This window comes from Mameliella sp. CS4 (assembly GCF_019392335.1).
GTDB lineage: Bacteria > Pseudomonadota > Alphaproteobacteria > Rhodobacterales > Rhodobacteraceae > Antarctobacter.
In genome coordinates this window covers 1-54,696 of record NZ_JAHXRQ010000009.1, presented here as the reverse complement: position 1 = coordinate 54,696, position 54,696 = coordinate 1, and the positions used below count along the sequence as shown (strand labels likewise).

Here is a 54,696-nt window from a genome sequence, read left to right as displayed (position 1 = left end):
GCCACATGAGGCGCGACGGCCTCGCGCGCGGGCGCGGCAAGGGGGTTTCCGTCCATCGCCTCGGCAAAGATCTCGGTCAGGATTTTCGCGTTGATGGCATCGGCCCGGGCCCAGCCTGAATCGTCAAGCACCTCTTCGATCTCTCGGGCCGTCTTTTTTGCCCAGTCCTCGAGCGCATCGCGCGACAGGCTGTCCAGATCGACGACTTCCTCTGCCGGAGAATCCGGCGCAGGCGCGTCCGGTTCAGCAGGCGGGGCATCGTCGCGCGCGGCCTCTTCGGCTGGCGGTTTGGCCGGCGCGGGCGCGTCGGGCGTCTTTTCTTCCGGCACAGCGGCAAGCCGGCGCGCGTCCTCTGCCGCCTCCAGCTCGCAGACCCGCTCCGCATGGCGCGACACCATCGCCGCCAGCGGATGTGCCTCGCAGGTCTCAAGGAACGTCTCATAGCCCGCGCAGCCAAAATCCGGCGCGGCCTCCAGCATCGCTTCGCAACGGGCATCAACTTGCGGCCCCTTCGGCACGGGCGCCGCCGCCTTCAGCACCACGCTTTCGGCGAGGATACGCGCCATCGGGATGGCAAAATTATAGCCCGTCCGATTGTCGCCCGCGTGGTGCAGCGCCACGACCTTGCGGTCGGTGATGCGAAAGACCGGCGAGCCGGAGTTGCCGCCCAGCGTGTCACAGCTGTGAACCAGCTTGCCCTGGGGCGAGACGGCCGGATCGTCGGCGGCACAGCCTTCGCGGCTGATGTGCTGGGCCTGGCCCTGCGGATGACCAATGATCCAGAGCAGCTCCGCATCCTCGGGCGCCTCTGCCGCAAGCTCGACCTTGCCAAACCGCGCCGAGGGATCGCCAAAGACCCGCAGCACCGAATAGTCCAGTGTCACACTGGTCTCGACCGGCGCGGTCGAGACCTGGAATTTCTCCGCCCCGCGCGCCTGTGCCCCGTCCACAAAACCGGCGACGAACTGCGCGGCCACGACCCCAAGGCCCCCGACCCCGGGGATGCAGTGGTTGTTGGTCAGGATATATTGCGCATCTACGATGAAGGCGGTGCAGACCCCGGTCTTACCATTGTCATAGAGCACGTCCAGACGCCCCACGGGCCGGCCAAGACGGCGCGGCAGGCTGTTTTCGCCGTAGGTCAGGATCGGCTCGTTCTGGTAATCGCCAAAAGCCTGTTCAAAGGTCAGGCCACCGCCACCGGCGGATTGTTTCGGCGCCAGGATCACCTTGCCGAAATCGGCGGGATCGAATTCGACCGGCTGGGCCGAAACCGGCGCGGCGCAGAGCAGGGAAAACACAAGGGCAAAGGATCGGATCATGGAGACCTCGCATCGGATGAGGTTTTCCATAGGCTAGAACGACACCGACCAAAGACCAAGGGCCGGTTTCCCGACGCTCGGTCACTGGCCTAGGGTCGGCAACCGCCGCCCGGCCCCGGCTGACAGGTCTTGAGCTGTTCCCGCGCGATCCGGGCGATCCGCGGGCTGGCCTCGATGATCCGCGAGAGGGGCACCGCCACGGCGTCGCCCTCGGGACCGTTGCCCGACCGATGCAGCGCGGCCATCGTGAGGGGCCGCGAGATATCGAAAAGCGGCGCGCCAGAGGTCCCCGGCAGGCTGTCGCAGCCGTGGCCCAGAAAGCCGTCTTCGGTCATGGCGGGGTCTGTCGCGGCGCAGTCACGGCGGGCAATCCGCATCGGTCCCGCCACCGGATGGGCGATCATCCACAATGGCTGCGCGGCAAGCACCGAGCGGCGTGCGAACCGGACGGTGCCATACCGCAGTGACGGGGCGCCAAAGACCTGCAACAGCGCATAGCCCGTCTCGCTGTCGACCTCGACCGGCGTGTGATCGACGGTGTAGGCCTGCGCAGACGACGGCATGTCACCATCGTCATAGCCCATCACCAGCGTCATCGACACGATAATTCCCCCGGCAGGCAGGCAGAGATCGGAGGTCAGGATCAGATCCTCGCCCACGATGACGGCGGTACAGTGGCGCACCTTGTTGCCATTGCTGGAATAAAGCACATCCAGCCGTCCGACGGGCGAGGCGGCGATGCGCATCGGACTGTTCCGGGAAAAGACCGACAGCGGCTCGTTCATGTTCCGGGTGCCGGCCGCGCCGACCCTGACCGACCTCACCGGAACCGGCTGGACCACGCGGCCAAAGGCCATGGGGTCGCCTTCGAACGGTTCCGCCTGGGTCATGGAGGTCAGAAACGCAAGGCCCAGGGAAGCCGCGATGGCAGTGAAAGAATAACTTTTGAACATCCAGACCTTAGAAAACAATTTGGAGGGGGCTTTGGCAAGCGTCCGGCAGAGCTCACGCCTTCGGACAGCTCCAGCCCTCGTATCGCCAACGCCACCCGGCCAGGGCCTTTTCCAACTCATCGGTATGAGAGTCGAAATCCGTGCCCGCGACCGCGCGCTCCTCGGCAAAGGAAAACCCGCCATCATCGATTTCGCTGAGATCGAACCCCTTGATGGCCAGGAAATCCTGTACCACCGTGGCGTTGATGTCGCCCGCCGGGCTGGGCGTGGCGCGATGCACCACGCGCCGCGCCCCGCTGCCGTCGTCGCCCCGCGCCGCAAGCTCTGCCCTCTGCGCGTCGTTGCGCGCCTGATTGGGGGCCTTACGCTTGCGGAACAGGCCGAACATCAGTTGATGAGCTTGGGCTTTGCCATATGGGTCGCGGATTTCGGCATCACGCCCAGCCGGCGCGCCACCTCGGTATAGGCATCGGCCAGGTTGCCCAGGTCGTGACGGAACACGTCCTTGTCCAGCTTCTGACCGGATTCGATGTCCCAGAGGCGGCAGCTGTCGGGCGAGATTTCATCGGCCACGATCAGGCGCTGGTAATCGCCGTCGTAGACCCGGCCGACCTCGATCTTGAAATCCACCAGGCGGATGCCGACACCGTACATCAGGCCCGACAGGTAATCGTTGACCCGCAGCGCAAGCGCCACGATATCGTCCATGTCCTGTTGGCTGGCCCAACCGAAGGCGGCGATATGCTCCTCGGTTACCAGCGGATCGCCCAGCTTGTCGTCCTTGTAGCAGTATTCGACGATGGGGCGCGGCAGGGCCGTTCCCTCTTCGATGCCAAGACGCTTGGACATCGACCCGGCGGCATAGTTGCGCACGATGATTTCCAGCGGCACGATCTCGCAGGCGCGGACCAGTTGTTCGCGCATGTTCAGCCGCTTGATGAAGTGGGTCGGGACCCCGATACCGTTCAGCCCGACCATAAAGAACTCGGACAGGCGGTTGTTCAGCACCCCCTTGCCTTCGATCACGTCCTTCTTCTCGGCGTTGAAAGCGGTGGCGTCGTCCTTGAAGTATTGCACGATGGTGCCCGGCTCGGGGCCTTCATACAGGATCTTCGCCTTGCCTTCGTAGATTTTCTTGCGCCGTGCCATCGGGGCCCTTTCCAAACGGATAGACCGCGCATGGAGAATCCCGGCGCGGTGGCGTTTTCCATAGTACAGAGCCCGTGATGCTGCAAGCCGGGCGCGGGCTGCGGCGCTACTGCCCCTTGCACCGGACGCCCCGGAGCGGCATATCCCAAGGGAAAGTTACGTTGCCGAGGGAGCCGCGCTCATGACCACCTTCAACGATCGCGAAAACGCGTTCGAGAACAAGTACGCCCACGACGAGGAAATGAAGTTCAAGGCCGAGGCCCGCGCCAACAAGCTTCTGGGTCTCTGGGCGGCGGAACTGCTGGGCAAGACCGGCTCTGACGCCGACGCCTATGCCGTCGAGGTCATCAAGGCCGATTTCGAAGAAGCCGGTCACGAGGACGTGGTGCGCAAGGTCGCGGGCGACCTGGGCGACAAGGCCACCGCGGATGAGATCCGCTCCAAGCGCGCGGCGCTGCTGGTCATGGCCAAGGACCAGATCATGAAAGAGGCCTGAGGCCGTCTTTCACTGGACAAGAAAAAGGCCAGCCGCTCTGCGGCTGGCCTTTTTCTTGCGGAATCCCGTTTCTTGCAGCGATCAAAGGGCCGTCAACGCTGTTACGCCGCAGCTTGACCATCGAGCCGCGCCTTTAGTGCGGGCGGCAACAAACGTCTGGTGATGATGCGTGGGAAAGGCAACTCCGCGATAGCGCGTTCCTCACCATAAAGTTCAATGTATTCGGCGAAATTGTCAAAGGACCGCCGACCGATGTAGTCGATATATGTTTCGGCCTGTGCGCCATTGGCTGGATGACGTCGTGGTTCTCGGTCTCGATATGGTAGTAGGTCGCACGCTCAGGCGCCGGATCGAATGTGATTCTCGCCCCGTTCACCAAGACGCCAGCGTTGACCGCCAGCCCGTCGATAATGAGCGCGTATTCGGGTGTCAGAACCAGATCGGTATGCGGCTGGCCATCGCCGAGCGCACCCGCCGCGACACGGACGGGGCGCGCACCTTCACCTCGAAACAGGTTGAGCCGTGTTTGCCGCCCCACCCATTTGACAGGGATGTCGCGGCCGTCAGTCGCCGTGATCAGATCTCCGACCCGAAGCTCCTGTATGGCCACCTCACCTGACGGCGTATCGATCAGGGTTCCTTCAAGAAAACAGTTGGCAACCGATCCATCAAGAGCGACCGGCAAGGGCACCGGTACCGGGTCACTGAGAGCGTATTGAAGGGTGAAAAGCAGTTCGAGGTTCGGATCATTGTTCGGAATGTAGTATTTGTATTGATAATCGTTAACCTTCTCAGCAAATATTGCGTATAATTCACCGCCAATATCAAATGCATATCCAGTATAGGGTGCAATACTACAAGTTAAAGTCGAATCCAGATCTATTGGATCACCCTCTTCGAGAAAATCCAATGTCTCCTCATCAAACAACTCTCTTTCCAGCCCGCTCCAGTTGGTCGTGCCTACAGGCTGTGTGTTTGCCCAAAAACCAGGCAGCGCCAGATCCGACGGAACGGGACCTCAAAAATACAGAGCGTAGGAAAATGTAAGTGTCATCGCCGGATAACCTATATTTCTAAAGGGCCAAATTCTGCTTTGGCAGCACTCCCTTCAAGGACGTGAAAAGATTACCTTTGAAATCGAAAAACAACCGGCAACATCGCCCGGCCGCCACACACATGATTTCCAACGATTGCCTCCATGAGATCGACTTTTGCCCGTATCCGATCTGGACAATTCTGACGCACTCTTGCACAGATGCGCGGCAGATACGGAACGGGACTCCCTTGAATGCACGATACGCTGCGCGGCTGCCTTTGGATGACAGGGGCCATCGCCTCTTTCACCGTCATGGCCATCGCCGGGCGCGCGGTCAGCCTCGATCTCGATACCTTCGAGATCATGATGTACCGGTCGCTCATCGGCATCGTGATCGTGTTGGCGGTGGCCGGAATGGCGGGCACCCTGTCGCACATCACGACCCGCAACATGCGCACCCATCTGGTCCGCAACGTGTTCCATTTTTCCGGCCAGAACCTCTGGTTCTTCTCGATCACCGCGATCCCCTTGGCGCAGGTCTTCGCGCTTGAATTCACCTCGCCCTTCTGGGTCATGCTCCTGAGCGCGCTGATCCTTGGCGAAAGGCTGACACCCAACCGGGTGGGCGCGGCGATCCTGGGCTTTGTCGGCATCCTCATCGTCACCCGCCCCTCGCCCGAAACCGCCCATATCGGACAGCTGACCGCAGCCCTGGCGGCCATCGGCTTTGCCGGGTCGGCGGTCTTTACCCGGCTGCTGACCCGGACGGAACGGATCACCTGCATCCTTTTCTGGCTGACCGTCATGCAGGCGGCTTTTGGCGTGATCTGCGCCGGGATCGACGGCGACATCGCCCTGCCCGCCGCCAGCAGCCTGCCCTGGGTGGTGCTGATCGCCTTTGCCGGGCTGATGGCCCATTTCTGCCTGACAACGGCGCTCTCGCTGGCCCCTGCAACCGTTGTCATGCCCATCGACTTTGCCCGGCTGCCGGTGATCGCGCTGGTCGGCATTCTGGTCTACGCCGAGGCGCTGGACCCGCTGGTCCTGCTGGGCGCGCTGGTCATTTTCGGCGCGAACTACGGGAACATCTGGTTCGAAACGCGCAAAACCCGGTAATCAAACCGTTTTCCACGGCCACCGACCCCGCATGCCAGGTGTTACAATTTCGTAACGTTGCGTTGCGGACACGGTTGCTGACGTTTCGTCACGAATTGACCGTTCAGTTAACCCCTCAATAGCTTATCCACAGGAGACTTCCCACACTCAGGGATAGAGGGACAAAATGAAAAAACGACTTATAGGGGTGGGCGCGCTGGCGCTGGCACCGCTGGCAGCGCAAGCTGGCGGCATAGACCGTTCGGGCCAGTCGATCGGCGTGATCTTCGAACAGGGCACCTATGCCGAGCTCAGTTTCGGCTCGGTCTCGACCGATGTGTCCGGTGTGCAGGTCGTCACCTTTCCCCCGGCGCTGGGCGGATCGACGGCGGGCAGCAAGTCCGGCAACATGACGAACGACTACCTGCAGTTCGGCGCCGCCTTGAAACACGATTACAACGACAAGTTCTCGGTCGCCCTGATCTTTGAGCAGCCGTTCGGCGCCGACGTGGAATATGACACCGGCACCGGCTATTTCGCATCCAGCGCCACCGCCAAACTGCAGTCCGAAGGGCTGACAGCCGTCGCCCGCTACAAGTTCAACGAGAACTTCAGCGTGCATGGCGGCGTCCGCTACCAGCGCCTCACCGCCGAGGCCTTCATTCCCTATATCACGCTGCCCGCCGGGCCGCTGGCCGGCACGCCCTATAGCGCGGATACCGAGCGTGACGCTGGTTGGGGCTACCTCCTGGGGGCGGCCTATGAACGGCCGGACATCGCCCTGCGCGTCGCGCTGACCTACAACTCGGGGATCCAGCACGATCTTCCGACCGTCGAAAACTCGGCCATCGGCCTTGCCAACAGCTCGACCACTGGGATCAAGACACCGCAATCGGTGAACCTGGAATTCCAGACCGGCATCGCCCCGGACACGCTGCTTTTCGGGTCCGTGCGCTGGGTCGACTGGAGCGAGTTCGAAATCCGGCCCACCGATTACGACACGCTGACCGGCACGCTGGCCGGCGGCCCGGGCGTTGCGCTTGTCTCTTACAAGGACGACACGATTACCTACAACCTCGGCGTCGGCCGCCGCTTTACAGAGAACTGGGCCGGCTCCGTCTCGGTCGGCTATGAGCCGGCAAACAGCAACTTCGCCTCCAACCTCGGGCCGACCAACGGCAACTGGAGCGTCGGCCTCGGCGCCGCCTACACCAAGGGCATGTACGAGATCTCGGGCGGCGTGCGCTATGTCCAGATCGGCAAGGCAGAGACCGAGGTCGGCCCCTTCTCGCCCGCGACCTCCTTTGACGACAACCACGCAATTGGCGTCGGCATGAAATTCGCGGTCAACTTCTGACCGCGACACGCGCGACCACAGCTTGACCCGGGGCCGTCCAACGCCCCGGGTTTTTCCGTCCCGCAGTCCGCGCCTTTGCGCAGGTTTCGGATCGCGCCACCTGTCGCCCGGGACTAATCCGGTGCCATGACACAGACCTCCCTCTCCCCCCGCGCCTGGGCCGAGCTGATCTTGCTGGGCCTGATCTGGGGCGGCTCCTTTCTTGCCATCCGCACAGCGCTGGACGAGATCGGGCCGCTCACCTCTGTCCTCTTTCGCACCGGTATCGCGGCGCTTGTGCTCTGGCCGGTGATCCTCTGGCGCGGGATCGCCCTGCCCAGCGGATGGCGCACCTGGCGCGCGCTCTTGGTGATGGGCGTGCTCAACAACGTGATCCCCTTTACCCTGATGGCCTGGGGGCAACTGCACATCCCGTCGGGCCTGACCTCGATCCTCAATGCCACCACGGCAATCTTCGGCGTGCTGGTGGCCGCTGCGGTCTTTGCCGACGAACGCCTGACCACGCGCAAGGCGCTGGGGGTCACGCTGGGCTTTGCGGGGGTTGTGACGGCGATCGGACCGGCGGCGCTGCTGAACCTCGACCTGACCTCGACCGCGCAGCTTGCGGTGATCGCGGGCACGCTGTCCTATGCCTGCGCCGGGGCCTGGGCGCGCGTGCACCTGCGCGGGCTGGCGCCCCTTGCCGCCGCCGCCGGGATGCTGACCTCTTCGACGCTGGTGATGGCGCCGCTGACCCTGATGACCGAAGGCCTGCCCAGCCTCGCGCTCTCCTCTGCAACCTGGATCGGCATCCTCTATTACGCGCTGATCGCCACCGCGCTGGCCTATCTGCTGTATTACCGGGTTCTGGCGATGGCGGGCGCGGGCAACCTGATGCTTGTCACCCTCCTGATTCCGCCCGTGGCCATTGCTCTCGGCGCATTGGTGCGCAAAGAGGACCTGCACCCCGGGGCCTACGCCGGTCTTGCCTTGCTTGCCCTCGGTCTCACCATTCTGGACGGACGGCTCTACCGCAGGGCGGTCAAGGGTTTGACCTGACGGCGCGTGCCGCGTAATCCGGTTCAAACCGCAAATACGGGATGCGAACCGCGATGCTCTACCCCACTGCCCAGGCCTGGCGCGATGCGCCCAGCAAACGCGTTGTGCTTTATGCCATGTCGGGCCTCGGCAAGACACATGTGTCGAACCTTCTGCGCGAGGAAGGCGGCTGGTTCCACTATTCCATCGATTACCGCATCGGCACCCGGTACATGGACGAATACATCGCCGACAATGCCAAGCGGCACGCGATGCAGGTCCCCTTCCTGCGCAAGCTGCTGCTGACGGATTCCATCTACATCGGCTCCAATATCTCGTTCAACAACCTGACCCCGGTCTCGACCTACCTCGGCAAGCCCGGCAACCCCGAGCTTGGCGGGTTGACGATGGACACCTACCGCCTGCGCCAGTCGCAATTCGAACGCGCCGAACGCCAGGCCCTGCTGGACACCGAGTATTTCATCTGGCGGGCCGAGGATCTCTATGGCTATCCGCACTTCATCTGCGACACGGGCGGCAGCATCTGCGAATGGGTCGATCCCGCCGACCCCGAGGACGAGATCCTGACCGCGCTCAGCCAGCAGGCGCTGATGGTCTGGATCAGGGGCAGCGAGGCCCATACCGAGGAACTGGTCCGTCGGTTCGACCGCGCGCCAAAGCCGATGGCCTACCAGCCCGCCTTCCTCGAAGACGCCTGGGCACGCTACCTTGAGGAATTCGACCTGACCGAACAACAGGTCGACCCCGATACCTTCATCCGCTGGACCTATGCCCAGGCCCTGGCCCACCGCCAGCCGCTTTACGAGGCGATGGCCGGCAAATGGGGCGTGACCGTCGAGGCCACGGATATGGCCCAGGTCCGCGACCAGTCCGATTTCATCGAGCTGATCGCCGCCGCCCTGCCGCAGGGCTGATCCGCGCCACCGGCACGGGGCCCCTGCACAAGAAATGGACGCCCACGGCAATATCTTTGCCCGATCCGCCGCAGGCTGTTGCTAGGGACGGCCCCGACACATAGTGTCGGTCGCATATGCGAACATTCTGGTTCACATTCGGAAAGACCGGCGGACAAGGCGGGCCCCACCCCCATCGTCGCGCCGGCGCCCGTGAGGGCGGACCGGCGATCCGGGCCGGCACATATGTGGCTGGCACAAGGCCGCCCTGACGGCCCCAGTCGCCCCCGCCTCATCCCCGGTTTTAACCGCTTCCCCGTCGCCGCCCCGGCCAATTGATCCGGATCGGCGCGGGTGGCCCGTTTCTCCTGCTTGCCCCATGACAGCCGATCCCCTATCTAGGCCTCCGCGCCGTGAAAGGACCCGACCGATGCCCATCAAGCTGCCCTCCGACCTGCCCGCCTTCGACGTGCTCACACGTGAAGGTGTCATGGTCATGACCGAGGAACAGGCAGCCCGGCAGGACATCCGCCCGCTGCGCATCGGCTTGCTCAACCTGATGCCCAAGAAGATCCAGACGGAAAACCAGTTCGCCCGCCTGATCGGGGCCACGCCGCTGCAGATCGAGTTCAGCCTGATCCGCATGTCCGAGCACCAGACCAAGAACACCGCCGCCGAGCACATGGAGACCTTCTATAGGCCCTTCACCGAGGTGGCCGCCTCCGGCGAAAAATTCGACGGGCTGATCATCACCGGCGCCCCGATCGAACATCTGCGCTTTGACGAGGTGACCTATTGGGACGAGCTGCGCCAGGTCTTTGACTGGACCCAAACGCATGTGCATTCGACCTTCGGCGTCTGCTGGGGCGGAATGGCGATGATCAACCATTTCCACGGCGTGAAGAAACACATGCTGGATGCCAAGGCCTTTGGCGCCGTGCGGCACCGCAACCTGGAACCGGCCTCTCCCTACCTGCGCGGCTTCTCCGACGACATGGTGATCCCCGTGTCGCGCTGGACAGAGATCCACCGCGAAGAGGTCATCGCCGCGGGCCTGCCGCTCCTGATCGATTCCGAGGAAACCGGCCCCTGCCTCGTCGAAGATCCCTGTCACCGGGCGCTCTATATCTTCAACCACCTGGAATATGACAGCGGCACGCTGAAGGAAGAATATGACCGCGATATCGCGGCGGGGAATCCGATCAACGTGCCGGCCAACTACTATCCGGACGACGACCCGTCGAAACCGCCGCAGAACCGCTGGCGCAGCCACGCGCATCTTCTTTACGGAAACTGGATCAACCAGATCTACCAGTCGACGCCTTTCGACCTATCCTTGATCGGAAAGGCCCCCGTCGAAGCCTGACCGGGGGCCCGATCCGAAACCGGAGTAAAAGGTGTTGCGTATCCTGGGTGCCGTTCTTCTTTTGTCGTTGCTGGGCGGCTGCGCCGTCACGCAGATCCGGGCCGACCGCATGGAGCGTGACGCCGAGACACGCTGGCCCCCCGTGGGCCAGTTCGTCGAGGTCGACGGCCTGCGGGTCCACTACGTCCAGAAAGGCAGCGGCCCGGACGTTGTCCTGTTGCACGGGGCCAGCGGCAACCTGCGCGATTTCACCTTTCAACTGGTCGACCGGCTGGCGCGCGACTATCGCGTGACCGCCTTTGACCGTCCGGGGCTGGGCTATACCACGCAGCAGGCGCGCTTTCAGGGCGCTTTCAACGCCCGCGCGGAAACCCCGCAGGACCAGGCCGCCGCGCTGGCGGCAGCGGCGGCGAAACTCGGCGTCAGACGGCCCGTGGTGGTCGGCCACTCCTTTGGCGGTGCGGTGGCGATGGCCTGGGGGCTGGACCAGGACGCCGCCGCCGTCGTCAGCCTGGGCGGCGCGATCATGCCCTGGCCCGGCGCGCTCGACAGCCAATATCAGGTGCTGGGCAACCCGCTGGGCGGCGCCGTCGTGCCGCAATTCGTCACCGCCTATTACGGCCGCGACCGGGCCCGCAACGCCGTGGCGGGCATCTTTGCGCCGCAGGACGTGCCCCCCGGCTATCTCGATCACATCGGCCCCGGGCTCAGCCTGCGGCGCGAGACGATCCGCGCCAATGGCCGCCAGGTCGCCGCCCTGCGCCCCGCGCTGGTGAAGATGTCGAAACGCTATCCGCAGATGACGATCCCGGTCGAGCTGGTGCATGGCACCGCCGACACCACGGTCGGTTACGAAATCCACAGCGTCGCCGCCGACAAGCTGCTGCCCGACGCCCGCGTCACTCCTCTGGAGGGTGTCGGCCACATGCCCCAGCACGCCCGCCCCGGCGCCGTGATCGAGGCCGTCCGCCGCGCCGCCGAACGGGCGGGCCTGCGCTGAGACGAGGTACGCAACCAGGCGGACAATGGTTTGCGTTAATCCTCTTAACATCCCATAGTGTCGGTCACTTAGACGCATGAGGCCCTCCATGACGCTCCCCTTCGACGGCGCCATTTCCAGCTACTTCGAGCATGACGCCCCCAAGCCCGTGCGCGAGGCGATCAGTCGCGCCGACAAGGACGACATCCTCGACACCAGCTATCCCTATTCCGAGGAGATGAAGCGCAAGGCCTATGAAAAGGAGATGGAGCGCCTGCAGATCGAACTGGTCAAGATGCAGGCCTGGGCCAAGGAAACCGGCGCCCGTCTCGCGCTGGTCTTCGAGGGGCGCGACGCCGCCGGCAAGGGTGGCACGATCAAACGCTTCCGGATGAACCTCAACCCGCGCGGCGCCCGTGTTGTAGCGCTCGGGAAACCCTCGGATACCGAGGCCACGCAATGGTATTTCCAACGCTACATCGACCACCTGCCCGCCGCGGGCGAGATCGTTTTCTTTGACCGGTCCTGGTACAATCGCGGCGTGGTGGAACATGTCTTCGGCTTTTGCGACAACGCGCATCGCGAGCATTTCTTCAGCCAGGTTCCCGCCTTCGAAAAGATGCTGGTGGACGAGGGAATCCATGTCTTCAAATTCTGGCTGAACGTGGGCCGCGCCGAACAACTCCGCCGCTTCATGAAACGCGAGAAGGACCCGCTGAAACAGTGGAAGCTCAGCCGCATCGACGTCGAGGGGCTGGCCCGCTGGGACGCCTATTCAAGCGCCATCCAGGAAACGCTGACCCGCAGCCACACTGCCCCCGCGCCCTGGACAGTCATCCGGTCGGATGACAAGAAACGCGCCCGCCTTGCCGCGATCCGCCACGTGCTGACCCATCTGGATTATGCCCGCAAGGACAACAAGGCCGTGGGCACGGCCGATTCCAAGGTCCTGGGCGGGCCGGAGATCTGGGAGGCCTGACGGGCCGGACATGGTCAAGAAACGCGGATACCATCACGGCAACCTGCGCCAGGCGCTGGTCGAGGCCGCGCTGAAGCTGATCGAGGAGAAAGGACCTTCGGGCTTCACGCTGTCGGAGGCGGCCAAGCAGGCCGGTGTGACCCCGGCGGCGGTCTACCGGCATTTTTCCGGACGCGAAGACCTGATCGCCGAGGCCGCGCGCCAAGGCTATGAGATCTTCGCCGACGTGATGCAATACGCCTATGACAAGGGCCAGCCCTCGGCACTGGCCGCCTTCGAGGCGACGGGCCGCGCCTATCTTGCCTTTGCGCGACGCTATCCGGGCCATTACATCGCGATGTTCGAATCCGGCATCTCGGTGAACCATTCACCGGAACTGGCGATGGCCTCGGCCCGGGCCCGCGCGGTGCTGGAAACTGCGGCGGAGAAACTGTCGCAGCACATCCCACCGGAGAAACGCCCGCCGCCAGCCATGTTCTCGGCCCATATCTGGGCGCTCAGCCACGGTGTGGTCGAGCTTTTCGCCCGCAACTCACCCGGCAGCCAGGCGCCTTTCCCGCCCGAGGACCTGCTGGAATCGGGCATCGGCATCTATCTGCGCGGGCTGGGATTGTTGGCGCCGGATCAGTAGGACGGGCCGGGAGGGGGCGCTGCCCCCGCTTGCCAGCGGCAAGCCCCCCGGAGTATTTCCGGCCCAAAGAAACACCGGGGCAAGCGCCCCCACCCGCGCAGGAGAGCCAGGATGACCAGGACCTTCTTTCTAGGCCTCGGTGGCCAGAAATGCGGATCCTCCTGGATCCAGGCCTACCTGGCGCGGCAGCCGGGATCGGATTTCGGCCGCATGGGCGAATACCAGACATGGGAGCACCAACTGGGCGGCGTCTTTGCCCGCTACCGTGCCCCCGAACCCTCGATGCTGGGCAAGCTGCGCGCCCGCGCCAAGGTGGCCCTGGGGGCGCCGGAACCCGCCGCGCACCTGCGCTGGCGCCTGCAACAGGATGAAAACGCCTATTTCGACTATTTCGCCGGGCTGCTGGCGCAGGACGGGATCATCCGGACCGGCGACATCACCCCCTCTTACGCGGCGCTTCCCGCCAAGACGCTGGCCCGCATCCGCGATGGCTTTGCCAGCCGGGACATCGCCGTCAAACTGCTGTTTTCCATGCGCGACCCGGTCGACCGCCTGCGGTCTCACATGCGGATGGAGATGGAAAAAGGCCGCCTGCCCGAGGCCGCCGAGAACGAAGCCCCCCTGCGTGCCTTCTATGCCTCGCATGAGGCCGAGGCCCGCAGTCGATACGACCAGACCCTGTCGGCGATCGAGGCGGTCTTTGACCCGGGCGACATCTTCCTGACCCCGTTCGAGACGCTCTTTACCGCCAATGGCATCGCCAACCTGTCGCGCTTTGCCGATGTGCCGGTGGATGCCCAGGCCGGGATGCGCGCGGTCAACAGCCGCGCCAAGGGGTCGGGGCTCTCCGAGGACCTGGAGGGTGAGATCGCCCACCACTATGCCCCGGTCTACGAGGCCGCGGCCCGCCGCCTGCCCCAGGTCGCCGAGGCCTGGCCCTCGGCCCGTTTCGTTCTGCGGCCTACCAGCGCATGAGCCCGCAGCGCACCAGCTGTTCCGGCCCCTCGTAGGCCACCGAGTTCTCGTCGAGGAAACCATCCTCGACGCCCCGCATCCGCTCCAGCAACTGGGCGTAATAGCGATACTTGGCGGCGGCATTGGCATGGGCGCCCCAGGCGGTCGCCCGGTCGATCTTTTCGGCGAATTGCGCGGTAAAGACAAAATGCGCAACCGTCAGCAACACCTCGGAGGACGGCGGCAGGTTGCCATAATGCGACCCGGTCAACCGGCTTTGCGCGTCGCGCCGCACCAGCGGTGTCTTGTGCCGGGGCGATTTCTGGAATTGTTGCGCCTTCTTCGCCTTCGACGACATCCAGACCCGCTGCCACCCCTGGCGCACCACCTGAGGCGCGACCGCGTAGCGTTTGAACAGCCGCGCCGTCTTGGACTTGCCCATCAGCTCCGGCTGGGCCCCCTCGCGCAGGTCGACCAACTGTTCGCACTGGAAAAAGGGGTAGGCTGCCATCAGCGCGTCGAAACTCTGCGGCAAGGCCCCCGCCAGACCCGAGGCCGAGGCCGGGAAGAACTCCACCACCGAGGCCACAGCCGAAGGCGCGCCCGCGGCCTCCAGCCGGTCCACCACTGCGTGGATCGAACCGACACCCGGCGGCAGGATCAGGAATTCATCCGCATCGACGTAGCCGACAAAGGCACCGACGAAAAACAGATGCGGCAAGGCGATCTTGAAATAGGTGCCCGCGCGTTCCTCGCGTTCGGTCCCGTCCGGGTCACGGTAACGCAACAGGTCACCAAAAGAGAGATCCGACTGCATGACAATCACGTCGGGCTGCCCCGACAGGTAGTCGAACGACCCGTCGTCGCTGGCGTCATCCCAGATCAGGAACTGTTCGAACCCGATGGCGCGGTGATGATCCAGCCAGGCCGGCAGGAACCCCATCTCGTTCTTCATGGTGGAAAACAGCGTGACCCGCGCCGGGTCTACCTCGCCCGATACCACGCGCGCCAGACGGCCCGCGTCCTCGATTCCGACAGCCTCCACCCGCGCCACTCCCCTGTTTCTTTGGGCCCCAAATACTTCGGGGGACTTGCCACAGGCAAGCATGGGGGTGGAACCCCCAACGATACAAAAAAGAAGGGGCCCCGAAGGGCCCCTGCAATCGCAATATCGAAACGATTAACGCTTCGAGAACTGGAACGAACGACGCGCCTTGCGCTTACCGAACTTCTTACGCTCGACAACGCGGCTGTCGCGGGTCAGGAAGCCGGCCGCCTTGAGCGGGCCACGCAGCGAGGGGTCGAACAGCTGCAGCGCCTTCGAGACACCATGCTTGACCGCGCCGGCCTGACCGGTGAGGCCGCCGCCCTTGACGGTGGCGTAGACGTCGAATTCGCCTTCGACACCGGCAACCTGGAACGGCTGCCGCAGGATCAGCTGCAGAACCGGACGGGCAAAATAGGTGTCCATGTCCTTGCCGTTGACGGTCACCTTGCCCGAACCCGGCTTGATCCAGACGCGGGCCACCGCGTCCTTCCGCTTGCCGGTGGCATAGGAACGACCCAGTTCGTCGCGGACCGGCTCGCGCGGGGTCTCATCGGCGACAACCACGTCTTCGACGCCCGCTGCGGCGCCCAGCTCTTCCAGAGAGTTGATCTGATCAGCCATTATTTCGACACCCGGGTGTTCTTGGAGTTCTTCGATTTGACGTCCAGAACCTCGGGGTTCTGGGCCTCGTGCGGATGTTCGGCGCCGGCATAGACGCGCAGGTTGGTCAGCACCTTGCGCGACAGGCGGTTGCCCGGCAGCATGCGCTTGACAGCCTGAAAGACCACGCGCTCGGGGTGGGCACCCTCAAGGATCTGCGCCTTGGTGCGCGACTTGATGCCGCCCGGGTGGCCGGTGTGCCAGTAGAAGTTCTCTTCGCGCTTCTTGCCGGTCAGCTGCACCTTGTCCGCGTTCACGATGATGACGTTGTCACCACAGTCCATGTGCGGGGTGAAGGAGGGCTTGTGCTTGCCGCGCAGCCGCATGGCGACGATCGACGCAAGACGACCCAGAACGAGGCCTTCGGCGTCGATCACGATCCATTTCTTGTCGATGTCTGCCGGAGTTGCAGAGTAGGTTTTCATATGTATCGGTCCGTTTCGAGTGAGAAAGCCGAGGCAAAGCCCCGGCCCTGAATTCGATTGCGCCGTTATACGCAGGCCAAATTTCCAGTCAAGCGCACTGGTGCAGAATTAAATTCACAAAATCAATCACTTAAGATTACGGTAACATATTACCCCATATTTTGACGCCCCTTTGCCTCCGCACAAGGTCAGGGAATACCGCCTTGCGACGCGCCCGACCGCCATGCAGTCTGCGCGCAAACAACGACAAGATCCCCGATGCAACCACTCTCTTTTCTTGGTCCACTCCTTTCCGGCCTCGCCCTGCTTGCGGCCTCGACCGCCGTCGGCGCCGGTGCCATGCGCAAGCTGGTGCACGTCTACGAGGCCAAACACGAGCTGAAACAGGGATCGGCCGGCTTCCTGCGCACCATCGCAGGATGGTCCTGGATCGCGATCTGGGCAATGGCCACCTGGTTTTTCGCCACGATCATCGGAGACTGGGGCGCCTCGGGCGATCTTGACGGGGCCATCGCGCGGTCCTGGCTACGGCTTGAAATCCTGCTGCACATCGCCAGCGCGCTTTCGGACGCGGATTCATGAACGTGATCGACACCGACCAGTCAGAGCTGCGCTGCCCCGCCTGCGGCGGTCAGTGTCTTTACGATCCCGCGGCGCAGGCCCTGGCCTGCACCAGTTGCGGCAACACCCGGACGCTGGAAACGCCATGGGACGGGGCCGCCAGCGCCGAGACGGACTATCACGCCGACACGCCCGAAACCCTGCCGCCAGACCTGCCCGACAGCCGCGCCCACCGCTGCGAAACCTGCGGCGGCGAGGTGGTCTTTACCGGCGCCGCGCTGTCCGACCGCTGCCCCTATTGCGACGGCGCGGTGGTGCTGTCCTCGGCGGACACCGGCTATCGCACCACCGCCCTGATCCCCTTTCGCGTGCCGGAAAAGGACGCGCAGGAACACGCGCTGGACTGGGTGCGCGGACGGCTGGCGGCGCCAAACGGTCTGGCCGCAACCGTCGAAAAGGGCCGCGTCGCCGGGCTATACGCGCCGTTCTGGACCTTCGACAGCACCGAGGCGGTGGACTACTGGGCCAGCTACACCACCGGCAGCGGCAAGAACCGCCGCACCCGGCGCACCAGCGGCAAGCTCACGGTGGATTTCGACGACCTGTTGATGCCCGCCAGCCCGCATGTCACGCCGCTGATCCGCGACGGCATCCTGCATCATTTCGACCCGCGCCGCCTGCGCCCCTACCGCGCCGGGTATCTTGCCGGGTTCGCCGCAGAACGCCACCACCAGAGTGTGGCCGAGGGCTTGTCGGCCAACGAGGCGGACAAGCGGCTGCTGATCCGCAACCGCATCAAGGGCCATATCAACAAGAGCCGCGTGTCCAACATCGGCTTCAACGCCGACACCTCGGGCATCCGCTATCGCCGGATCCTGCTGCCGGTCTGGATCCTGCATTACCGCTGGAACGACACGCCGATGAAGGTGGTCGTCTCCGGCCTCGACGGGCGCACCTTCGGCGAACGCCCCTTCTGCCGGTGGAAGCTGACCGGCTACGCCGCCGTCGCCAGCCTGGCGGTCATCGCCTTCGGCCTGCTCTGGGGCATCGGCGCCGCGCCCTGACGCCGCGCCCGACCGCGCATGGCGGGTTTTCTCGCGTTTGCAGAAATTTTCTCTTGAACGACTCAAGGCGGGCTCTTAGGTGGGCCTCACTTTCGGACCCGATCCCAACCCGGACGCCCAGCCATGTGCTGGGCTCATGTGTCTTCGGGGGGCGCTAAGGGACCGACTGGAACGCACTGCTGGCTTGAAGGAGGCATGTCATGAAGGACATCAACCTCTTCCAACTGGGGTACGGTCTGGAGACAGGCGCCCAAGAGGAAGACACCACCCGGGGTCTCGCCCCCGCCAATCAATCCGTATCGCCGCGCGATGTCTTCGACGAAGACCGCGACGACCATTTCATCCGCCGTGACGGCAGCGTCTTTGCCGGAACCCATCTCATCATCGAGGTGGTCGATGGCGAGGGCCTGGACGACGAGGCGCGCATTCAGCAGGCCTTTCGCGACTGCGTAGAGACCTGCGGCGCGACGCTCCTGCATATCCACACGCACAAGTTCAGCCCCCAGGGCGTGAGCGGCGTGGCCGTGCTGGCCGAAAGCCATATCTCGGTCCACACTTGGCCGGAAATCGGCTATGGCGCCTTCGACGTCTTCATGTGCGGCGATGCCGAACCCTGGAAGGCCGTCGACGTTCTGGGCCGTGCCTTTGCCACCGCCGACGTGCGCGTCAAGGAACTCAAGCGCGGCGAGGGTGTTGTGTCAGAGGCCGGCGTCGCGGCCTGATCGCGACGCGCAAGGACATCGGCCTGACCGGTGCAGACGCACGAGCAAGGGCGGCCCCGGCCGCCCTTTTCCTTGTCACCCGTTGAGATGCCCGGCGCCGCCGCTATCCTCGCGCGTGGACGCCGAAAGGAGACCGAAGACATGACCGACTCGCCCGAGTGGATGCGCGAAACCCTGCACCCGCACTATTCCCAGAGCTTCACCGTCGATAAGCTGCTCTACGACAGCGAGACCGACCACCAGCGCCTGCGCGTCTTTCAGAACGGCACCTTTGGCCGGATGCTGACGCTGGACGACGTGGTGCAAACCACCGAGGGCGACAATTTCATTTACCACGAAATGCTGACCCATGTGCCGATCCTTGCCCACGGCGCGGCGAAACGGGTCTGCATCGTCGGCGGCGGCGATGGCGGCATGGCGCGCGAGGTTCTGAAACACGCCAGCGTCGACCAGGTCACGATGGTCGAGATCGACGCCGGGGTGGTCGAATTCTCAAAGCAATACCTGCCCATGCTCAGCCAGGGGGCCTTTGACGATGACCGGCTGGACCTGGTGATCGCTGACGGCGCCGAGTTCATGAAGATCACCCAGGGCGGCTATGACGTCATCATCGTCGACAGCACAGACCCCATCGGCCCCGGAGAGGTCCTGTTCACCGATACCTTCTACGGCCACGCCAAACGTGCGCTGGCCCCGGGCGGCATCCTGGTGACGCAGAACGGCGTGCCCTTCCTGCAGGGTGAGGAACTGACCAACAGCATGCGCGCCTTCAAGGCGCTGTTCTCGGATGCCACCTGCTACATGGCGACGGTGCCCACCTACGCCGGCGGGCCGATGGCCTTTGGCTGGGGCACCGATAGCGCGGCGCGCAGCGTGACGGTCAAGGACCTGACAGAGCGTTTCGCCACCGCCGGGATCGCCTGCGACTACTACACGCCCGAGGTGCACAAGGCCGCCTTTGCCCTGCCCGGCTACGTGCTGAAACTGATGCCCTGACGCCAGATCACCGGGGGATCTTTCACCCGAAGCGACCACAGGTGTAGGGCGGGGTTTACCCCGCCGCGCCCTCACCGCCCCGGCGGAATGGAGTAGGTCAGCGAGGCATGGGCCAGCGGCTTGGCCTGCCCCTCGCTGAACAGCAGCACATCCGTCACCGACAGCGTCCGGCCCAGCTTCAGCACCCGTGCCTCGGCCAGCAGGTCCACCCCGGCGGCGGGTTTGCGCATGAAGTCGATCGAGCAATGCGTCGTGACGGTCAGCGCCTGTTTCCCGATTCGCGCCAGCGTCGCCACATAGGCCGCCACATCCGCCAGGCTGAACATCGCGGGGCCCGACACCGTGCCGCCGGGACGCAGGTGCCGCTCGTCGTTGAAAAGCCGCATGACCAGCAGGTCCTCGTCCAGCCTGTCGATCCCGAACATGCCATCCACCTGCGGAAAAACCTCCTCCAGGTACTCAGTCACCTCTGCGGCATTCAGTTTCAGCGTCACCGTCTTCCCTCCCGATCTGGCGGCAGCTAATCTGCCCCAAACGAGGAGGACAAGATGCAAATCCTGGAACGTCGCGACACGGACGGCATCGCGCATCTGCACATGAACGCGCCCGACCGGCTGAACGCCCTGTCGGACGAGATGCTGGCCGCGCTGCAGGCACAGATCGACGCCCTGGCCGAGGACCGCGAGACACGCGTTGTCGTGATCTCGGGCGCGGGCAAGGCGTTCTGCGCCGGGCACGACCTGAAACAGATGCAGGCAGGCCGACAGGCCGAGGACGGCGGCCGCGCCTATTTCGCCGATCTGTTCGCCCGCTGCTCCAGCGTCATGACCGGGCTGACCCGCCTGCCCCAGCCGGTGATCGCGCAGGCGCATGGCATCGCCACCGCCGCCGGCTGCCAGCTTGTCGCCTCTTGCGACATGGCCGTGGCGGCCGAAGGCACGCGCTTTGGCGTCAACGGGGTGAACATCGGGCTGTTCTGTTCGACGCCGATGGTGGCGCTGACGCGCAATGTCCACCGCAAGAAAGCCTTCGAGATGCTGACCACGGGCCGGTTCCTGTCCGCCGAAGAGGCCGAGACCGCGGGCCTGGTCAACAAGGTCGTGCCCCATGACCAGCTGGAAACCGCGACGCGCGATCTGGCCGAGACCGTCGCCGCCAAGCTGACGGCGGCGGTGAAGATCGGCAAGGGCACCTTCTACGAACAGATCACGATGGATCTGGACGCCGCCTATGCCCACGCCGGTCAGGTCATGGTCGAGAACATGCTGTGGCGTGACACCAACGAGGGAATCTCGGCGTTTTTGGAGAAACGCCCGCCTGACTGGCAAAAGGGTTAAGGCTTTCCTGCCGGTTTGTACAAAACGTCGGAAATAGCGTACGTTTTGTACAAACCGTACAAAATCCGGAGGGGTCTTGGCAGCGCCGCTGTCCTGGCCTAGATGCGCGCCATGACACAGGAATTGCATATCGTCGGCGGCGGAATGGCCGGATCCGAGGCGGCCTGGCAGGCCGCCAACATGGGCGTGCGGGTTGTCCTGCACGAGATGCGCCCCAAGGTGAAGACCTTCGCGCATAATACTGGAAACCTTGGAGAAATGGTTTGTTCCAACTCCTTCCGGTCGGATGATCACGAACAGAATGCCGTGGGCCTGCTGCATTGGGAGATGCTGCAGGCCGGCGGGCTGATCATGGCAACGGCCTATGACCGGCGCCTGCCTGCGGGTGGCGCGCTGGCCGTGGACCGTGAAGGCTTTGCACAAAGCGTCACCGCCGCCCTGCGGGAGCACCCCAACATCATGATTTCCCACGAGGAAATCGACACGCTGCCGGATGAAGGCCAATGGATCTTTGCCACCGGCCCCTTGACCTCGCCCGCTCTTGGTGAGGCGATCCAGCGCGAGACCGGCTCTGACCGGCTGGCCTTTTTCGACGCTATCGCGCCAATCGTCTACGCGGAAAGTATCGACATGTCAGTGGCTTGGCGGCAATCCCGCTATGACAAGGGCGAAACCGAAGAAGAGCGCAAGGCCTACCTCAACTGCCCCATGACCAAGGATCAGTACGAGGGTTTCATCGACGCGCTGCTGGCGGCGGACAAGACCGAATTTCATGAAGGCGAAACAGCGGGTTACTTCGACGGCTGCCTGCCAATCGAGGTCATGGCCGAACGGGGACGTGAGACCCTGCGCCACGGTCCAATGAAACCCATCGGCCTGACCAACGCGCACAAGCCTGAAGAAAAAGCCTATGCCGTCGTCCAGTTGCGCCGCGACAACGCTCTGGGCACGCTCTACAATATCGTCGGCTTCCAGACCAAGATGAAGTACGGCGCACAAGCCTCTGTTTTCAAGATGATTCCCGGTCTGGAGAACGCCAGTTTCGCGCGCCTTGGAGGCATCCATCGCAACACCTTCCTGAATAGTCCCACGCTTCTGGACGATCAGATGCGCCTGCGGTCCAAGCCGAACATCCGGTTCGCAGGACAGGTCACCGGGGTCGAGGGCTACGTCGAGTCGGCGGCGATGGGGCTGATCTCCGGGCGCATGGCGGCCTCGGAAATCCTTGGAAAGACAATGCCTTCCGTGCCGCAGGACAGCGCTCATGGCGCCCTGATCCACCACATCACAGGGGGCGCCGAAGCCAAGACCTTTCAGCCGATGAACGTCAACTTCGGCCTGTTCCGTCCGCTCGAAGGTCTGCGCGGCGGCCGCAAGGGACGTCGGGAGCGCTACAAGGGCTACACCGACCGGGCCAAGGAAGTCTGGAGCGCCTGGTTGGCCGAACAGGGGGTTGACGGCCAGGCCGCGGAGTAGAACCCTGACCGCATGAGCGATCCCTACCTCGACAAGGTCTACACGGCCCGCACCGACGACGAGACCCGGGAACTTTATGACGCCTGGGCAAAGACTTATGACGCAGCGGTTGAGGGTGAAGGCTATGCCACGCCGCGCCGCTGCGCCGAGGCCCTGCATGCGCTGATGCCAGATCCGACTGCCCCCATCCTCGATTTCGGCTGTGGCACCGGCTTGTCCGGACTGGCGTTGCGCCTGGCCGGGTTCACCACAATCGACGGCGTCGACCTGTCGTCGGGCATGTTGGACCTGGCGCGAGAGCGCCAGACCTACCGCAGGCTGTCGCAAATCGGCAGCGACGACCCGCTGCCCGGCGGCTATGCCGCCATCGCGGCCATCGGCGTGATCGGGGCCGGAGCGGCCCCTCTGCACGCGCTGGAACGGATTTTTGACGCGTTGGAACCGGGCGCGATCTGTGTCTTTTCCTTCAACGATCACACGCTGGAGGACCCGGACTTCGAAGCGCTGGTGGATCGCCGTGTCGCCGACGGGAGCCTGACCCAACTCTTCCGCGAACACGGCCCCCACCTGCCGGGAAAGAACATCGAATCAACCGTTTATGTCGTTGAAAAGAAGTGATATTCACCACGCGTTTTGCACCGTCCCCGACCGGCCCGCTGCACTTGGGGCATGCCTATTCGGCGCTATTGGCGCATGATTTGGCGCGCGCGGCGGCGGGGCGTTTCCTGTTGCGGATCGAGGACATAGATCACACCCGTTCCCGCCCGGAATGGGAACGCCAGATCCTCGAAGACCTGACATGGCTCGGTGTGACCTGGGATGCCCTACCGATGCGCCAGTCCGACCGCACGCAGGCCTATGGCGCTGCGCTTCAGGAGCTGTGGTCGCGCGGATTGCTCTATGCCTGCAGTTGTACGCGCCGCGACATTGCCGCCGCCGTTTCGGCCCCCCAGGAGGGCGCGGAGATACCGCATGGCCCCGACGGACTCATCTATCCTGGCACCTGTCGGCACCGCTATCCACGGGATACCGCCAAGCCTCCTGACGGGATGGCGCTGCGACTGGACATGGCGGCCGCACTAGCGGCGCTGGCGACACCCTTGGCCGGCTTCGTGGAAACCGGTCCGGACGGCCGCGCACCGGGGCGCAGGATCATGGTCTCCGGCGACGACCTTACATCAAGAGTTGGCGATATCGTTCTGTCCCGTAAAGACTTTTTCGGATCCTATCATCTTTCCGTCGTGCTGGATGACGCAGCCCAAGCCATCACCCATGTAATCAGGGGTGAAGACTTGTTCGACGCCACGCAGATCCACGTCCTCTTGCAGGCGCTCCTGCGGCTGGAAACGCCCGTCTACCTGCACCACCGCCTGATCCGAGATGAGACTGGTCGCCGCCTGGCCAAGCGTGACGACGCCCGGGCCATAGCCACCTACCGCGCCGAGGGACGACGCCCACAGGAGATCCGCGAGATGGTCGGCCTGACGGCCTGAGCCGGCTAGTCGCTCATCGGTTTCATCAGCTCGATCTCGTCGCCATCGCGCAGGGCGGTATAGAAACAGCTGCGCCGATTGGTATGGCAAGCCGGCCCCGTCTGACGGACCAGGGCCAAAAGGCAGTCGCGGTCACAATCCACGCGGAGGTCCACCAGTTCCTGCACGTGTCCCGAGGTCTCTCCCTTGATCCAGAAAGACTGCCGGGAGCGCGACCAATAAGTGACGCGACCGGTTTCCAGTGTCTTGGCTACCGCCTCAGCGTTCATCCAGGCCATCATCAACACCTCGCCCCCTTCGGCATCCTGCGCAATGCAGGGAATGAGGCCGCGATCATCATACTTTAGTGTGGAGGTGTCGAAAGCCATTGGAAAAACCTTTTGCATCGGAGATCGTGCCGCCTATGTATGGAAGACCTGCAGCAGGAGAAAGCCATGAGCGGCGAAACCGACCTGATCAAGCTCTATTCCGGTCGCATCCTCGAACTGGCGGCGGACATCCCGCATAATGCCCGGCTCGAGGATCCGCAGGTCAGCGTCAAGAAGCGCTCGCCGCTCTGCGGGTCGACCGTGACAGTGGACCTGACCCTGAAGGACGGCAAGGTTGCGGATTTCGGCCAGGACGTGAAGGCTTGTGCCCTTGGCCAGGCAGCGGCCTCTGTCGTGGGCGGCGCCATTATTGGACGCACCCCCGAAGAAATCCAGACCGCCCGCGATGCGCTGCGCGCCATGCTGAAAGAGGACGGCCCGACCCCGCCCGCGCCCTTCGACGGGCTTGAGGTGCTACGACCGGCCGCAGCCTACAAGAACCGGCATGCTTCGATCATGCTGTCACTGGATGCGGCCAGCCAGGCGGTCGAGGAAGCGCGCGACTCCCAGTCTGCCTGACCGGGTCAACCATCTGCCCTGAAAAGAAAAAAGCCGCCGCACTCCGGGACAAGGAGGCGGCGGCAAGGAGCGTGTCGATCCGTAGGGGACCGTGGTCGTGATCGGTTACAGGCAGGCGAACCGATCTGGGGACAGGCGGCACATCGGGACAGGAGATGTGCAAAAGACCAGGGCTACAGACACGCAGGCAGAAACTCAGAAAACGGACGGCAGGTGCAGCGCACCGATGAAGATCACCGCCAGGGAAACGGCGCCGAGGGCATCCTGCCAGAGCGTATCGTGCTGGCGGTTCAGTACGGTCTTGACGGTGTCGATCATGGCGCGGCTCCAATGTTCCGTTTGTTGACCCTTTGTTCTCATATTCTTAACGCCCTGTAAAGAACTTAATGAGAACATTTGAGAACAAACTGTGAGCCGCAAGGGAAACGCGACCGTCCCGGGCGCTTGACGTCAGCCGACACCGATCAGGCGGATGGCCTCGTCCTGCCGCATCAGCCAGAGAAGCAGGCGCGCCGCCTGTCCGCGCGGCCCGGTCAGGTCCGGGTCCTCTGCCAAGAGCCTGCGAGCATCGGACTGGGCCACCGACATCAGCGCCGCCTGCCGTTCCAGATCTGCCACCCGGAACCGTGGCAAGCCCGACTGCGCCACGCCGATCACGTCACCCGCGCCGCGCATCTCGAGGTCGACCTCCGCGATGCGGAACCCGTCTTCGGTTTCGCGCAGGGTCGTCAGCCGTTTCATGCCGGTCTCGGACAGGGGGGGCTGGTACATCAGCAGGCAGGTCGAAGCCGCCTCGCCGCGACCGACACGCCCCCGCAACTGGTGCAACTGCGCCAGGCCGAAACTCTCGGCCCGCTCGATCACCATGATCGAGGCGTTGGGCACGTTCACCCCCACCTCGATCACCGTTGTCGCCACCAGAACGGACGTCTCTCCGGCCACGAAACGCGCCATCGCCGCGTCCTTTTCGGCGGGTGGCAACTGGCCATGCACAAGACCCACCACACCTTCGCCAAGCGCCGCGCGCAGGTGCTGAAACCGGGCCTCGGCCGCCACGAGGTCAGAGCTTTCGCTTTCCTCGACCAGCGGACAGACCCAGTAGGCCTGCCGCCCCTCGGCAATGGCGCCGCGCAGGTGATCGACAACCTCCTCCATGCGTTCGTTGGAAATCAACGCCGTCTTGACCGGTTTGCGGCCTGGCGGTTTCTCATCCAGCACAGAGACATCCATATCCCCGTACTGCGCCAGCGCGAGGCTGCGCGGGATCGGCGTTGCGGTCATGACCAGCACATCCGCGCCAACGCCCTTTTTCCCGAGTTCCATGCGCTGGCGTACGCCAAAGCGGTGCTGTTCGTCGATGATGGCCAGCCGCAGGTCGGCGAATTCCACGTCCGCCTGGAACACCGCATGGGTGCCAACAAGGATCTGGATGTCACCGCGCGCCAGCGCGGACAACTTGGCCTTGCGCTCCGCCCCCTTGTCGCGCCCCGTCAACAAATCCAGCACCACGCCCGCGCTTTCGGCAAGCGGCTGCAAGCCCTCAAGGTGCTGACGGGCCAGGATCTCGGTCGGGGCCATCATGACGCCCTGCCCGCCCGCCTCGACCGCGGTCAGCAGTGCCATGAAGGCGACCAGCGTCTTGCCCGAGCCCACGTCCCCCTGCAACAGCCGGTTCATCCGCTGCGGCTTGCCCATGTCCTCTGCGATTTCACGGATGGCAAGCGTCTGTGCGCCGGTGGGGCTATAGGGCAATGCGGCCAGAACCCGGTCGCGCAGGCGGCCAGTGCCCTGGCTGACAATTCCCGGCGCGCGACGCCGTTTTGCCCGCGCCAGGGCTAGGGTCAACTGGTGCGCCATCAACTCGTCATAGGCTAACCGCGCGCGGGCCGGCGCCGTGGGCGACAGATCCTGCTGGCCCTCAGGCGCATGGGCCGCACGCAGCGCAGCGTCCCAATCGGGCCATCCCTCAGAGGACTTCTGCACCGTGTCGATCCACTCTGGCAGATCCGGCAGGCGCGTGAGCGCGTCGGTCATCGCCCGGGTCATCAGCTTTTGCGTGATGTTGCCGGTAAGCGGGTAGACCGGCTCGAACCCCGGCAATTGATCCGCCTCTTCGGGGCGCAGCATGTGTTCCGGGTGGACCATTTGCGGCACACCGTCGAACAGTTCGACCCGGCCCGAGAGGATGCGGCGTTGCCCTGTGGGCAGCATGCGTTTGATGTATTCGCCGCCGCCGTGGAAAAAGACCACCTGGAACCGTGTGCGCGCATCATCGGCCTCGACCCGGTAGGCCCCGCCGCGCCGCGCGGCGGGCCGGTGGTTGCCGATCATGGCCTCGACCGTCGCGACACCGGGCAGTTCGGCCGCGATCACGCTGTCGTTCAAGTGCCGGTCGATGCCGGAATAGGGCAAGGTGAACAGCAGATCGCGCGGGGTTTCGATCCCCGCCGCCTCGAGGGCCTGCGCCGATTTCGGCCCGATCCCGTCCAGACCGGTAAGATCGGCGAACAGCGGCCAGAGCGGCTCGGGCCGTCCACTCATGCGCCGATCAGCTCCAGCCAGCTGTCCTCATCCAATACCGTCAGGCCCAGCTCACGCGCCTTTTTCTCCTTGCTGCCCGCGCCCGGGCCCGCGACCACGATATCCGTCTTCTTCGAGACCGAGCCCGAGACCTTGGCCCCCATCGCCTCGGCCCGCGCCTTGGCCTCGGCCCGGGTCATGCGTTCAAGCGACCCGGTAAAGACCACCGTCTTGCCCGCGACGGCCGAGCCCTCGGTGTCGGGCCGTTCGGCCTCCTGAATGGCCAGATGGGCAGTGAGGCGGTCGATCGAGGCACGTTCGGCTTCTTGCGTGAAACTGGTCACGAGGGCGACGGCGACCGTCGCCCCGATGCCGTCGATGCCGGTGATCTCGTCCCAGGCGGCGCGCGCCTCGGCGGGCACATCGACCCAGGCCAAATCGCGGCTTTCCTTGATGCGTGCGCGGCGCCCTTCGGCCGTGGCGGCCCGGCGCTCGGCCTCTTCGGCGGCATCGGCTTCGCGCTGCGCCTTTGCCGCGGGACCGGCGACGTCGATGGCTGTGACCAACGCATCCCAGGTCCCGAAATGCCGCGCCAGGTCACTGGCCGCCACCTCTCCGACGTGGCGAATCCCCAGGCCAAAGATCAGCCGCGCCAGCGGGATGCTGCGCCGTTCCTCGATGGCGGCAAAGAGATTGGCGGCGGATTTCTCCCCCCAGCCTTCGCGGTTCTTGAGCTGCTGCATGCCGCTGCCATAGCGGTCTTCAAGCGTGAAGATATCCGCCGGTTCGCTGATCCATCCGTCGGCATGGAATTGTTCGACCTGCTTCGCCCCCAGCCCTTCGATGTCAAAGGCCGCGCGGGAAACGAAATGCTTCATCTTTTCAACGGCCTGTGCAGGGCAAACAAGACCGCCGGTGCAACGGCGCGCGGCGTCGCCCTCTTCGCGGATCGCATCGGACCCGCATTGCGGGCAGGTTGTCGGGAAGGGATAGGGGGCGGCGCCCTCGGGGCGTTTGGACAGATCCACATCCGCCACCTTGGGGATCACGTCGCCGGCGCGATAGACCTGCACCCAGTCACCGATGCGAATGTCCTTGCCCCCTCGGATCAAATTGCCGCTGCTGTCGCGTCCGGCAATGTAATCCTCGTTGTGCAGCGTGGCGTTCGAGACGACAACGCCGCCGACCGTCACCGGGGTCAGTCGCGCCACCGGGCTGAGCGCGCCGGTGCGGCCAACCTGGATGTCGATCGCCTCCAGCCGGGTCCAGGCCAGTTCGGCGGGGAATTTATGCGCGATGGCCCAGCGGGGCGTGGTCGAGCGGAACCCGAGTCGCGCCTGAAGATCCAGATCGTTGACCTTGTAGACGACCCCGTCGATGTCATAGCCCAGCGTCGCGCGCTGTTCCTCGATCTGCGCGTAGTGTTCCAGCATCTGGTCCGGCCCGTCGCACAGGCGGGTCAGCGGGTTGGTCTGAAATCCCAGCGCAGCAAAGCGTTCGATGGCCGCCATCTGCGTCTCGGCCAGGGGCTCGGAAAGCTCTCCCCAGGAATAGGCGAAGAAACGCAGCGGCCGACTGCGGGTGATATCCGAATCCAGTTGCCGCAGCGATCCGGCGGCGGCATTGCGCGGGTTGGCAAATGTCTTGCCGCCGCGCTCGGCCTGGCGGGCATTCAGCGCCTCGAAGTCGGCGTGGCTCATGTAAACCTCGCCGCGCACCTCCAGCACGTCGGGCGCGCCGGTGAGCACTTCGGGAATATCCGCGATGGTCCGGGCATTTGCGGTCACGTTCTCGCCCTCGGTCCCATCGCCACGGGTGGCCGCCTGGACCAGTTTGCCCGCCTCGTAACGCAGCGAGAGGGACAACCCGTCGATCTTGGGCTCGGCCGTGTAGCGCAACGGCGCCTCTGCCCCCAGCCCAAGGTACCGCCGGATCGAAGAATCGAAATCCGTGATGTCCGCATCCTCAAAGGCATTGGACAGCGACATCATGCGGATCGAGTGCCGGACCTTCGAAAATCCCTCTGCCGGGGATGCCCCCACCTGCTCGCTGGGGCTGTCGTCGCGTTTCAGGTCAGGGAAACGCGCCTCGATCTCGAGGTTGCGCATTTTCAGCGCGTCATATTCAGCGTCGGAAATATCCGGCGCATCTTCAGCGTGATAGGCCCGGTTCGCCTCACCCAGAATATGCGAAAGAGACGCGAGTTCCTCTCGCGCCTCTGTCTCGGTCAGATCCCCGACCGACTTGTCACTGAAGGCTGTCCTGGCCATTTCCGCCCCCGCATCTCACCTGCCCGAAGTGATAGGCGGGGTCACGGGCAAGGTCCAGTCATCACCCGTTCGCGGCGATCGCCTTGGGTTCATCCTGGCTGGGCTCGGGATCGCGCAGGACGTAACCACGGCCCCAGACGGTCTCGATGTAGTTGTCGTCGCCAGTGGCCTCCGACAGTTTCTTGCGCAACTTGCAGATGAACACATCGATGATTTTCAGTTCGGGTTCGTCCATGCCGCCATAGAGATGGTTAAGAAACATTTCCTTGGTCAGGGTCGTGCCCTTGCGGAGCGAGAGCAGCTCCAGCATCTGGTATTCCTTGCCGGTGAGATGCACGGGTTTGCCCGCGACCTCGACCGTCTTGGCATCCAGGTTGACCGAAATCTTGCCGGTGCGGATGATCGACTGCGAATGGCCCTTGGAACGGCGGATGATCGCGTGGATGCGCGCCACCAGTTCGTCGCGGTGAAAGGGCTTGGTCATGTAATCGTCGGCCCCGAACCCGAAGCCCTTGATTTTGGACTGCGTATCGTCTTCGCCGGTCAGGATCAGGATCGGTGTGTCGATCCGTGCCACACGCAACTGGCGCAGCACCTCATGCCCGTTCATGTCCGGGAGATTGAGATCCAGCAGGATCAGATCGTAATCGTAGAGCTTTGCCAGGTCGATCCCCTCTTCGCCCATATCGGTCGAATAGACGTTGAGATTGGCATGACTCAGCATCAGTTCGATACTTTTCGAGGTGGTGGGATCGTCTTCAACCAGCAAGATACGCATTTGGGTCTCCGGGCAATGTCTTCAGGTTGTGCCCATGTTTCATCTAAAAAGGTTAACGCCCTGTTACCATAACCGGAAGGATCAATACTTCAACTCAAGGTTGACGATATTTCTGCACCCGGGTGACTTTCAGGGCGTCCTCGCCATGTTCGGTCGCGGCTTTCACCCACTCCAGTAGCTCCTCGTCGCTGAGATTGTAATGGTCCTTGGCCTGATCGTGACTGATAAGTCCGAAGGTCACCGCCTTGACCACCGCGGCCTTGCGCGAGGCAACCCAGCGGCGGGTTTCCCGGGGCGGCAGGTCTGCACGAGTCATCGTGCTGCCATCAGGAAGCTTCACCGCGCGCGGACCGTCGATCTTTTTAAGGTACATGTTGCCTGCTCCAACATTTCGATGGCGGCCATAAAGCCACGCGGCACTTAACGACGACTGAAACGCCCCCTTGAGAATAGGTCGGATTTTCCTATATTTCGGGCCATTCCAAGGAGAGTCGTCATGCCCCTCGACACGCGCCCGCTGAACTCGCTGGGCCTGCCCAAACCGCCATCCGAAACCCGCGTGGTCGTCGCCATGTCCGGCGGCGTCGACAGTTCCGTCGTGGCCGCCATGCTCAAGGACGAGGGGTATGACGTGGTGGGCGTGACCCTGCAGCTTTACGATCACGGCGCGGCGCTGGCCAAGAAAGGCGCCTGCTGCGCCGGGATCGATATCCACGACGCCCGCCGGGTCGCCGAATCGATGGGTTTTCCGCATTACGTCCTCGACTATGAGAATATCTTTCGCGAAGCCGTGATCGACGAATTTGCCGACAGCTACCTTGGCGGCGCCACGCCGGTGCCCTGCATCCGCTGCAACGAGCGGGTGAAATTCAAGGACCTGCTGGAAACCGCCAAGGATCTGGATGCCGACTGCATGGCGACGGGCCATTACATTCAGCGCAAGACCGGCGAAAACGGCTCGGAACTGCATTCCGCCGCCGATGCCTCGCGCGATCAGAGCTATTTCCTCTTCTCCACGACGCCGGAGCAGCTCGATTTCCTGCGCTTCCCCCTAGGGCACCTGCCCTCCAAGGACGAGACCCGCGCGCTGGCCGCGAAATACGGGCTGAGCGTGGCGATGAAACCCGACAGCCAGGACATCTGCTTTGTCCCCGACGGCAATTATGCCGCCGTGATCGAGAAACTGCGTCCGGGCGCCGCCGAACCCGGCCAGATCGTGCATGTGGATGGCCGTGTGCTGGGCGAGCACAACGGCGTCATCCACTACACCATCGGCCAGCGCCGGGGCCTTGGCATTGGCGGCTTGTCGGAACCGCTCTACGTGGTGAAACTTGACGTGGAAGCACGGCAAGTGATCGTCGGCCCCAAGGAACTGCTGGCTACCCGCAAGGTCCCCGTTCGTGAGATCAACTGGCTGGGTGACGCGCCTTTCACCAGCCGCGAGGAATGGGAGCTGATGGTCAAGGTCCGCTCGACCCGGCCCCCGCGTGAGGCCGTGGTCCGCCCGATCTCGGAGACCGAGGCCGAGGTGGAACTGGTGGTGGCCGAGGAAGGTGTCAGCCCGGGTCAGGCCTGCGTCTTCTACGCGCCCGAAGGGTCCCGCATCTTTGGCGGCGGCTGGATCTGGCGCGGGTACTGACCGCCGCGCGGGCGGCAGGAGCAGGAGCGAGGGGCCAGCCCCTCGCGCTCCCCGGAGGTATTTTCAGCCCAAAGAAACACAGGTCGAAGATTTGAGGGCCGCACCCCGACCCGAGGTGCGGCCCATTTGTAATGAGCGTGCAGCGGTCAGGCGCGCTCGGGATCCAGCGTCACGGACCACAGTTCGGTGTCCGCGCGGTCCATCAGACGTACGGTCAACTGTTCGGTTGCGCCGTCGATGTCGACGAGGCCAAAGAACTGCAGACCGGCGGAGGGCGGCAGGTTCACCTGGCCTTCTTCCGGCGCCTTCACGTAGCGAACCTCGGGACCGAAAGTCATGTCCAGGTCGTTCGGGCCGAAAGTGCCGGCGTGCAACGGACCCGAGACAAACTCCCAGAAGGGCGCGAAGTCCTGGAACTGCGCGCGATCCGGCGAATAGTGATGCGCGGCTGTATAATGCACGTCCGCGGTCAGCCAGACCGTGTTGCGGATCTCGGCGGCCTTGATGAAGCGCAGCAGGCCCGCAATTTCCAGCTCGCGGCCCTTGGCGGCGCCGTCGTCCCCATTGGCAATCGCCTCCTGGCCACCACCGACCACCAGGCCGATCGGCATGTCCGAGGCGATCACCTTCCAGGTTGCCTTGGACTGCGTCAGTTCGCGCTGAAGCCATTCGATCTGCTCACGGCCCAGGATGCGGCTCTCGTCCGTCAGTTCATCCTGCAGGTTTTCGGTGTTCGGCCCACGATAGCTGCGCAGGTCCAGGAAGAAGATGTCCAGCATCGGACCATAGGAGATCTTGCGATAGACGCGGCCCGGCTCTGCCGGGGTGTAGCGGATCGGGGCCATCTCATGAAAGGCGCGGCCAGCGCGCGCTGCCAGCACATGCACCGACTTCTCGGTGTAACGGTCGTCCTCCATCAGGCTGCGCGAGGAGGACCAGTTGTTGACCACCTCATGATCGTCCCATTGGAAGAAGGTCGGCACGGCGGCGTTCATCGCCAGAACGTGCTCGTCCATCATGTTGTATTTCCACTGGCCGCGGAACTCGTCCAGCGTCTCGGCGACCTTGCGTTTCTCGTCGGTCAGCACGGCGTTCTTCCAGATCACCTCGCCGTCCTTCTCGACCTCGTCCTGCATCGGGCCATCGGCATAGATGGTGTCACCGGAATGCAGGAAGAAATCGGGCTGATGCCCGGCCATCGTGGCATAGGTCCGCATGCCTTCGTCGTCGATACCCCAGCCCTGACCGGCGGTATCGCCCGACCAGGCAAAGCGCACGGAACGGCGCGCGCCCGGCGCGGTGCGGAAGTGGCCCACGATGGGGTCGGACACGGCGTTGATGTCGCTCAGGTCGGCGGCGGTGAAGCGGTAGAAGACATCCTGGTCCGAGGCCAGGTCGGTCAGCAGGCGCTTGACCGCAAAATCGCTTTCGGGCAGCGCATCCAACGGCGCGAGGCGGCGGGCATCGGCAAAGCTCTCTGTGGTCGCAACCTCCATCATCACACGAGCCGGACGGTCAGTGCGGGTCCAGATCATGCCCGAGGACAGGTCGACGTCACCGGACTGGACACCGTGGGTAAAGATCGGGCGTGCCGAGGCACGGCTGATCGCGGGCATGGCCAGCGATGCGACAAATGCGGTCGACCCGGCCAGGAAGGCGCGGCGATTGGGACGGGGCAACAGGAGGTTGGCTTTGGACATGGCGTGTCACCTTGAAGCTGTTGGAAAGATGTCCGTTCTTTGGACTGACGGACCTTTCCCCCGCCAAGACGACAGGGCGATGGCACTCTTGCAAAGGTTTCGACACGGCTTTGTAACAGGACAACATACCCTGCCCACCAAAGCGGGGTTTCAGCCCGCCACCGCCCGCAACAGTTTCTTGCGCGCCGGCGGAATCGAGGCGATCTCGACCCCGGTGAAGACGTGCAGTGTGTTCATCTGGGCATCCACGACCGCGTGATCCGACACCCAGCCCCCCATCATGAGGTAGGTCCGAAGCAGCGGAGGCATCCGCAACATGGCCTTTTTCGCATCGGGCTTGCGTCGCAACCGGGCGGCAAACCGAAAGACGTCGGGCGCCTTGACCCGAGGCAGCCAGCGGCGGGGCGCCAGGTGACGGTCCTTGAGCATGGCAAAGGCATCGTAATAGGCGCGCGCATCCGTCCCCGAGAAACTGGCGCAGCCGAACAGCAACTCGACCCCCTGCGTGTCGACATAGGCGGTCATCGCGCCCCAGGCGACTCGCAGGATGTCCGGGTCCCGCAGATCGGGGTCGATGCAGAACCGGCCCATCTCGACCATGCGGCCCTCGAAACTTTCCAGCGCCGAAAGCTCGTAGTACTGGGCCGAATAGCTGCGCCCGATCTCGTCGCCGCTGGCCAGTGGCAGAAAGCGGAAACAGCAGACCAGAGCGCCGCTTCGGCTGTCCTCGACCATCACGTGGTCGCAGACCGGATCGAAGCCGTCAGCATCCATGCCGCTGCCGTGAAAGGCCCTGCCGCGCAGGCGCTGCGCCGCCTCGATGTCGGCCGCGCCCTCGGCCATCCGGGCCCGATAGCGTCCACGGCTCAGCTTGATCATCTCGCTCTCTCCTGCCCGGGCGCACGATTCGAACGTCCACCTCTGGCACGGGATGCCAAAACCGCGTGACAATCAAATGACGCTTTCAAGGCGCCCCTCGCGCCGGCGTTCAGCCGCCCAGCAGGTTGCTGGCCGAGATGCCGCCGATGTTGCCAAAGAGTTTCCGGATAAAGCTGATGTCGCCATCTGTGGTCTGGGTCACGCGACGGTTGATCGCCACGACACGGCCATCCTCCAGCCCGTAGGTGGTGATGTTGCTGACCACGTCGGCCTCGTCAAAGGTAATGGCGACGATGGTGCGCTCGACGACCTTGGGCTTCTGGTAGGCGAAATGGCGCACCTCGGTTTCGATATAGTAGTATCCCGAACCGTTCAGCACGCCGGCGGCGTTGGGCACGCCGATCAGATCCTCGACAGAGGCCTTGGTGTCGACACCGGGCACGATCTGTTGCAGATCCGCCTCGGAGGGAAGATACCCGTGGGTGCGGTACTGCGCGGCACAGGCCGACAGCCCGACGACCATCAGCATGGCAATCACAGCCTTGAGCTTGCCTGCAAATACGTTCATCTCACGCCCCTCTTGTCACGGGCCTTTTCGCCACCTATCCCGCTTACAGAAGGAACGCCCGCCATTCAAGCGCAGGAAAACCCCACACAATGACCACCGACACACCCGATGGATCCCCGACACCGGCGCGCCTGCGCGTCTCCGCCCTGCGTCAGACAGGTCCGACCCGGTTCCGCCTGGAACCCGGGCCCGAGGCCCGCGCCGCCCATGCCGCCGAACTGGGCGCGCAAAACCTGAAAAAACTGCGCTTCACCGGGCAGTTGTCCCCGCTCGGAAAACACGGCTGGCGGCTGGAAGGCGACCTGGGCGCGACGGCGGTCCAGTCCTGCATCGTGACGCTGGAGCCGGTGACAACCCGGATCGACACGCCCGTCGTGCGCGAATTCTTGCCGCCCGAACGCATGGCCCAGCCCGAGGCCGGGACCGAGATGGAAATGCCCGAAGACGACAGTGTCGAAGAACTCGGGGACGAGATTGACCTGGAGGCGGTGATGCTAGAGGCGCTTTCGCTGGCCTTGCCGACCTACCCCCGAAAGGACGGTGTCGAACTGGGCGAGGCGCAGTTTGCCGCCGATGGCGTGGCCCCGATGACCGATGAGGACACCAAACCGTTTGCAGGGCTGGCGCAGCTGCGCGAAAAAATGCAGAACAAGGACGAGGACGACTGAGAATCCGCTTGCCAATTCCTCGGCACTGCGTATTTTCGCGCGCTCATGAGTACGTCTGGCGCATGTCGCCGCGGGCCACCGAACGGGGCAGCGCGGCATGGCCCATCCGAAACTTCCGGGAGGCCCCGCCCCCGACGACAAAACGAGGTTGAGACATGGCTGTCCAACAGAACAAGGTTTCCAAGTCGCGCCGCAACAATCGCCGCGCTCACGATGCGTTGACCGCCGCGAACCCGAACGAGTGCGACAACTGCGGCGAGCTGAAGCGCCCGCACCATGTCTGCCCGTCCTGCGGCCACTACGCGGAACGTGAAATCGTCGCGATGACCGACGATATCGATCTGGACGAAGACGCGGCCTGATAGCCCAACCGGGACATTGCCTGCATGACCTCGTTGAAGGACACCAAGGACGCAGGCCCGTCCCGAATCGTCATATCGGTCGACGCGATGGGCGGCGACAGTGGGCCGGCGACAGTCGTCGCCGGCATCTACAAATCTGCCCGCAAGAATCCCGAAATCCACTTCATTCTGCACGGTCCGGCCGATGAGCTGGAAAAGCTGGTCGCGCGCCGTCGCGGCCTGTCGGAACGCTGCGAGATCCGCGATGCCCAGGGCGTCGTCAGCATGGAGGACAAGCCCAGCCAGGTGATGCGTCACGGCAAGGGCACCTCGATGTGGTCGGCTCTGGATTCGGTCCGCGAGGGCGAGGCGACCGTCGCGGTCAGCTGCGGCAACACCGGCGCGCTTATGGCGCTGTCTATGATCCGCCTGCGCAAGCTGCCGGGCGTCAACCGTCCGGCCATCGCGATTCTCTGGCCATCGCGCAATCCTCAGGGCTTTAACGTCATGCTGGACGTCGGTGCGGACATCCGTGCCGATGCCGAGGACCTGCTGCAATATGCGCTGATGGGCGCCGCCTATGCCCGCAACGGCCTGTCCCTGACACGGCCGCGCATCGGCCTGCTCAATGTCGGCACCGAAGAGCACAAGGGCCGGGCCGAGCTGAAAGAGGCGCATGACCGCATCGCCGCGCATGAAACCGAGGGCAACTACACCTTCGTGGGATTCGTCGAGGGCGGAGACATACCGGGCGATTCCTGTGACGTGATCGTGACCGACGGATTTACCGGCAATGTGGCACTCAAGACCGGCGAAGGCACCGCCAAGCTGATCGGGGACCTCCTGCGAGAGGCCTTTGCCTATTCTCCCCTGTCGCGGATCGCCTCACTACTGGCGCTGACCTCGCTCAAACGCCTGAAAAAGCGGATCGACCCGCGCCGCGTGAACGGCGGGGTCTTTCTGGGCCTCAACGGCACGGTGGTAAAATCGCATGGCTCCGCCGATGCGACGGGGGTTTCGGCCGCCGTGAAACTGGCCTTTGAACTTGCGCGCGCGGGCTTTGCCGACCGTCTGGCGGCACGGGTTGCCTCTGCCGCCGAGGCGGCGCAGGATGGCGCCGCAGAAGAGGACCGCAAGAGATCATGACCACACGCGCCGTCGTCACCGGTGTCGGGCATTACCTGCCTGACCGAGTCGTCGAAAATGCCGAATTCGAAGCAACCCTGGACACATCGGACGCCTGGATTCGGTCCCGCTCTGGCATCGAGAGACGGCATTTCGCAGCCGAGGGTCAAACCACATCGGACCTGGCGACCAGGGCCGCCCGCGCCGCGTTGACGGATGCGGGGCTGGAACCGGACGACATCGACGCGATCATCGTCGCAACCTCGACCGCGGATCTTACCTTTCCCTCGGTGGCCACGATGGTGCAGGCCGAACTCAGGATGATGCACGGGTTTGCCTTCGACGTGCAGGCCGTCTGTGCCGGGTTCATCTACGCCCTGAGCACGGCAAACTCGATGATCATTTCGGGACAGGCAAAGCGAATCCTTGTCATCGGGGCCGAGACCTTCTCGCGCATCATGGACTGGACCGACAGGGGAACCTGCGTCCTGTTCGGTGACGGCGCCGGGGCGCTGATCCTGGAACCACAAGAAGGTGAAGGCACCGGCGCGGATCGCGGCATCCTGGCCACCGACCTCAACAGCGACGGGCGCTACCGCGACATTCTGTATGTCGACGGCGGGGTCAGCACGCAAAACACCGGTTTCCTGCGGATGCAGGGCAAGGAAGTGTTCCGCCACGCGGTCGAAAAGCTCGCCTCGACGGCCACGACGGCCCTCGCCAAAGCGGGGCTGAACTCGGACCAGATCGACTGGGTCGTGCCGCACCAGGCCAACATCCGCATAATTGCCGGAACCGCAAAGAAGCTGGGCCTTTCAATGGATCGGGTCGTCGTGACCGTTCAGGATCACGGCAACACCTCTGCCGCGTCGATTCCCCTTGCCTTGTCCGTGGGCAAGGCGCGCGGACAGATCAAGCCGGGCGACCTTGTCGTGACCGAGGCGATCGGCGGCGGCCTTGCCTGGGGCGCGGTGGTTCTGCGCTGGTAAAAAGCAACATCCTGCCTGTCCCTGTTGCATAGCCTCTTTCACTTCTGGATAAATTGCTTGCCGCAAGTCATTGATATTGACTTGTGATTTTTGACGTCGATAATCCCGGTAAAACACCGGGAGGGACGAACATGGGTGACAAGACCCTGACGCGCATGGATCTGAGCGAAGCGGTATTTCGCGAGGTGGGCCTGTCGCGGAATGAAAGCGCCGAACTGGTCGAGGCAGTGCTGCAGCACATGTCCGATGCACTGGTCGAGGGCGAACAGGTCAAGATCTCGTCCTTCGGGACGTTTTCGGTCCGCGAAAAGGCGGCCCGCGTCGGGCGCAATCCCAAGACCGGCGAAGAGGTTCCGATTCAGCCGCGCCGGGTCCTGACCTTCCGCCCTTCGCACCTGATGAAAGACCGCGTCGCCGCGGGCAACAAGCACTGAGGCACGTCTCATGCCCAAGTCCCGCGATGCGTTCCGCACCATCTCGGAAGTTGCGGAATGGCTGGATACGCCAGCTCATGTCCTGCGTTTCTGGGAAAGCAAATTCAGCCAGGTAAAACCGGTCAAGCGCGCCGGCGGACGCCGCTACTATCGGCCTGCCGACATGGAATTGCTGGGCGGAATCAAACGGTTGCTGCATGACGATGGCATGACCATCAAGGGTGTCCAGAAGGTTCTTCGCGAACAGGGCGTGCGCCATGTCGCGTCCCTTGCCTCACAACCGGTGGACGAGGATGCGGCGGTCGAAGACGGTGCATTGATCGAGGATGCCCCCTACGCCGAGGTCCCGCTGGAAGAGGCCGAAGCTTCGATTGTCGCCTTCCCCGGTGAGCACTTGCAACACCAGGCCGGCGGCATCCCCTCCACCGAGCCGCACCGGGACGACCTCCCCGAAAGTGCCCCCGCGGCACAGTATCCGGAACCGGAGGCCGCCGCCGAGGCGGCGGCAGACCGCGTCCCGGAAGAGGCTGAGGAGGCCGATCAGAGTGATGCGACCCCCGCAGTGCAGAACGATGCGGCGCAGACCGAAGATCCCACAGACGAATACATCGAAACTGTTCCCGATGCCCTTGCAGGGATCGGGGAATCGCCGACCGAAGCACCTGACCCTGAGGATTCGCTGGTCGAAGAGGTGGCGCTTGCCACGGATGAGACCGAGGACGCGGCCCTGACGCCGCAAGAAACCGAAGAGACGCCGGACCCCGTGACTGCCACGTCCACTGACACCGCACCGCCCCCGGATCTCTGGGGCAACAGCGACTCACCCGAACTGCCCTTGGACCTTGCGCCGCCGACGTCGAAGCCGCCGATGCCCGACCTGGCCGAAGCCCTGCAATCCGACACAGCCGAGGTCCTGGAAAACCCAGACCCCGAGCCGTCGCAGGAGAACTCGGCAGAGGCCCCGGCTGGACTCGACCTGCCCGATTTCGGAGCCGACCCCGAGGCGCAGCCCGTGCCGTCGGCCCCTGCCCCGGCCATCGGTCCCTTGGGGCAACTGGCGCGAATCCATGCGCTGACAGCGGACCAAAAGGCCTCTCTTGCAGCCCAACTCCCGGCGTTGAAGGCGCTGCACGACCGGCTTTCGGCGCCTCTGTCCTGAAGGGTAAAAATTCGTCATTCGGGGGGTTGCTCTTGCCGAAAAATAGCGTAAGACACCCCGACAAGTCGGGCTATGGCGCAGCCTGGTAGCGCGTCCGTCTGGGGGACGGAAGGTCGCAGGTTCGAGTCCTGCTAGCCCGACCAAATAAAATCACCCCACAAAAATCGAGTGTAGACAGATAGTTGTCACCCCTTCGGGGGCGCTCTCCGATTTCAGGCAGCCAGGGTTTCTTCGGACTTTCGCCGATTGGCCGGAACCTTGTGGCCAATGGGGCTATCGCGCCGCCTGCCCGACCCGACCGACACCACAGCGCCCCTGCTGGCACCAATCCCGCAGCACAGCGACAGCCTTGAGCCCCGGTTGATCGATCCCGATCTGCATCCCCTGCCCGACGGAAACGCCCCGTAGCTTTTCGCGCAGACCTTTGCGCCACCCGAACCGATGACGACCGACGCCGTCCTATTTGTTCTGTCCTCCTGGGCGGTCACGCGGCAATTTGCTCTCCCCCTTCGTCAACCTGCTTGGTAAGACAGCCGAAACGAGGGGGAAGCGATGACCGGCGTCCTGGCAAGCCAACAGATCGAAGAGCTGATCGCAAGCGGTGCGATCCGGGCAGAGGCGCCCTTTGTCGAAGGCCAGGTGCAGCCCGCCAGCCTCGACCTCCGTCTGGGCAGCGTTGCCTACAGGGTCCGTGCGTCATTTCTCGCCGGTGAGGGGCGCAGCGTCGCGGCCCGGATCGACGAATTCGAGATGCACAGGATCGACCTTGCGCAAGGCGCGGTGCTGGAAAAGGGCTGTGTCTATCTGGTCCCGTTGATGGAACGCGTGACCCTGCCCGACGGCGTGCAGGCAATCGCCAACGCCAAGAGCTCGACCGGGCGGCTTGACCTGCTGACTCGCGTCATCACCGACGGCGGCGTCGAATTCGACCGTATCTCCACAGGCTATGACGGCCCGCTCTACGCCGAAATCTGCCCGCGCTCCTTTTCCGTTCTGGTCCGGCCCGGAATGCGGCTGAACCAGATCCGGTTCCGGCGCGGGCGGTCTGTCCTGACGGATTCCGAACTGCAGGCGCTGCACACCGAACAGACCCTTGTCGGCGGCGGCCCGGCCGTGATCTCCGAGGGTCTCGGCTTTTCGGTGGATCTGCAACCGGGTGACGGTGGGCTGGTGGGTTATCGCGCGCGCCCCCATACCGGCGTGATCGACCTCGACCGGATCGGCGTCTATGACCCGATGGAATTCTGGGACGAGTTGCACAGCGACCATGAGCAACTGATCCTCGATCCCGGGGCCTTCTACATCCTCGTCAGCCGCGAGGCGGTGCACATTCCGCCGGGATATGCCGCTGAAATGGCGCCTTACCTGGCGATGGTCGGGGAATTCCGCGTGCACTATGCCGGGTTCTTCGACCCCGGTTTTGGCCATGCCGCTGCCGGCGGCGCAGGCGCGCGGGGCGTTCTGGAGGTGCGCTGTCACGAGGCGCCCTTTGTCCTCGAACATGGCCAGATCGTCGGACGGCTGGTCTATGAACGCATGTCAGAGGTGCCCAAGCAGCTATACGGCGCGGGCATCGCCTCGAATTACCAGGGCCAGGGGCTGAAACTCAGCAAGCATTTCCGGGCGTGACACGCGCCTAGAACCGCCGGGCCATCCGTGCCGCGCGGCGGGCCAGACGCGCGGCCCGTTTCGTCTGTTGCCCCTGACGGCCGCCGCCTGCGGCACGGTCGATCCCGGCATCGACCCCCTTGTTCACCAGCTTTCGCAGCAGCGTGCGAAAGATCATGTTGACCAGTTGCTGCGCGTTCATGTCCTGCTCCCATCAGATTTCGCACAGCCATAGCCCCGGAATGTGCCGATTTTCGGGCGGCTCAGTCTTCGAACAGCTCACTCTGGCCTTCGTCCATGCCTTCGTCGGCATCGACATCACCTTCGCCCGTTTGGGGCGCGCCCAAGGGCGAGGGCCGGCTTTCCAGCAGGCCGGCTGCGCGCAGATCGGCCAGCCCCGGCAGATCCCGCGCCGATTCCAGCCCGAAGTGATCCAGGAACTCCTGCGTAACCACAAACGTCACCGGGCGCCCCGGTGTCATCCGCCTGCGGCCGAACCTGATCCACTCCATTTCAAGCAACTGGTCCACGGTGCCCCGGCTGACAGATACGCCCCGGATCTCCTCGATCTCGGCCCGCGTGACGGGCTGGTGGTAGGCGATGATCGCCAGTGTCTCGATCGCGGCGCGGCTCAGCTTGCGGGTCTCGACCGTTTCGCGCTGCATCAGGAAGCCGAGGTCGGGCGCGGTGCGGATCGCCCAGGCATCGCCGACACGCACAACATGCACGCCGCGCCCCTCGTAGCGTTTGCGCAGATGGGCCAGCGCCTCGGCCGCGTCGCAGCCATGCGGCATCCGGTCGTTCAACTCCTTGACGGTGACGGGTTCCGCGCTGGCAAAGAGGATCGCCTCGACCATGCGTTCCTGTTCGCCCATGACCGGGGCCTCGAACAGGCTTTCGCGCGGGGCGCCCTCTTCGCCGGGCGTGATCTCGGGCGTGTCACTCATCACGCGACTCCTTGCGGCGCAACAGGATGGGTTCAAAGGTCCCGGACTGTTTCAACTCTGCCTTGCCCTCTTTGACAAGCTCCAGAGAGGCGGCAAAGGTCGCCGCCGTGGCCGAACGCCAGCGGACCGGGTCCTCGGCCCAGCCCTCGGGCAGATAGCTCTGGATGTCGGTCCATTGCCCGGCGAAACCGATCATCCCACGCATCCGGTCCAGCGCCTGTTCCATCGTAAAGACCTTGTCGCGGTCCATGACGAAGGGGCGGAACTCGTCGCGCGTGCGAATGCGCGCATACCCCTGCATCAGGTCCAACAGCGTGGCGGTGTATTTCACCCGTCGCACCTGTTCCATCTTTTCCGGAAAGCCCCGGGCAAAGAAATCCCGCCCCAGCTGGTCGCGGGCCATCAGCCGCGCGGCGGAGTCCCGCATCGCCTGCAGGCGTTCCAGCTGGAACGCCAGGTGCGCGGCCAGATCCTCACCCGAAGGGCCCTCTTCCGTCGGGTCCGGCGGCAGCAGCAGGCGCGATTTCAGGAAGGCAAGCCAGGCCGCCATCACAAGGTAATCCGCCGCCAGTTCGATCCGGAGCGCCTTGGCCTTTTCGACGAAGGACAGGTACTGCCGCGCCAGTTGCAGGATCGAGATCCTGCGCAGGTCCACCTTTTGAGTCCGCGCCATGTTCAACAAGAGGTCAAGCGGCCCCTCGAACCCGTCGACATCGACAACCAGCGCCTCGGCGGCAAGACGTTCCGAGACGGAAAGCTGGACAAGATCGGGCGTGTCGGGATCGCTCATGCGGGATCGGGGCGCAGGTCCTGGGCAAAGAAGCCGTCAGCCTCGGCGCGCAGCGCATCGATGTCAACCGGCTGGGGTGCGGTCCGCGCCGCCAGCGCCCGCTCTGCGCGCTGTTCCGCCGCCGTATCCATCGTACCCACGGCCTCGCACAAGGCGCGCATCTCGGCCAGGTCCCCGTTACAATGCAGGATCACGTCGCAGCCCGCCGCACGCGCGGCAAGACCGCGCTCGGCAACGCCGCCCGACAGCGCCTGCATGGAAATGTCATCGGTCATCAACACCCCGTCAAAGCCGATTTCGCCCCGGATCAGCCGGATCATGACAGGCGAGAGGGTCGCCGGCCTGGGGTCGATATCCTCAAAGACCAGATGCGCGGTCATGGCCAGCGGCAGGTCGGCAAAGGCCGCGAATGTGGCGAAGTCCTCATTGGACAGGAGGGCCTGTGGCGTGGATACGCGCGGCAGATCAAGGTGGCTGTCCAGCGTTCCACGCCCGTGGCCCGGCATGTGTTTCATCACCGGCAGCACACCGCCTTCGCGGCAGCCTGCCACCAATGCGCGCCCGTTTCGGATCACGCTGTCGCGGTCGGTCCCATAGCAGCGATTGCGCAAGACGGGATGCGTGTCGGGACGGGCGATATCCAGGGTCGGAACACAATTCCCGTCGATCCCGAGCGCGCGCAGTTCTTGCGCGATCAGACGCCCGCGGACGTAAAAGCGGCGCTCGGCCTCCGCGGCCTCGGCATCCTCCAGCGGTGGCGCCCATCCGCGGGCGAGTGGCGGGCGCAGACGCTGCACGCGGCCGCCCTCCTGATCGATGAAGATCGGCGCATCGTGGCCGGCGGCCGCCCGCAATCCGTCGCACAGCGCCCGGATCTGCTGGGCGTCCCGCAGATTGCGGTCAAAAAGGATAAAGCCGAAGGGGCGCGTCTCGGAGAAGAGAGAGATTTCCTCATCCGAGAGAACCGGACCGGCGCAGCCCAGGATGACCGCGCCGAACCTGCTCATCTCGTGACCACCGGGATGCAGTCCACTTTCTGCGCGACGAAGGCGGCGCAGAAACGGCGGGCATCCGAGAGGTCCTCGAACCCATGTGCACGCAGGCGATAAAAGGTGCGCCCGCCGGATGAGGCTTTCTGGATGACGCGATCCTTACCGGCCAGATAATCGCCAAAACGGCCATCCAGCCGGTCCCATTCACCGCGCGCGGCCTCTGGGCTGTCAAAGGCGCCAATCTGCACCAGCCGCGTCCCGGCAGAGAGCGCGTCGGGATCGATTTCGTTGACGGGCTTGGAGGCATTCCATTCGACAGCGGCGCCGGGGGCCACTGCCACGCGCGCCGTTGCGGCAAGCCCCGCGGGCCGCAGGCGCGGACGCAGGGACCGGGCAAGGCCTGGGCCGGTATACAGGTCGGGCTTGGCCTGATCCGATTTCGCCTGATCCGGCAGCGCCGACGCCAGGGCCGTCACCACCTCGGCCTCCGTGCCCTCGGGCAGCGGGCTGAGCGGCTTGGACTTGGCGGCGATCTCATCCGCAAGCGCGGCAAAGGGGCCGGTGTCCTTGGGGTCTGCGCTTTCGGGGATCGGCGCGCCCTCGGGCTGCAGCGCGATCACCTCGGCGTTGCGCGCCATCGCCGGTTTCGGGTCGACGGGCTTGTCCGGTGTCAACACGCCAAGGGCCACGTCATCGGCCTGCAGGCCCGCCGGACGCGGCGCCAGCATCAGCCGATCTGCCGGATCGGCGGCGGCTCCGCTGCCCGCAACGGCATTGACCGCCAGCCCCTGGTGATCGGCCAGCCGGCCCCCGGGATCCTTGGGCGCCTCGCGCATCGGGCCAGAGAGGGCCTGGACGATGGGCACGCCCGACACATCGCGCGCAACAACGCGATAGCCCCAGACCGCAATCCCGGCGATCAGCGCAAGCGATACAGCCGCCCCGGCCCAATTCGCGACCGAGGCCATCTTTACCGTAGCCGGGGCCGCAGGGGCCCCATCATATGTGAAATCCGCCATCTCTGCCTCTTGTCCCCGGGCGGTGCATCGCCGCCCGAATGCCTTGACTGCTCGAACAGACCCGGCAGAGGCGCGTTTTGTCAGCGCATTTCGTCTACCGGGGTCACGCCCAAGATACCAAGACCGGCGGAAATCACAACCGCGGTCGCCCGTGCCAGCGCGATTTTCGACTGTGTTGCAGCCGGGTCATCCTGAAGGAATCGCAGCTCGGGCGCGTCGTTGCCCCGGTTCCACAACCCGTGCAGGTCGGCGGCCAGTTCTCCGAGGTAGGTCGCGATCCTGTGCGGTTCCTGCGTCCGGGCGGCAATCTCGACCAGCCGGGGCCATTCCGCCAGCTTGGTCGCCAGCCCCAGTTCCGACGCATGGGTCATGCCCGACAGGTCGGCGCCCGCCAGGGCCGCATCGCTGACATCCACGCCGTCCTCGGTTGCCTTGCGCAGCACCGAGCAGATCCGCGCATGGGCATACTGGACGTAGAAAACCGGGTTTTCCTTGGACTGTTCGACCACCTTGTCGAAATCGAAGTCCAGCGCCTGGTCGCTCTTGCGGGTCAACATGTGGAACCGGGCCACATCCGCGCCCACCATATCGACGAGATCGCGCAGGGTAATAAAGGTCCCTGCCCGTTTCGACATCTTGAAGGGCTCGCCGTTCTTGAACAGTTTGACCAGCTGGATCAGCTTGATTTCCAGCGGCACCTTGCCGTCGGACAGGGCCGAGACGGCGGCCTTCATCCGTTTGACATAGCCGCCGTGATCGGCGCCGAAAATGTCGATCAGCAGGTCATAGCCCCGGCTCACCTTGTCATAGTGATAGGCGATGTCGGGTGCGAAATAGGTCCAGCTGCCGTCCGATTTCATGATCGGCCGGTCCACGTCGTCGCCGTGATCGGTGGACTTGAACAGGGTCTGTTCGCGCGGTTCCCAGTCCTCGGGCTTCTTGCCCTTGGGCGGTTCCAGCACGCCACGATAGATCAGCCCCTTGTCGCGCAGGCTGTTGATGGCCGCCTCGATCTTGCCCGTGCCATACAGCGACTTCTCGGAAAAGAAGTGATCCATCTGCACGCCCAGCATGCCCAGGTCCGCACGGATCACCTGCATCATGGCATCGGTGGCGAAGTCGCGCACCTCGACCAGCCAGACCTCCTCGGGCTGGTCGATATAGGTCTCGCCCACCTTGGATTTCAGTGCCTCACCCACCTCGACGAGATAATCGCCGGGATAGGTGCCATCGGGGAATTCGACCTCGCGGCCATGTGCCTCGAGGTAGCGCAGATAAACCGACCGCGCCAATACGTCGACCTGCGCCCCGCCATCGTTGATGTAGTATTCGCGCGTGACGTCATAGCCCGCATAGGCCAGCAGAGAGGCCAGCGCGTCGCCCACGATGGCGCCGCGCGCATGGCCGACGTGCATCGGCCCCGTCGGGTTGGCCGAGACATATTCGACGTTCACTTTCTGGCCCTGCCCGAAATCGGTCCGGCCATATTCCGTGCCCTCGTTCAGGATGCGGCCCGGCAAGGCCTGCCAGACAGAAGGTGCCAGCCGCAGGTTGAGGAACCCCGGTCCGGCCACCTCGGCGCTGGCGATGCGGTCGTCGATGCGCAGTTTGGCGGCCAGCGCCTCGGCGATGTCGCGCGGCTTGGCCTTGGCGGGCTTGGCCAGGACCATCGCGGCATTGGTCGCCATGTCGCCATGCAGCGGATCGCGCGGCGGTTCGGTGGTCACAGGATCGGTGTTCAGCCCCTCGGGCAGCGCGCCCTCTGCCTGGCAGGCGGCGATGGCATCCAGCACAAGGCTGCGGATATCGGAAAACAGGTTCATGTCAGCGGCTCCAAACTTGGCCGGTCTCTATCACTTTGGGGGGTGGCGTCAAACGTCCTCGGCGGGGGCCTCCGGCGCCTGACGTTCCGCGCGTTTCGGCAGGCGGGCCAGCAGGTGCGTGCCCGGACCGCCGCGCAGCTCATCCTCGGGGCCCAGCAGGCGCAGCGTTCCGTTCGGTCCCAGCTCGGCGAAGGGCACCGCCTCGGGCTGTGTCTCTCGCCAATCCTCGGCGGTGAATTCCTCGGTCAACTTGGTGACGCGGAACTCGCACCCGCCCGCGATGGCGGCATTGGCCTCGAAATAGGTTTCGTTTGCGCCGAATGCCTGTCCGCCCAAGGTCGCTGGCAGGGAATGCCGGCTGGAGGTTTCGCGCACACGCTTGAGCTGAAAGACATTCTCACGCCCGAATTCCGGCGCCAGGTCGGTCGCGACCAGCGTGTTGTAGGCGTCATTGTCGCTGGCGCAGATCAGCTTTTCATAGGCCACCAGGTCAACACGCTCTTCAGCCGCCTCGGACAGGATGTCGCCGTAAAACGTGTCCAGCCCCGCCTCTCGCGCGCTGCGGAGATGGGCGTTGTTGGGGTCGGCGACGATGACCGGCAGTTCCATCTTCTTCAGCGCGGCGCCCAGTTCCACCGCCCATTTCGAGCCCCCCATGATCAAAACACCCGGCAGCCGCGATGCGGTCAGCCCCATCACGCGGGCCATCGGCGCCAGAGTGAACCCGTGCAAGACAACGGTGGCCGCCACCAGCGCAAAGGCCAGGGGCGCGATCCGCTCCGCATCCGGCAAGCCTAGTTGCGCCAGCCGCTCACCGAACAGACCGGCGACCGCCACCAGCACCACGCCGCGCGGCCCGGTGAAAGCCACCAGCAGCCGTTCGCGCCACGGCACATTGGTAAAGGCCAGCGCCGCCAGCACCGGAAGAGGGCGGGCCAAAAGGATGACCGCCAGCACAAAGGCGCCCGCGCGCCAGTCCAGCACCGCCAGCCGCTCAAAGCTCATCCCAGCCGCCAACAGAATGAAGACGCCCGAGACCAGCAGCACGGTGGCATGTTCCTTGAAACGGTAGATCTCGGTGAAACTCGGCAGTTTCGCGTTTGCAATCCACAGGCCCATGATCGTCACGGCCAGCAGGCCGGATTCATGCAGAACGTGGTCGGCCACTGCGAACACGCCCAGCAGCACCACAAAAAGCACGGGCACCTTCATGTATTCGGGCACCCAGGCCAGCCGAAAGGCACGCACCACGCCCCATCCCGCCGCCAACCCCAGCGCCGTGGCGATGACAACGCCCATGCCGATCTCGATCATCGCGTGGCCTGCACTGGTCGCGGTGCGCAGCACCATGACGACCTCAAAGGCCAGAACAGCGGCCAGCGCGCCCACGGGATCGTTGACGATGGCCTCCCACTGCATCAGCGCGGCGGGGCGACGTTGCAACCGGGCCTGTCGCAAAAGCGGCGCGATCACGGTCGGCCCGGTGACGATCATGATGCCGCCAAAGACGGCCGAGGACTCCCAGCTGAGCCCGGCGACGAAATGCAGCGCCGAGGCCGAGGCGATCCATCCCAGCGGCGCGCCGATGAAAACCAGCCGCCGAACCCCCTTGGCCGCATCCGACAGCCGGTGCAGATCCAGCGTCAAACCGCCCTCGAACAGGATGATGGCCACGGCCACGGCGATCATCGGTTGCAGCATGTCACCGAATTGGGTCACAGGGTCCAGAACGCCCGTCACCGGGCCGACGACCAGACCGGCGACCAGCATCAGCACAATCGCGGGCAGGCGCAACCGCCACGCCAGCCACTGGCTGCCGACCCCAAGCGCCCCCACCAGCCCGAAGGCCAGGACGGGATCCAACCCGCCCGTTTCCGCAACTGCCATGAAACGCTCCCTGCCCTGCTGCCCGGCCTTGTATCCGGGTCAACCTAGCAGGCGCCCGCGCCGCCGCAACCGCGCAGCACGGAGCGCCGGAAGGCGCGTGACGTCAGTTGACCCCGTCGCCGGGCCACATGCCCTTGAGAACGTCGCGCCCGGTCAGCCGTGCGTGTTGCTGCAACGCGAAACGGTCGGTCATCCCGGCGATGTAATCGGCGACCAGCCGCGCCAGCGCCGTTTCTCCCTCGGCCTGGGCCACGTCACCCTGCCAGCGCTGCGGCAGCAGCGTCGGGTCAGCCATGTAGATCGGGAACAGCTCGTTGACCGCCTGTGTCACCCGGGCGCGCTGTTCCATGACTTTGGGCGCGCGGTACATGTTGGCAAAGAGAAAGGCGCGGATCTGCTTGAGGTCGGTCCACATCGCGTCGGAAAAGGCGATCACCGGATGCCCGAGGTCGCGGATCTCCTGCGCGGATTGCGCGCCGGAGCCGACCAGTTTCGCCCGCGACGTCTCGATCAGGTCCGACACCATCGCCCCAAAGACCCGCCGCAGCGCCTCGTACCGGCGGCGGTAGCCGTCGGTCGTGGGGTATTTGCGGTCAACCTCGGCATAGGCCTCGCCGACGATGGGCAGCGTGGCAATTTCCTCCTCGGAGAACAGCCCGGCGCGCAGCCCGTCGTGCAGGTCGTGGTTGTTGTAGGCCACATCGTCGGACAGCGCGGCGACCTGCGCCTCGGCGCTGGCATGCGTGTGCAACTCCAGGTCGTCCTCGGCGTTGTACTCGGCCAAAGCGTGCGGGATCTCTCCGACCAAGGTGCCGTCCGGACCCAGAGGCGCCACCGGGCCGTTATGCTTGGCAATGCCTTCCAGCGTGTCCCAAGTCAGATTCAGACCGTCGAACTCGGCATAGTGCCGTTCTAGCCGGGTGACGATGCGCAGGGTCTGGGCGTTGTGATCGAACCCGCCAAAGGGCGCCATGAGCGCGTGCAGGGCGTCCTCTCCGGTATGGCCAAAGGGCGTGTGGCCCAAGTCATGCGCCAGCGCCACCGCCTCTGTCAGGTCGGTGTTCAGGTCCAGCGCATTGGCGATGGTTCGCGCCACCTGCGCCACCTCGATCGAGTGGGTCAGCCTGGTGCGATAGAAATCGCCCTCGTGCTCGACGAAGACCTGTGTCTTGTGTTTCAGGCGGCGAAAGGCGGAACAGTGAATGATCCGGTCTCGGTCGCGCTGGAAACAGGACCTGTGGGCGCTTTCCTCTTCCGGAAAGCGGCGCCCCCGGGCACTGTCATGTGTCGAGGCAAAGCTGGCGCGCATGTGCATGAGTCCCAAGTTGCTTGTCCCGCCGATCTCTTATCCGGCTGGTCCAGCAAAAACAACGACTTGCGACAGTGCGCCCGGATACCCCCGGCGCGGCCGCCAATATCGGCGCCCGATGGCGGGTGAAGGCCCGGTGTTGCGGGGCGGTTTTCAGCCCCGATCACGCGCCGCCGACAGGGATTCGCGGGCATGCCGGCCAAAGACCTCGGAAATCGCCGATTGAGCCTTTTCAGTCACTTGGCGATTTGCCCCTCCTCCGAAACGTCCGGGGTTCCTTACTTTGCCGGGTTCCGGCGAAAAGATAGACTGGGGCCAAGTATTTTAAGCGTTCAACCCTTGGAGAAAGCCATGTTCAGCCCCCTGCGCAGCGTCGCGTTTTGCTGCATCACCCTCGCCCTGCCGGCGCCCGCGCTGGCCGATCTTGTCCTCGACAAGGACAGTGACCCCAAGAAGCGGGTGAACGAAACCCTCGTCCTGGACCCAACGGCAAAGCCGGAAAAGGATGACGGCACGATCACCATCCGGTCCAAGAACCCGACCGCGATCAACCCCGGCGCGCCGCCGGCCAAGGCGCCCAATCCGTCGACGCGCCCGCCACGTCCGACGCCGCCGGACGGCCCGATCGTGACCCAGCCGATCCTGAACCCGGGCGCCACCCCGCCGCCCGGACCCAGCCCGGTCGAGCCGCAACAGGCGCGCAGCCCCCTGCCCAAGCCCGTGCCGCTGCCCACGAACCCGCCGCCGCGCAATGCGGGCGCACCGATCGACCCGACACCCACCGTCGACGTCAAACCGCTTGAGGAAATGCCTTATATTTCCTTCGCGGCGCCCGCCTACAGCGATGGCTACGAGGTGTCGATCATCAACAGCATGCGCGGCACCGGCCGCATCCGTGTGACCACGGATTACGGCCCGGTCTATTGCTCGGGTTTCGTCTTTGGCCCCTCGGTGGTTGCGACATCCTATGCCTGCGTGCCCGGCATTCTTGACGATCCCCAGGTTGGCGCCAGCAAGATCGAGGAAGTCCGCATCGTCTTTGACCATGTCTTTCCCGACCAGCGGCTGTGGACGGCACAGGGCTATGTCCTGACGCTGGACACCGAACTGTCGAGCCCCGAAACCGGTCTGGCGATCCTGCATATCGCCGATCCGGACACCAGTTTTGCCGCCGACCGTATCCAGCGCGTGGGCCAGGCCACGCCCGATCCGCGCGCGCCGCTCTATATGCTCGGCTTTCCGCGGGGTGGGTCCATGCAGATGCAGCATTGCAGCGCCCTGCCGACCGATCCGGCCTACCTTCCCGCCAAGTCATTCGAGCACAACTGCCTGAGCGACTACGGCGACCTGGGCGCGCCGATTTTCGACGCCGCGACCGGCGCGGTTGTCGGGTTGCACCTGAGCCACGAACTGTCGACCGGCCGACGCTTTGCGCAGAACATGATCGACCTCGCCAACTGGATCGGCGATCAGCAGTAAACGCCTTGGCACTTCAGCCGTCCGATGCACCGCCCCCTTCCCTCTCGGAAGGGGGCGGCTTGCTTGAAGGGGGGCGTGTGATGCATATATTGAGGCCGAACAGGTTGAGAGGACACAATGCAACTGCCGCCGAAAGTGACCGACCGTGCCTTTGCCCGCCTCGCCGAGATCGGCGCCGCGGCAGATGGCAAGGCCCTGCGCGTGGCCGTCGAAGGTGGCGGCTGCTCGGGGTTTCAGTACGACATCAAGCTGGACAACCCCGCCGATGACGACATGATCATCGCCGAGGGAGAGGAGCGCGTGATCGTCGATCCGGTTTCCCTGCCCTTCCTGTCCGGGGCCGTCATCGACTTTTCGGACGAATTGATCGGCGCGCGGTTCACCATCGAGAACCCCAACGCGACCAGTTCCTGCGGCTGCGGCACATCGTTTTCGATGTAGACCAAGCCGTTGTCCGACCACGAAAAAGGGCGCCCCGATGGGCGCCCTTGGTGTTTCAAGCTGACCAACAGGTCATTCGGCAGGGATGACGCGGGGCCGCGACATGTGTTCCTCGAGCACCAGCCAGAAACCCGATCCGACCACCAGCATCACACCCGCCCAGGTGCCCAGCGTCGGGACCTCTCCGAAGACCATGAAGCCGATCACGACCATCCAGACGAACTGCAGGTTCATCAGCGGCGTTGCGACATAGGCCGGCAAGAGGCGCAGCGCCTCAGCCACCACGTAACGCGCGGCGAACAGGGCGACGGCATAGGCTCCGACCCATCCGAGGTCTGTCAGGCTCATCGGTTTCCAGACGAAGGGCAGCGCCAGCGCCATGACAACCATCAGCGCCGCGTTGGGCCAGAAGACCTGCGCCAGGGGCGCACGTTCCACCTTGGCGATGGCCCGCGCCGCCAGCATCGAGCCGCAGCCCGAAACCGCGGCCAGCAGGGCCCAGGCGTGGCCAGCCTGCGCACCGGACAGACCGCCCGGCATCAGGAAGAGGATGCCGCCGACACCAAGTCCCAGCGCCGCCCAGGCAGCGGGACGCGGCGTCTCGCCCAGCACCGGGCCGGACAGGGCGGCGGCGATCAGCGGGATCAGGCCGATGAACAGAAAGACATCCGCGAAGGGCAACAGGCGAAAGGCCTGGAAGAAGGCCAGCGATGCAATCACCGTCAGCACGGCGCGGATCGCCATCGCCTTTTTCGACCGGACCCGCAGGCCGGGACCCTTTGCATCAGCCCGTGCCCCCGCGAGAGACAACAACAAGACCAGCGCCGAGGAGAGGACAAACAGCTGGGGCGCGGCATAGCCACCGGCAATGAATTTGGTGATCCCGTCCGCCGCGGCCATCATGCCGGTGTAGACGAGGATGAGCGCCGCACCCAGCGTCGCCCCGGAAAGCGCCAGCCGGGTCATGCGCGACCCGCCCGGGCAAAGCCCTCGAAATAGGCGTCGAACAGCGCGCTGGACTGCGAGGCGACGCTCAGCAGGTCACGCGCCTCGGGCGACAGTGAGGGCTCCATCCGGGGCCGCATCCTTCCCCAGTCACCCGAACGGTGATCCAGCCCGTAGATCGCCTGGCTCAACTCGCGCAACACGGTCTGGGCGCGGGCGCCGCGCTCGAAGCGCAGGCGCTCGTCGCAGACCGGCTTGCGGAACATTGGCGCGCCGGTGACGGCCTGGTGCCAGTTGCACACCAGATATTCATGATAATCGTCGTTGATCGAGGCATGGGCATCCGCGACGACGCCGTAGGCCCCGGTTTCCTGTTCCAGCCAGGCGGTCCAGACGGCGGGCGGCATCTGACCCGCATGACGCAGAGCAATGCAGATTTCCGCCAGCAAATCGGCGTTCTGGTCCAAAAAGGCGGTCAGCCCGGCGAAATGCAGGCTCTGGATGGCCTCTTCGGGCAGATCCGGATCGCGGCGGCCGTATTCGGACAGGTAATAGACGATATGCGTCAGTTCATAGGCGGCTTTCTTGTTCGGCAACGAGAACGTTTTTGTGCGCGAGCAGAAGGCGCGCAACCGGTCGTTCAGCCCCGCATCGCGGATCGGGTCGACACCGCGCCGGGTCATCAGGCGCCGCGCTTCGGCGCGTTGCAGGTCGGACAGTTCGGCCTCTGCCAGCCCTTCGCGGGCGGCGAAATCCACCATCTTCTGCGCTTCGTGCCCCGGCATCCCGAGGTCTTCGAGATCCAGCGCCAGCGAGAGGATGAAACGGTAGTATTGCGGAAAGAACTCCAACCGCTGCACCGCCTGGGCGTAGAACCCCGCATGGCGGGCCAGCGCCTCGGGGGCGACGGCCTGGCCGGTGCATTCGAGGATGTTCAGAAGTTCCGCGTTTTCCTTCAGCCAGAATACGTCGTCGCCGTGGCGGCGGTGATCGGCGAAGGCTCCCAGAAGCGCGGTGATCCGCGCTTCCAGGGGGGCTATCCGGGTCGGGACGGTCAGGTGGACGACATTACTCATCGCTTGGCTCTCCTCTGTCTTGGCAGAGCGCCTTTCGCCCCGCCCGGGTATCAGTGACGTCGATCAGGCGCGCGCCGGGCCGGACCACGAGGTGAAGGCTTCGACGCTGTCGCCAGCTTCACGGTCACCGGCTGCGGGACCGGACCAGCTGGTGAAGGCCTGCACGTTGTCACCGCTTTCGATGTCGCCTGCCGCCGGGCCGGACCACGAGGTGAAGGCTTCGACACTGTCGCCAGCTTCACGGTCACCGGCTGCGGGGCCGGACCAGCTGGTGAAGGCCTGCACGTTGTCGCCGCTTTCGATGTCGCCTGCCGCAGGGCCGGACCACGAGGTGAAGGCTTCGACGCTGTCGCCAGCTTCACGGTCACCGGCTGCGGGACCGGACCAGCTGGT

Annotated in this window: 56 protein-coding genes, 1 tRNA gene and 2 pseudogenes (1 of these 59 only partly in view); 30 read left to right on the top strand and 29 right to left on the bottom strand. The window is 64.5% G+C overall.

Annotation, left to right across the window (positions count from 1 at the left end):
• From KZZ07_RS12670 to purC, 4 genes are all read right to left on the bottom strand, one after another.
• Positions 1 to 1,322 carry the 5' portion of a trypsin-like serine peptidase gene (locus KZZ07_RS12670; RefSeq protein ID WP_219514575.1) on the bottom strand. The gene continues 916 nt to the left of window position 1, outside the view, so only the first 1,322 of its 2,238 coding nucleotides appear in the window; its start codon is at positions 1,320 to 1,322; its stop codon lies beyond the left edge, outside the window.
• An 89-nt stretch (positions 1,323 to 1,411) separates the two neighbouring features.
• A complete protein-coding gene (locus KZZ07_RS12665; RefSeq protein WP_219514574.1) occupies positions 1,412 to 2,275 on the bottom strand; it encodes a trypsin-like serine peptidase in 864 nt (287 codons plus the stop codon).
• 52 nt (positions 2,276 to 2,327) lie between these two features.
• The gene (locus KZZ07_RS12660; protein ID WP_219514572.1) at positions 2,328 to 2,663 is read right to left on the bottom strand and encodes a hypothetical protein; all 336 of its coding nucleotides are present in this window, start codon (positions 2,661 to 2,663) and stop codon (positions 2,328 to 2,330) included.
• On the bottom strand, positions 2,663 to 3,424 hold the full coding sequence (purC, locus tag KZZ07_RS12655) for a phosphoribosylaminoimidazolesuccinocarboxamide synthase (RefSeq protein WP_219514570.1): 762 nt from the start codon (positions 3,422 to 3,424) through the stop codon (positions 2,663 to 2,665). The genes KZZ07_RS12660 and purC overlap by 1 nt, the downstream gene beginning before the upstream one ends.
• Before the next feature lie 181 nt (positions 3,425 to 3,605).
• On the opposite strand from purC, the gene KZZ07_RS12650 reads away from it, so the two are divergent.
• Positions 3,606 to 3,920, top strand: a complete 315-nt coding sequence (locus KZZ07_RS12650; protein WP_219514569.1) for a DUF1476 domain-containing protein — start codon at positions 3,606 to 3,608, stop codon at positions 3,918 to 3,920.
• A 133-nt stretch (positions 3,921 to 4,053) separates the two neighbouring features.
• Here the strand turns inward: KZZ07_RS12650 and KZZ07_RS12645 are convergent, their stop codons facing one another.
• Positions 4,054 to 4,848 (bottom strand): Hint domain-containing protein, encoded by a 795-nt coding sequence (locus KZZ07_RS12645; protein WP_219514568.1) that lies wholly within the window; start codon positions 4,846 to 4,848, stop codon positions 4,054 to 4,056.
• Between the two features lie 360 nt (positions 4,849 to 5,208).
• On the opposite strand from KZZ07_RS12645, the gene KZZ07_RS12640 reads away from it, so the two are divergent.
• The 9 genes from KZZ07_RS12640 to KZZ07_RS12600 all read left to right on the top strand — a co-directional run bounded on the left by KZZ07_RS12640 (position 5,209) and on the right by KZZ07_RS12600 (position 14,269).
• The gene (locus KZZ07_RS12640) at positions 5,209 to 6,072 is read left to right on the top strand and encodes a DMT family transporter (protein WP_219514567.1); all 864 of its coding nucleotides are present in this window, start codon (positions 5,209 to 5,211) and stop codon (positions 6,070 to 6,072) included.
• A gap of 166 nt (positions 6,073 to 6,238) precedes the next feature.
• Positions 6,239 to 7,408, top strand: coding sequence for an OmpP1/FadL family transporter (locus tag KZZ07_RS12635; RefSeq protein ID WP_219514566.1), 1,170 nt, complete (start codon positions 6,239 to 6,241; stop codon positions 7,406 to 7,408).
• Positions 7,409 to 7,534: 126 nt separating this feature from the next.
• Positions 7,535 to 8,446: a DMT family transporter gene (locus KZZ07_RS12630; RefSeq protein WP_219514565.1), complete on the top strand. Its 912-nt coding sequence runs from the start codon at positions 7,535 to 7,537 to the stop codon at positions 8,444 to 8,446.
• 53 nt (positions 8,447 to 8,499) lie between these two features.
• Complete coding sequence (locus KZZ07_RS12625) at positions 8,500 to 9,360, top strand: ATPase (protein ID WP_219514563.1); 861 nt, start codon at positions 8,500 to 8,502, stop codon at positions 9,358 to 9,360.
• 409 nt (positions 9,361 to 9,769) lie between these two features.
• Positions 9,770 to 10,705, top strand: coding sequence for a homoserine O-succinyltransferase (locus KZZ07_RS12620; RefSeq protein WP_219514562.1), 936 nt, complete (start codon positions 9,770 to 9,772; stop codon positions 10,703 to 10,705).
• Positions 10,706 to 10,736: 31 nt separating this feature from the next.
• On the top strand, positions 10,737 to 11,705 hold the full coding sequence (locus KZZ07_RS12615) for an alpha/beta fold hydrolase (RefSeq protein WP_370631147.1): 969 nt from the start codon (positions 10,737 to 10,739) through the stop codon (positions 11,703 to 11,705).
• A gap of 88 nt (positions 11,706 to 11,793) precedes the next feature.
• Complete coding sequence (ppk2, locus tag KZZ07_RS12610) at positions 11,794 to 12,663, top strand: polyphosphate kinase 2 (RefSeq protein WP_219514561.1); 870 nt, start codon at positions 11,794 to 11,796, stop codon at positions 12,661 to 12,663.
• A 10-nt stretch (positions 12,664 to 12,673) separates the two neighbouring features.
• Entirely contained in the window at positions 12,674 to 13,294 is a 621-nt protein-coding gene (locus tag KZZ07_RS12605) for a TetR/AcrR family transcriptional regulator (protein ID WP_219514560.1), read from the top strand.
• Positions 13,295 to 13,405: 111 nt separating this feature from the next.
• On the top strand, positions 13,406 to 14,269 hold the full coding sequence (locus tag KZZ07_RS12600; protein ID WP_219514559.1) for a hypothetical protein: 864 nt from the start codon (positions 13,406 to 13,408) through the stop codon (positions 14,267 to 14,269).
• Here the strand turns inward: KZZ07_RS12600 and KZZ07_RS12595 are convergent.
• The 3 genes from KZZ07_RS12595 to rplM all read right to left on the bottom strand — a co-directional run bounded on the left by KZZ07_RS12595 (position 14,256) and on the right by rplM (position 16,381).
• Entirely contained in the window at positions 14,256 to 15,293 is a 1,038-nt protein-coding gene (locus KZZ07_RS12595) for a glycosyltransferase family 2 protein (RefSeq protein WP_219514558.1), read from the bottom strand. The genes KZZ07_RS12600 and KZZ07_RS12595 overlap by 14 nt on opposite strands.
• A 135-nt stretch (positions 15,294 to 15,428) precedes the next feature.
• Positions 15,429 to 15,917: a 30S ribosomal protein S9 gene (gene rpsI, locus KZZ07_RS12590; protein ID WP_219514557.1), complete on the bottom strand. Its 489-nt coding sequence runs from the start codon at positions 15,915 to 15,917 to the stop codon at positions 15,429 to 15,431.
• Positions 15,917 to 16,381 (bottom strand): 50S ribosomal protein L13, encoded by a 465-nt coding sequence (rplM, locus tag KZZ07_RS12585; RefSeq protein ID WP_219514556.1) that lies wholly within the window; start codon positions 16,379 to 16,381, stop codon positions 15,917 to 15,919. The genes rpsI and rplM overlap by 1 nt, the downstream gene beginning before the upstream one ends.
• A 258-nt stretch (positions 16,382 to 16,639) precedes the next feature.
• Between rplM and KZZ07_RS12580 the strand changes: the two genes are divergently transcribed.
• From KZZ07_RS12580 to speE, 4 genes are all read left to right on the top strand, one after another.
• Complete coding sequence (locus tag KZZ07_RS12580) at positions 16,640 to 16,963, top strand: hypothetical protein (protein WP_219514555.1); 324 nt, start codon at positions 16,640 to 16,642, stop codon at positions 16,961 to 16,963.
• Complete coding sequence (locus KZZ07_RS12575; protein ID WP_219514554.1) at positions 16,960 to 18,006, top strand: hypothetical protein; 1,047 nt, start codon at positions 16,960 to 16,962, stop codon at positions 18,004 to 18,006. Before KZZ07_RS12580 ends, KZZ07_RS12575 begins: the two co-directional genes overlap by 4 nt.
• Positions 18,007 to 18,206: 200 nt before the next feature.
• A complete protein-coding gene (speD, locus tag KZZ07_RS12570) occupies positions 18,207 to 18,728 on the top strand; it encodes an adenosylmethionine decarboxylase (RefSeq protein ID WP_219514553.1) in 522 nt (173 codons plus the stop codon).
• Positions 18,729 to 18,869: 141 nt separating this feature from the next.
• On the top strand, positions 18,870 to 19,724 hold the full coding sequence (gene speE, locus KZZ07_RS12565) for a polyamine aminopropyltransferase (RefSeq protein WP_219514552.1): 855 nt from the start codon (positions 18,870 to 18,872) through the stop codon (positions 19,722 to 19,724).
• A 71-nt stretch (positions 19,725 to 19,795) separates the two neighbouring features.
• On the opposite strand, the gene KZZ07_RS12560 is transcribed toward speE, so the two are convergent.
• Positions 19,796 to 20,149 carry a PaaI family thioesterase gene (locus tag KZZ07_RS12560; protein WP_255564334.1) on the bottom strand — a complete coding sequence of 118 codons (354 nt, stop codon included), beginning with the start codon at positions 20,147 to 20,149 and terminating at the stop codon, positions 19,796 to 19,798.
• A 120-nt stretch (positions 20,150 to 20,269) separates the two neighbouring features.
• Here KZZ07_RS12560 and KZZ07_RS12555 point away from each other — a divergent pair.
• The 4 genes and pseudogenes from KZZ07_RS12555 to gluQRS form a co-directional block, all read left to right on the top strand.
• Positions 20,270 to 21,061: pseudogene (locus KZZ07_RS12555) on the top strand (enoyl-CoA hydratase); the annotation flags it as partial.
• Positions 21,062 to 21,172: 111 nt separating this feature from the next.
• On the top strand, positions 21,173 to 22,537 hold the full coding sequence (gene trmFO / locus KZZ07_RS12550; RefSeq protein WP_219514549.1) for a methylenetetrahydrofolate--tRNA-(uracil(54)-C(5))-methyltransferase (FADH(2)-oxidizing) TrmFO: 1,365 nt from the start codon (positions 21,173 to 21,175) through the stop codon (positions 22,535 to 22,537).
• Positions 22,538 to 22,549: 12 nt separating this feature from the next.
• Entirely contained in the window at positions 22,550 to 23,155 is a 606-nt protein-coding gene (locus KZZ07_RS12545) for a class I SAM-dependent DNA methyltransferase (protein ID WP_219514548.1), read from the top strand.
• Complete coding sequence (gene gluQRS, locus KZZ07_RS12540; RefSeq protein ID WP_219514547.1) at positions 23,152 to 24,030, top strand: tRNA glutamyl-Q(34) synthetase GluQRS; 879 nt, start codon at positions 23,152 to 23,154, stop codon at positions 24,028 to 24,030. Before KZZ07_RS12545 ends, gluQRS begins: the two co-directional genes overlap by 4 nt.
• A 5-nt stretch (positions 24,031 to 24,035) precedes the next feature.
• Here gluQRS and hisI read toward each other — a convergent pair whose 3' ends face one another.
• Positions 24,036 to 24,416: a phosphoribosyl-AMP cyclohydrolase gene (gene hisI, locus KZZ07_RS12535; RefSeq protein WP_219514546.1), complete on the bottom strand. Its 381-nt coding sequence runs from the start codon at positions 24,414 to 24,416 to the stop codon at positions 24,036 to 24,038.
• A gap of 48 nt (positions 24,417 to 24,464) precedes the next feature.
• On the opposite strand from hisI, the gene KZZ07_RS12530 reads away from it, so the two are divergent.
• Positions 24,465 to 24,917: an iron-sulfur cluster assembly scaffold protein gene (locus KZZ07_RS12530; protein WP_219514545.1), complete on the top strand. Its 453-nt coding sequence runs from the start codon at positions 24,465 to 24,467 to the stop codon at positions 24,915 to 24,917.
• Between the two features lie 195 nt (positions 24,918 to 25,112).
• Here KZZ07_RS12530 and KZZ07_RS27685 read toward each other — a convergent pair whose 3' ends face one another.
• The 5 genes from KZZ07_RS27685 to sciP all read right to left on the bottom strand — a co-directional run bounded on the left by KZZ07_RS27685 (position 25,113) and on the right by sciP (position 30,858).
• On the bottom strand, positions 25,113 to 25,235 hold the full coding sequence (locus KZZ07_RS27685; RefSeq protein ID WP_255564318.1) for a hypothetical protein: 123 nt from the start codon (positions 25,233 to 25,235) through the stop codon (positions 25,113 to 25,115).
• Between the two features lie 132 nt (positions 25,236 to 25,367).
• Complete coding sequence (gene recG / locus KZZ07_RS12525; RefSeq protein WP_219514544.1) at positions 25,368 to 27,458, bottom strand: ATP-dependent DNA helicase RecG; 2,091 nt, start codon at positions 27,456 to 27,458, stop codon at positions 25,368 to 25,370.
• The gene (gene ligA / locus KZZ07_RS12520) at positions 27,455 to 29,707 is read right to left on the bottom strand and encodes an NAD-dependent DNA ligase LigA (protein WP_219514543.1); all 2,253 of its coding nucleotides are present in this window, start codon (positions 29,705 to 29,707) and stop codon (positions 27,455 to 27,457) included. Before ligA ends, recG begins: the two co-directional genes overlap by 4 nt.
• Positions 29,708 to 29,768: 61 nt before the next feature.
• Positions 29,769 to 30,485 carry a response regulator transcription factor CtrA gene (ctrA, locus tag KZZ07_RS12515; protein WP_043139223.1) on the bottom strand — a complete coding sequence of 239 codons (717 nt, stop codon included), beginning with the start codon at positions 30,483 to 30,485 and terminating at the stop codon, positions 29,769 to 29,771.
• 94 nt (positions 30,486 to 30,579) lie between these two features.
• Positions 30,580 to 30,858, bottom strand: a complete 279-nt coding sequence (gene sciP / locus KZZ07_RS12510) for a CtrA inhibitor SciP (RefSeq protein ID WP_219514542.1) — start codon at positions 30,856 to 30,858, stop codon at positions 30,580 to 30,582.
• 123 nt (positions 30,859 to 30,981) lie between these two features.
• Here sciP and mnmA point away from each other — a divergent pair, with 123 nt between their 5' ends.
• Complete coding sequence (gene mnmA / locus KZZ07_RS12505) at positions 30,982 to 32,124, top strand: tRNA 2-thiouridine(34) synthase MnmA (RefSeq protein ID WP_219514541.1); 1,143 nt, start codon at positions 30,982 to 30,984, stop codon at positions 32,122 to 32,124.
• Positions 32,125 to 32,270: 146 nt separating this feature from the next.
• Here mnmA and KZZ07_RS12500 read toward each other — a convergent pair whose 3' ends face one another.
• From KZZ07_RS12500 to KZZ07_RS12490, 3 genes are all read right to left on the bottom strand, one after another.
• Positions 32,271 to 33,824, bottom strand: coding sequence for an alkaline phosphatase D family protein (locus KZZ07_RS12500; protein WP_219514540.1), 1,554 nt, complete (start codon positions 33,822 to 33,824; stop codon positions 32,271 to 32,273).
• Between the two features lie 150 nt (positions 33,825 to 33,974).
• The gene (locus tag KZZ07_RS12495; protein ID WP_219514539.1) at positions 33,975 to 34,703 is read right to left on the bottom strand and encodes a GNAT family N-acetyltransferase; all 729 of its coding nucleotides are present in this window, start codon (positions 34,701 to 34,703) and stop codon (positions 33,975 to 33,977) included.
• A gap of 109 nt (positions 34,704 to 34,812) precedes the next feature.
• Positions 34,813 to 35,271: an outer membrane protein assembly factor BamE gene (locus tag KZZ07_RS12490; RefSeq protein ID WP_255564317.1), complete on the bottom strand. Its 459-nt coding sequence runs from the start codon at positions 35,269 to 35,271 to the stop codon at positions 34,813 to 34,815.
• A gap of 89 nt (positions 35,272 to 35,360) precedes the next feature.
• Here KZZ07_RS12490 and KZZ07_RS12485 point away from each other — a divergent pair, with 89 nt between their 5' ends.
• The 8 genes from KZZ07_RS12485 to KZZ07_RS12450 all read left to right on the top strand — a co-directional run bounded on the left by KZZ07_RS12485 (position 35,361) and on the right by KZZ07_RS12450 (position 41,616).
• The gene (locus KZZ07_RS12485; RefSeq protein ID WP_219514538.1) at positions 35,361 to 35,939 is read left to right on the top strand and encodes a YceD family protein; all 579 of its coding nucleotides are present in this window, start codon (positions 35,361 to 35,363) and stop codon (positions 35,937 to 35,939) included.
• 155 nt (positions 35,940 to 36,094) lie between these two features.
• Positions 36,095 to 36,301 (top strand): 50S ribosomal protein L32, encoded by a 207-nt coding sequence (gene rpmF / locus KZZ07_RS12480; protein ID WP_043139238.1) that lies wholly within the window; start codon positions 36,095 to 36,097, stop codon positions 36,299 to 36,301.
• 24 nt (positions 36,302 to 36,325) lie between these two features.
• Positions 36,326 to 37,426, top strand: a complete 1,101-nt coding sequence (gene plsX, locus KZZ07_RS12475) for a phosphate acyltransferase PlsX (RefSeq protein WP_219514537.1) — start codon at positions 36,326 to 36,328, stop codon at positions 37,424 to 37,426.
• Positions 37,423 to 38,394: a beta-ketoacyl-ACP synthase III gene (locus KZZ07_RS12470; RefSeq protein ID WP_219514536.1), complete on the top strand. Its 972-nt coding sequence runs from the start codon at positions 37,423 to 37,425 to the stop codon at positions 38,392 to 38,394. The genes plsX and KZZ07_RS12470 overlap by 4 nt, the downstream gene beginning before the upstream one ends.
• Before the next feature lie 131 nt (positions 38,395 to 38,525).
• Positions 38,526 to 38,828 carry an integration host factor subunit alpha gene (ihfA, locus tag KZZ07_RS12465; protein WP_219514535.1) on the top strand — a complete coding sequence of 101 codons (303 nt, stop codon included), beginning with the start codon at positions 38,526 to 38,528 and terminating at the stop codon, positions 38,826 to 38,828.
• Between the two features lie 10 nt (positions 38,829 to 38,838).
• Complete coding sequence (locus tag KZZ07_RS27680; RefSeq protein ID WP_255564316.1) at positions 38,839 to 39,987, top strand: MerR family transcriptional regulator; 1,149 nt, start codon at positions 38,839 to 38,841, stop codon at positions 39,985 to 39,987.
• Positions 39,988 to 40,053: 66 nt separating this feature from the next.
• Positions 40,054 to 40,130: transfer RNA gene (locus tag KZZ07_RS12455), tRNA-Pro, on the top strand.
• A gap of 409 nt (positions 40,131 to 40,539) precedes the next feature.
• On the top strand, positions 40,540 to 41,616 hold the full coding sequence (locus KZZ07_RS12450; protein ID WP_219514534.1) for a 2'-deoxycytidine 5'-triphosphate deaminase: 1,077 nt from the start codon (positions 40,540 to 40,542) through the stop codon (positions 41,614 to 41,616).
• A 7-nt stretch (positions 41,617 to 41,623) separates the two neighbouring features.
• On the opposite strand, the gene KZZ07_RS12445 is transcribed toward KZZ07_RS12450, so the two are convergent.
• From KZZ07_RS12445 to KZZ07_RS12410, 8 genes are all read right to left on the bottom strand, one after another.
• On the bottom strand, positions 41,624 to 41,797 hold the full coding sequence (locus KZZ07_RS12445) for a hypothetical protein (RefSeq protein ID WP_219514533.1): 174 nt from the start codon (positions 41,795 to 41,797) through the stop codon (positions 41,624 to 41,626).
• A 61-nt stretch (positions 41,798 to 41,858) separates the two neighbouring features.
• Positions 41,859 to 42,542, bottom strand: coding sequence for an SMC-Scp complex subunit ScpB (gene scpB / locus KZZ07_RS12440; protein WP_219514532.1), 684 nt, complete (start codon positions 42,540 to 42,542; stop codon positions 41,859 to 41,861).
• Entirely contained in the window at positions 42,535 to 43,332 is a 798-nt protein-coding gene (locus KZZ07_RS12435; RefSeq protein WP_219514531.1) for a segregation and condensation protein A, read from the bottom strand. The genes scpB and KZZ07_RS12435 overlap by 8 nt, the downstream gene beginning before the upstream one ends.
• A complete protein-coding gene (locus KZZ07_RS12430; RefSeq protein WP_219514530.1) occupies positions 43,329 to 44,339 on the bottom strand; it encodes a glycoside hydrolase family 3 N-terminal domain-containing protein in 1,011 nt (336 codons plus the stop codon). The genes KZZ07_RS12435 and KZZ07_RS12430 overlap by 4 nt, the downstream gene beginning before the upstream one ends.
• Positions 44,336 to 45,343, bottom strand: coding sequence for an SPOR domain-containing protein (locus KZZ07_RS12425; protein WP_219514529.1), 1,008 nt, complete (start codon positions 45,341 to 45,343; stop codon positions 44,336 to 44,338). The genes KZZ07_RS12430 and KZZ07_RS12425 overlap by 4 nt, the downstream gene beginning before the upstream one ends.
• Positions 45,344 to 45,423: 80 nt before the next feature.
• Complete coding sequence (gene argS, locus KZZ07_RS12420; protein ID WP_219514528.1) at positions 45,424 to 47,166, bottom strand: arginine--tRNA ligase; 1,743 nt, start codon at positions 47,164 to 47,166, stop codon at positions 45,424 to 45,426.
• 48 nt (positions 47,167 to 47,214) lie between these two features.
• Positions 47,215 to 49,053, bottom strand: coding sequence for a cation:proton antiporter (locus tag KZZ07_RS12415; protein WP_219514527.1), 1,839 nt, complete (start codon positions 49,051 to 49,053; stop codon positions 47,215 to 47,217).
• A gap of 103 nt (positions 49,054 to 49,156) precedes the next feature.
• Positions 49,157 to 50,368, bottom strand: coding sequence for a deoxyguanosinetriphosphate triphosphohydrolase (locus tag KZZ07_RS12410; protein WP_255564333.1), 1,212 nt, complete (start codon positions 50,366 to 50,368; stop codon positions 49,157 to 49,159).
• Positions 50,369 to 50,713: 345 nt separating this feature from the next.
• On the opposite strand from KZZ07_RS12410, the gene KZZ07_RS12405 reads away from it, so the two are divergent.
• The gene (locus tag KZZ07_RS12405; protein ID WP_219514526.1) at positions 50,714 to 51,841 is read left to right on the top strand and encodes a trypsin-like serine peptidase; all 1,128 of its coding nucleotides are present in this window, start codon (positions 50,714 to 50,716) and stop codon (positions 51,839 to 51,841) included.
• Between the two features lie 117 nt (positions 51,842 to 51,958).
• On the top strand, positions 51,959 to 52,282 hold the full coding sequence (locus KZZ07_RS12400) for a HesB/IscA family protein (RefSeq protein ID WP_219514525.1): 324 nt from the start codon (positions 51,959 to 51,961) through the stop codon (positions 52,280 to 52,282).
• A 72-nt stretch (positions 52,283 to 52,354) separates the two neighbouring features.
• Here the strand turns inward: KZZ07_RS12400 and KZZ07_RS12395 are convergent, their stop codons facing one another.
• From KZZ07_RS12395 to KZZ07_RS12385, 3 genes and pseudogenes are all read right to left on the bottom strand, one after another.
• On the bottom strand, positions 52,355 to 53,248 hold the full coding sequence (locus KZZ07_RS12395) for a DMT family transporter (protein WP_219514524.1): 894 nt from the start codon (positions 53,246 to 53,248) through the stop codon (positions 52,355 to 52,357).
• On the bottom strand, positions 53,245 to 54,303 hold the full coding sequence (locus KZZ07_RS12390) for a DUF6902 family protein (RefSeq protein WP_219514523.1): 1,059 nt from the start codon (positions 54,301 to 54,303) through the stop codon (positions 53,245 to 53,247). Before KZZ07_RS12390 ends, KZZ07_RS12395 begins: the two co-directional genes overlap by 4 nt.
• 63 nt (positions 54,304 to 54,366) lie before the next feature.
• Positions 54,367 to 54,696: pseudogene (locus KZZ07_RS12385) on the bottom strand (hypothetical protein); the annotation flags it as partial.

What these genes read in the sequence shown, in the direction of transcription:
- KZZ07_RS12665 (WP_219514574.1), bottom strand. Translation starts at nt 2,275, where the DNA reads ATGTTCAAAAGTTATTCTTTCACTGCCATCGCGGCTTCCCTGGGCCTT.
- KZZ07_RS12660 (WP_219514572.1), bottom strand. Translation starts at nt 2,663, where the DNA reads ATGTTCGGCCTGTTCCGCAAGCGTAAGGCCCCCAATCAGGCGCGCAAC.
- purC (WP_219514570.1), bottom strand. Translation starts at nt 3,424, where the DNA reads ATGGCACGGCGCAAGAAAATCTACGAAGGCAAGGCGAAGATCCTGTAT.
- KZZ07_RS12650 (WP_219514569.1), top strand. Translation starts at nt 3,606, where the DNA reads ATGACCACCTTCAACGATCGCGAAAACGCGTTCGAGAACAAGTACGCC.
- KZZ07_RS12640 (WP_219514567.1), top strand. Translation starts at nt 5,209, where the DNA reads ATGCACGATACGCTGCGCGGCTGCCTTTGGATGACAGGGGCCATCGCC.
- KZZ07_RS12635 (WP_219514566.1), top strand. Translation starts at nt 6,239, where the DNA reads ATGAAAAAACGACTTATAGGGGTGGGCGCGCTGGCGCTGGCACCGCTG.
- KZZ07_RS12630 (WP_219514565.1), top strand. Translation starts at nt 7,535, where the DNA reads ATGACACAGACCTCCCTCTCCCCCCGCGCCTGGGCCGAGCTGATCTTG.
- KZZ07_RS12625 (WP_219514563.1), top strand. Translation starts at nt 8,500, where the DNA reads ATGCTCTACCCCACTGCCCAGGCCTGGCGCGATGCGCCCAGCAAACGC.
- KZZ07_RS12620 (WP_219514562.1), top strand. Translation starts at nt 9,770, where the DNA reads ATGCCCATCAAGCTGCCCTCCGACCTGCCCGCCTTCGACGTGCTCACA.
- ppk2 (WP_219514561.1), top strand. Translation starts at nt 11,794, where the DNA reads ATGACGCTCCCCTTCGACGGCGCCATTTCCAGCTACTTCGAGCATGAC.
- KZZ07_RS12605 (WP_219514560.1), top strand. Translation starts at nt 12,674, where the DNA reads ATGGTCAAGAAACGCGGATACCATCACGGCAACCTGCGCCAGGCGCTG.
- KZZ07_RS12600 (WP_219514559.1), top strand. Translation starts at nt 13,406, where the DNA reads ATGACCAGGACCTTCTTTCTAGGCCTCGGTGGCCAGAAATGCGGATCC.
- rpsI (WP_219514557.1), bottom strand. Translation starts at nt 15,917, where the DNA reads ATGGCTGATCAGATCAACTCTCTGGAAGAGCTGGGCGCCGCAGCGGGC.
- rplM (WP_219514556.1), bottom strand. Translation starts at nt 16,381, where the DNA reads ATGAAAACCTACTCTGCAACTCCGGCAGACATCGACAAGAAATGGATC.
- KZZ07_RS12580 (WP_219514555.1), top strand. Translation starts at nt 16,640, where the DNA reads ATGCAACCACTCTCTTTTCTTGGTCCACTCCTTTCCGGCCTCGCCCTG.
- KZZ07_RS12575 (WP_219514554.1), top strand. Translation starts at nt 16,960, where the DNA reads ATGAACGTGATCGACACCGACCAGTCAGAGCTGCGCTGCCCCGCCTGC.
- speD (WP_219514553.1), top strand. Translation starts at nt 18,207, where the DNA reads ATGAAGGACATCAACCTCTTCCAACTGGGGTACGGTCTGGAGACAGGC.
- speE (WP_219514552.1), top strand. Translation starts at nt 18,870, where the DNA reads ATGACCGACTCGCCCGAGTGGATGCGCGAAACCCTGCACCCGCACTAT.
- KZZ07_RS12560 (WP_255564334.1), bottom strand. Translation starts at nt 20,149, where the DNA reads ATGTTCGGGATCGACAGGCTGGACGAGGACCTGCTGGTCATGCGGCTT.
- trmFO (WP_219514549.1), top strand. Translation starts at nt 21,173, where the DNA reads ATGACACAGGAATTGCATATCGTCGGCGGCGGAATGGCCGGATCCGAG.
- KZZ07_RS12545 (WP_219514548.1), top strand. Translation starts at nt 22,550, where the DNA reads ATGAGCGATCCCTACCTCGACAAGGTCTACACGGCCCGCACCGACGAC.
- hisI (WP_219514546.1), bottom strand. Translation starts at nt 24,416, where the DNA reads ATGCAAAAGGTTTTTCCAATGGCTTTCGACACCTCCACACTAAAGTAT.
- KZZ07_RS12530 (WP_219514545.1), top strand. Translation starts at nt 24,465, where the DNA reads ATGAGCGGCGAAACCGACCTGATCAAGCTCTATTCCGGTCGCATCCTC.
- KZZ07_RS27685 (WP_255564318.1), bottom strand. Translation starts at nt 25,235, where the DNA reads ATGATCGACACCGTCAAGACCGTACTGAACCGCCAGCACGATACGCTC.
- recG (WP_219514544.1), bottom strand. Translation starts at nt 27,458, where the DNA reads ATGAGTGGACGGCCCGAGCCGCTCTGGCCGCTGTTCGCCGATCTTACC.
- ligA (WP_219514543.1), bottom strand. Translation starts at nt 29,707, where the DNA reads ATGGCCAGGACAGCCTTCAGTGACAAGTCGGTCGGGGATCTGACCGAG.
- ctrA (WP_043139223.1), bottom strand. Translation starts at nt 30,485, where the DNA reads ATGCGTATCTTGCTGGTTGAAGACGATCCCACCACCTCGAAAAGTATC.
- sciP (WP_219514542.1), bottom strand. Translation starts at nt 30,858, where the DNA reads ATGTACCTTAAAAAGATCGACGGTCCGCGCGCGGTGAAGCTTCCTGAT.
- mnmA (WP_219514541.1), top strand. Translation starts at nt 30,982, where the DNA reads ATGCCCCTCGACACGCGCCCGCTGAACTCGCTGGGCCTGCCCAAACCG.
- KZZ07_RS12500 (WP_219514540.1), bottom strand. Translation starts at nt 33,824, where the DNA reads ATGTCCAAAGCCAACCTCCTGTTGCCCCGTCCCAATCGCCGCGCCTTC.
- KZZ07_RS12495 (WP_219514539.1), bottom strand. Translation starts at nt 34,703, where the DNA reads ATGATCAAGCTGAGCCGTGGACGCTATCGGGCCCGGATGGCCGAGGGC.
- KZZ07_RS12490 (WP_255564317.1), bottom strand. Translation starts at nt 35,271, where the DNA reads ATGAACGTATTTGCAGGCAAGCTCAAGGCTGTGATTGCCATGCTGATG.
- KZZ07_RS12485 (WP_219514538.1), top strand. Translation starts at nt 35,361, where the DNA reads ATGACCACCGACACACCCGATGGATCCCCGACACCGGCGCGCCTGCGC.
- rpmF (WP_043139238.1), top strand. Translation starts at nt 36,095, where the DNA reads ATGGCTGTCCAACAGAACAAGGTTTCCAAGTCGCGCCGCAACAATCGC.
- plsX (WP_219514537.1), top strand. Translation starts at nt 36,326, where the DNA reads ATGACCTCGTTGAAGGACACCAAGGACGCAGGCCCGTCCCGAATCGTC.
- KZZ07_RS12470 (WP_219514536.1), top strand. Translation starts at nt 37,423, where the DNA reads ATGACCACACGCGCCGTCGTCACCGGTGTCGGGCATTACCTGCCTGAC.
- ihfA (WP_219514535.1), top strand. Translation starts at nt 38,526, where the DNA reads ATGGGTGACAAGACCCTGACGCGCATGGATCTGAGCGAAGCGGTATTT.
- KZZ07_RS27680 (WP_255564316.1), top strand. Translation starts at nt 38,839, where the DNA reads ATGCCCAAGTCCCGCGATGCGTTCCGCACCATCTCGGAAGTTGCGGAA.
- KZZ07_RS12450 (WP_219514534.1), top strand. Translation starts at nt 40,540, where the DNA reads ATGACCGGCGTCCTGGCAAGCCAACAGATCGAAGAGCTGATCGCAAGC.
- KZZ07_RS12445 (WP_219514533.1), bottom strand. Translation starts at nt 41,797, where the DNA reads ATGAACGCGCAGCAACTGGTCAACATGATCTTTCGCACGCTGCTGCGA.
- scpB (WP_219514532.1), bottom strand. Translation starts at nt 42,542, where the DNA reads ATGAGTGACACGCCCGAGATCACGCCCGGCGAAGAGGGCGCCCCGCGC.
- KZZ07_RS12435 (WP_219514531.1), bottom strand. Translation starts at nt 43,332, where the DNA reads ATGAGCGATCCCGACACGCCCGATCTTGTCCAGCTTTCCGTCTCGGAA.
- KZZ07_RS12430 (WP_219514530.1), bottom strand. Translation starts at nt 44,339, where the DNA reads ATGAGCAGGTTCGGCGCGGTCATCCTGGGCTGCGCCGGTCCGGTTCTC.
- KZZ07_RS12425 (WP_219514529.1), bottom strand. Translation starts at nt 45,343, where the DNA reads ATGGCGGATTTCACATATGATGGGGCCCCTGCGGCCCCGGCTACGGTA.
- argS (WP_219514528.1), bottom strand. Translation starts at nt 47,166, where the DNA reads ATGAACCTGTTTTCCGATATCCGCAGCCTTGTGCTGGATGCCATCGCC.
- KZZ07_RS12415 (WP_219514527.1), bottom strand. Translation starts at nt 49,053, where the DNA reads ATGGCAGTTGCGGAAACGGGCGGGTTGGATCCCGTCCTGGCCTTCGGG.
- KZZ07_RS12410 (WP_255564333.1), bottom strand. Translation starts at nt 50,368, where the DNA reads ATGCACATGCGCGCCAGCTTTGCCTCGACACATGACAGTGCCCGGGGG.
- KZZ07_RS12405 (WP_219514526.1), top strand. Translation starts at nt 50,714, where the DNA reads ATGTTCAGCCCCCTGCGCAGCGTCGCGTTTTGCTGCATCACCCTCGCC.
- KZZ07_RS12400 (WP_219514525.1), top strand. Translation starts at nt 51,959, where the DNA reads ATGCAACTGCCGCCGAAAGTGACCGACCGTGCCTTTGCCCGCCTCGCC.
- KZZ07_RS12395 (WP_219514524.1), bottom strand. Translation starts at nt 53,248, where the DNA reads ATGACCCGGCTGGCGCTTTCCGGGGCGACGCTGGGTGCGGCGCTCATC.
- KZZ07_RS12390 (WP_219514523.1), bottom strand. Translation starts at nt 54,303, where the DNA reads ATGAGTAATGTCGTCCACCTGACCGTCCCGACCCGGATAGCCCCCCTG.